We start from the raw sequence: 55,933 nt of genomic DNA on the forward strand, positions 1-55,933 counted from the left end.
TCCTTACCTTGTTTAAGCTTTGTGTTTTAAGGCTTTATTTAACTTAACTTTTACTCTTTCACGCAAGCCTTGTTTGATTGTTTATGATGATGGGGCTTGGGTTATTTTTGCTTATAAGAATTTAATACCAAAAATACTCAAAGATAGATAATAAAAATAAATGAAAATTCTAAAAGCAGTTTTTAAATAAAGATGAAATTCAAATCTTATTTAAACTTCATCTTTTTGAGGTAGTGATAAAATAGTCTTTTACGATCTATCTTGCATAATAAGCACAATTTGGCTTATGCTAAATCCTTCAATAAAAGCTCTTGAGTATTCATTATACCAATACCACTATCAAGCACCTTTTGAGCGATAGCCTTTGCTTCATCGATAGAATGAAGCTTGCAAGTGCCACACTGAAATTCATTTGCTTCTGGAATTTGAGTCGCACGAACAACATCTTGCATACTTGCAAGCCACGCTTTTTTCACGCTTTCATCATCTGGCGTGCCAATAACACTCATATAAAAACCGGTGCGACAACCCATAGGCGAAATGTCAATAATCTCAACTTCATTTGAATTCAAATGATCTCTCATAAAACCAGCAAACAAATGCTCTAAAGTGTGAATGCCTTTTTCTGGTAAAATATCCTTATTTGGCACGCAAAAACGCAGATCAAACACGCTTATAGTATCACCTTTTGGTGTTTTCATCGTTTTTGCTAGACGCACCGCTGGAGCTGGCATTTTGGTATGATCTACCTTAAAACTATCAAGTAATGGCATTTTTTCTCCTTTTGTTAAAATGTGTGCTGAAATGATACCCTAAATTTAACAAACAAAAAACCTTAATATACAACATTACCAAGTAAAACTCCAAGCCACGATGATATTAACAAGCATAGCTACAAGTAAAAGTGGGGTTGTTCTTTTAACTATGGCTATAGGACTTATCTTTGAAAATCCTGCTAAAACAAGTATCCCGCCAGCGATCGGCGAAGCTGCGCGCCCCAAACAAGAAGCGATCTCTATAGGCAAAACCAAAACTATAGGCTCTATATGAAGCTTTGCGGCTATATCTGGGGCAAGTCTTCCAAAGGCATTAAACGCAGCAATGCCACTTCCCATAATCACACTAGCAAAATACACAATAAAGCTTAAAAGTGCTATGCTTAAGATCACAGCTGAAGCTCCCATAGAAGAAATAGCATTAGCCACTATCCCTATACCACCAAGTGCTTTAATACCCTCAGCAAAAACAGAAGCAGCGATGATAATGCTTACAACCGAGATGAAAATATCAGCCATAGCCTTAATGATCACTACCATATCTTCGCCAAGTTTTTTAGCGTTTCTGTGTCTTGCGTATTCAAGGATAAACACTATGGCAATGCTGATAAAATTTGCAGTAATCACATCAAGTTTAACTTGTAAAAAATACGCCACAAAAAGAAAGACTATAGGAAGCCAAGGTAAAAAGATATAATAGGTAGGACATTGTGGATTTTCAATCTTTGGAATTTCAACCTCTTCGTTGTTAATGCCTTTTATCCTATCTCTTTTATCCATAAAAGAAAAGTAAAATGGTATCAACACAGCGATTAAAACCACATAAGCGATCACACTATAAATTTGATAATTTAAAAACAAACCTATAACATTGTCTTTTTGCCCAACCATCTCAGCCATGTTAATGGAATTTCCATCTTTTGGACCATAATCAAGTGCGATTAAAGAAAGCACACTCACAGCAGTAATTGGGCGAATTTTAAGAGCAAGCAACACCGGATAAATACAGGCAAGAAGTAAAATAAGCAAGCCAGCATAACTTGAAATCACGATCTTAAGTGCCATACCCACTACAAAAGTGCCGCTTAAAACGAGATATTTGTTTTTTACCTTAGCTAAGGGTTTGTTTGCAAGATAAGCAAGTTTTGCTGAAGCATTAATGTGCTTCATAAGCGCTGCAAAACCTGCCACAGACATGATAATAAGCCCCACCCCAGCTAAGTTTTTCTTAAAGGTATCGCTGATAAAAACAAAACTATCCATGATGTTGCTTAAAAAAGTTGCTTCAGTGTGCTTAACACTACTTGGGATAGGCACTCCACTTAAATAATATGCTGACATTAAAAAGATTATGCCAGAAAAAAAGAAAATGAAAATGGGATTGTAATTTTTAAGCACCAAATAAGCTACTATAGCTACGCCTATGAGAGTAAAAAGAATTTGCAAGCTTTGCATGAGCTTTTCCTTTGAGTTTTTATAAAATATTGTATCACAATTTGAACTTTTTCTTGAATTTTGCAATGTTTTTTCGTGCGAGTTTTACTTTTTAGCTTTTCACTAAGATATAAAGGTGCTCTTTAATATGCAAGGCTCTATCTTTGAGATTGCGACTTGCTCTAAAGGCTGGGTATTTTTGCTCTAAAATGTGGCATTTTCCAAGTTTGGCAAGCTTTTTTAAAAACTCCTCTTTTTTGATAAAACCTTCGTTATTATAAGAAAGCAAGATGATTTTTGCCTTTGTATGTGAGATCAACTCAAATAAAGCCTCACTAGCTAGCCTTGCTTTGTTAAAATCACTCCTATTCCACTCTTTTGGTATGCCTGAAACCTTTGAGATTTCATTTGGTTTTTTATAAGTAGCGATTAAATTAAGCATAAAATAATTTGAAGCGTAAGGGTGCTGATTATAAGGTGGATCAAAATACGCTAAATCCACACTATCAAGTTCTTTAGCAAGGCTTAAAGCATCTTCTTGTCTAACTTCAAAGGGACAAGAAAAATTTGAAAATACAGGCATTTTAAGGCTCATTTGTCCTTTTATGCGTTTAAGTGCATGTTCTCCTGTGCCACCAAATTTACCAAGCCCCATTTTATCCTTATAAAAGCCCTTAAAAACTCCACTTGTATTTGCATGCACACTGGCTTCATAGATGAGAGGAGCAATGAAAAAATGCTGCAAGGAGCTTGGAATTTCTTTGCTAATAAGCTGTCTCATTGAGTCAAGATACAAAGCATTTGCTGGGGTATAAAATACTCTTTCACCAGCCTTGATCTTAAGTTCATCTTTTGGGGCATAAAGTTCGCTGATAAAGCCTTTTTGAGGCTTTAGATTATGGCTTAACTTATGATGATAATTTTGCAAGCTTTGAAGCTCTTTTTGACTAGGATTTGCTAGATAACATTCATTGATAATTTTTGAGTAATGCTCTAAATCATTTGCAATGATAAAACTTGAATGAGCCTTAGCAAAACGTGACACCACCCCACTTCCACTAAAAATATCCAAAAAGCTTAACTTTTCTTTTTTCAGCTCTTGTTTTGCAAATTCAAAACCTTGCTCTAAAAAGGGTAAAAGCGAGCGTTTATTGCCTAGATAAGTGATGATTTGTTCTTTTAGATAGGCTTTATTTTCACTCATGTTCTACCTTTGAAATGAGGCTTAAAAAATCTTTCGCATAGTTTTTAAATTTTTCTTCGCCTACTCCAAAGACTGCTTTAAACTCAAGCTCGTTTTGAGGTTTAAGCTTACACATAGAAATCAAACTTTTATCGCTAAAAATCATAAAGGCTTTTTTGTTTTCATGTTGTGCTAGCTTTAATCTTAGCTTTTTAAGCTCTAAAAACAAAGCTTCGTCTTTGCTTTCAAGCTCAAAACTATGAGCCTTGCTTTTTGGTATTTTGCTTTCTTTTTCGAGCATATGCTCTTTATCTTCTAATCTTGTTTTTAAAAATACTTTTTCATTATTAAAAAGCACCTTTTTAGCCTTTGGCAGGGTTTTTAAAACAGGATATTTGTCCTTGCTTTGCTCTAAAAGCTTTAAAGTTAAAAGCTCTTTGATGAGTGTATCAACTTCAGCCTTGCTTTTTTCTTTCATCAAGGCAAAGGTAGAAAGTTTGTCAAAGCCTAAATTCACAGCTCTTTGACTTGATATACCTCTTAGAATTTCACTCACAAAGCTTATACCAAAGCCCTCATTCATTCTAATGATACAAGAAAGGATTTTTTGAGCTTCTATGCTAATGTCTTGAAGCTCAAACTCACTTTTACAATTGATACAACAATCACAATTTCTCCCCAAATCCTCCCCAAAATAAGCTAAAATATAGGCTTTTAAACATTCCTTATGAAAAGCAAAGCCTTGCATAGCCTCAAGCAGTTTAAGCTCGTTTTGAATGAGTTTTTCAGCTTTATCATCAGTGCAAATAAGCTTTTTATTCATCATTATATCGCCTTCATTAAAAAGCAATAAACAAGAGCTTTTAAGTCCGTCCCTACCGGCTCTGCCTATTTCTTGATAATAATGCTCCAAATTTTTAGGCAGATTAAAATGCACTATAAAACGTATATCTTTTTTATTAATCCCCATACCAAAAGCATTTGTAGCAACCATAATACTTGTTTTACCTTGCATAAAACTCTCTTGTGCTTTTAGCCTTTCATCAGCCTCCATTCCAGCGTGGTATTTTTCACACTCAAAACCCTCTATATAAAGCCTTTTGTGTAATTCATCTGTGATTTTTCTTGTCATACAATAGACTATGCCACTTTGTCCTTTAAAATCTTGCAAAAAGGTAAATAATTTAGCAAATTTTTGCTTTAAACTGCCCTTAAAAAGCTCTAAATACAAATTTTCTCTATGAAAACCAGAGCTTAAAATGAAAGGATTTTTAAGCCTTAAAGCTGAGATAATATCTTCTCTAACCAAAGGCGTAGCTGTAGCTGTAAAAGCTGAAACTACGACTTTTTGTCCAAGTTTTTCTATAAAATCAGCAATTTGCAGGTAAGATGGGCGAAAATCCTGCCCCCAAGCACTAATGCAATGTGCCTCATCAACAGCGATTTGAGCGATTTTTTGCTTTTTGATAAAATTTAAAAAAGCCTCATTTTGCAAGCGTTCAGGACTAACATAAAGCAGTTTTACCCTAGCTTTTCTAAGCTCTTTAAAAACTTCCTCATTTTGACTTAAATCTTGAGTGCTGTTTATACAAAAAGCAGGGATATTTTTACTTTGAAGCTCAAAAACTTGATCTTGCATTAAAGAATTAAGCAGAGTGATAACCAAAGTAAGTCCATCTAAAGCCAAAGCAGGAAGCTGAAAACACAAAGACTTCCCAGCTGAAGTAGGCATTAAAGCCAAAACATCTCTTTGGGCTAGAATTTCACTCATAAGCTCAAACTGCCCTTTTCTAAAGCTTGTGTAGGAAAAATGTTTTTTGAGTAAGGAAAGGAGTTCTTCTTTACTGGGTTGATTGCTAGTTGAGGTATTTTTATACATTTAAAGTGGGCTTAATTTTGATATTTTTTCACAGCAGAAAAAGTCTAGGTTTATTTTATATTTAGGGATTCTACCTTGATTTAAGAATATCACTTTATGTAAATCGGCTTGCATTATTCTTATTATCCTTGTGTAATAATTAGTTATAAACAACTATAAATCAAAACAATTAATGTTTTTTGCATTGAATATTTTTTTATAATGTGTTTTTGCTTCATTTTTAATATTAACAAAAACTAGAATTTTATTAAAAACTTTTATTTGCTTTAATTCCGCTTCAATTGCGTTGCGATGGATATTAAAAGAAAGACGATGTCTAGGAGCGTGTTGTTCATAAACCACATATGCACGAATAGTTAAATTTTTGTGGTTTATATTATTTTGCTGAAATATTTTTTGCAGGATTTTAAAACTATCCTCAAATTTTTTCTTTAATTCTCCTTCACCATGAATTGTCGTATTTTTAGCAAATTCTATACAATAGACTTCTTGTATACCTTTCAATTTTAAAGCATCAAAAGAACTTGGTTGTTGTGCTGGCTGTTCTATATAATTTTTCCATTCTTGTTTTATAAATTCATCGAAATAAATCACCTTATCATCACTTTCACATATAAAATTGTCCTTACTAGCAGCTTCTTTAAGTCTTACTTCATAATTTTTGAAGGTGTTTTTCAGTTTTAATAAATCCGCCATTAATATTCCATATTTTTATAGTCTAATTCAGCTAAAACATCAAAAGGTTTTTCAAGAGCTTTATAAATTTGTTCTAGTGTGGCTGAATTATCATTTTTTATCTTTTCAATTATTTTTTTATTTTTATCCGCAAAATAAAAATTTACAAATTGCCTTCCAAACTCTTTTTCATATTTTCTACCATATTTATCAATAGCTTCTATTATATAAGGACTATGTGTATTAACGATGATAGGAATTTGAGCTTCTCCTGAAAGTCGAACAAAAATTTCAGCAAGCTTTATTTGCCATGCTGGATGTAAGTGATTTTCTGGCTCATCAAAAATTAAAAGCTTATTTTTCCTTGCATGTCCATTTCTAAGTAAGATTTGAATAAGTCCAAAAAATTTAATCCCTGTTGCAACATTTTTAAGGGCTATATCAATGTATTCTTCATTGTTCTTTTTACGAAATTTGAAATTTTTATTTTCCGGTTTAACTAAGGTTCCGCCAATGATTTCACTAATAGAATCAATAATATATTGAATTTGGATATCCGCATCATTAAGTTTTTTTTCTAATAAGTCAAAAACATTTTTCATTAAAAATGGATAAAAAATCCTTTTTTGTCTTTCTTCAATTTGCTCAATTTCTTTCCTTTCTTTTTTACCCAACGAATCAAAAAAATCATACCAATCCCAGACAAATGGGGTTTGTATCATTGTGCAATCCCATAGTGATATTTTTTTATTCCCTTGTTTCTCTAAAGTTTTGCATTCATTTTCTACTATAGGAAAAGTGACGGAGCAATCAATTTGTTTCAAAGAAATGCTTCCATTTTTGCTAATTTGATTTTCAAAAAGAGGACGCATAAACTTGTTATTAAACGCGCTTGCGACAACAATTGAATAGCTTGCATCTTTTTTATTTTTTTTATAATTAAAAGTCCTATTTTTATGCTCTTGATAAGAAGCAACATTGAGTGCCTTGATTGTAGCAACCAAAGCTTTTCCTACAGTGCTTTTACCGCTATCATTTTCTCCTGCAATTACGCTAAGTCCTGAAATATCAAGTTTTGCTTCTTTGATAGGGCCTATGTTTTTAAGCTCTAAATCGATTTTATTGTTATCGAGCTTTTCATTTAAATTTGGCATAAGTCACTCCTTTATAATATTTATTTCCTAGGCACCACAAGCATATTGACATAGCGTCCTTCAAAATTTGGTTCTTTGTCTCTGCTTGCTTTATCTTCTATATCTTGCCATATTTTTTCAAGTAAGGCTACGCCAGCTTCTGGGCTAGCCATTTCGCGTCCTTTTAAGAAAACTCTAAATTTGACATGTTTGCCTTGTTCTAGGAATTCAAGAGCGTGTTTTACCTTGTAATTGATGTCATTTTGGGCGATTTTTACTGAGAGTTTGATCTCTTTTATGTCTATGACTTTTTGTTTTTTCTTGGCTTCTTTTTGCTTTTTTTCTTGTTGGTAGCGGTATTTGCCAAAGTCCATGATTTTAGCAACTGGAGGTTTAGCATCAGGGGCGATTAGCACTAGATCAAGTCCTTTATTTTGTGCTAATTTTAAAGCCTCATCACGTGATAGCACTCCAAAAACTTCTCCACCATCGCCAACGCATCTTAGCTCGCTTGCTCTTATTTCTTCATTAAGAAATACTTCTTTTTCCTTACTCAAAACACAACCTCATTCATTTTTTCCTTTATCAAAGTGTAAAAGTCCTCAAGGCTTATATTTGCCTGAGTTTTAGCTCTTCTATCCCTTAGAGCAACGCTGTTTTGTGCCACTTCCTCATCGCCTAAAACGATAATCATTGGTAATTTTTGCTTTTCTGCGGTGCGGATTTTTTTACTTAAACTTTCATTTTTATCATAGATAGCTGAATCAACCCCACACTCAAGCAAGGCTTTTTGAATGCTTTTTGCATAGTTTATATGATTTTCATTGATAGGCACTATACCCACTTGAATTGGAGCGATGAAAAATGGAAATTCGCCTCCGCAATGCTCAGTTAAAATGCCTATAAAGCGTTCAAAAGAGCCTAAAATAGCTCTATGAAGCATTACAGGACGTTGTTTGGTATTATCACTTGCGGTGTATTCAAGCTCAAAACGTTCAGGCAGGTTAAAATCCACTTGTATAGTCCCACACTGCCATTTTCTTTTTAAAGCATCAGTAATTTTTATGTCTATTTTTGGACCATAAAAAGCACCGCCACCCTCATCTATGCCGTATTTTAAGCCTTGTTCATCTAAAGCTTCTTTTAAAGCCTTTGTAGCATGTTCCCAAACCGCATCACTTCCTATAGCCTTAGCAGGCTTGGTTGAAATTTCCATCTCATATTCAAAGCCAAAGGCTCGCATGAGTGAGCTTACAAAATCAAGTATTTCTAAAACAAGCTCTTTAATCTGAGCTGGCATACAAAAAATATGTGCGTCATCTTGAGTAAATTCACGCACCCTAAAAAGTCCGTGCAAAACCCCGCTTTTTTCGTGCCTATGCACAAGTCCGTATTCAAAGTATTTTATAGGTAAATCCCTATAACTTCGCACCTCACTTTGATAAATTTTAATATGTCCTACGCAGTTCATCGGCTTTATGCCGTATTCTTGCTCATCAATGTGCGTAAAATACATATTTTCTTTATAATTATCATAATGTCCGCTGATCTTCCATACCTCAGCCTTTAAAAGCTCAGGTCCTCTTACAGGCTCATAGCCTCTTAAGCGGTGGATTTTGTATAAAATTTGCTCCAAACGACTTCTCATTTTTGCACCATTTGCAAGCCACAAAGGCAAGCCTCCACCAATTTGCTCATCAAAGGCAAAAAGTTTAAGTTCATTGCCAAGTTTTCTGTGATCTCTTTTTTTAGCTTCTTCTATGATGTGAAGGTATTCTTTTAGGCTTTGTTTGTCTGCAAAGGCTGTGCCATAAATGCGTGTAAGCATTTCGCGTTTTTCATCGCCTCCTAAATAAGCTCCAGCCACACGAGTGAGTTTAAAATGCTGTAAATACTTTGTATTTGGCACATGAGGACCACGGCATAAATCCTCAAAATCCCCTTGCTTATAAATGCTTACCTTACCCTCTGGAATGCGTAGCATAACTTCTTGTTTTAAGTCATCATTTTGAAATTTAAGCTTTGCTTCGCTTTTGTCAATTTCATATTTGCTGATGTCAAGCTTTTGTTCAGCATATGCTCTCATCTTAGCTTCAATACGAGCTAAATCCTCTTCATTAAGCCTAGCATTTACTCTAAAATCATAATAAAAACCCTCATCAACCACAGGACCAACAAAAAATTTAGCCTCAGGATACAAAGCTTTAATAGCCTGAGCCATCAAATGCGCACAAGAATGACGCAAAAGACAAAGGCTGGCTGGGGAATTATCAAGATAAAGTTCTTGAAATTCACTTGTTTTTGTGCTATCTTGTAGGCTTTGAGTATCAAGGATAAAATCACTTTCATAGTATTCTTTGGGGCTAGCTGCAGTGCTGTTTGTTTTTGTGTAGGCAATACATTCTTTGCTCAAATTCATAAACTCCTAAAAAATAAGTATAATTGTAGCTTTGCAAGCCTTAAGCTTATTTTAAATTTCATAAAATTTTTATAAAAAAGAGCTAAAATCATAAAATACAAATCAAAACTTGAAATTTTCAGTATTTAAAATACCGCTTGCAAATAAAATCAAAAATAAAATTCCTAAGATAATGCGGTAATACCCAAAAGGCACAAAATCAAATTTAGAGATAAATTTAAGAAAAAACTTAATCACAAAAACAGCCACCACAAAAGCTGTAACAAAGCCTACAAAAAGAGGCATAAAAGCATTTTGTGCTAAGAGTATTTCATGGTTTTTAAAAATATCATATCCAGCTGCTATAAACATAGTAGGAATGGCAAGCAAAAAGCTAAACTCAGCTGCTGTTTTTCTATTTAAGCCAAGCAATAAGCCTCCTATTATGCTAGCACCACTTCTTGAGGTGCCAGGAATCATGGCTAAAGATTGGATTAAACCTATAAAAAAAGCATGCTTAAAACTTACTTCATCAAGGGTATTGATCGCATAAGTTTTATTTTTATGTGCTTTTTCTATAAAAATAAAGACAAAACCCCCAAAAATAAGCATAAAAACGACGATAAAAGGATGAAAAAGTGTATCGATAAAAGAAGCTACACCCAAGCCAATAAGTCCAGTTGGGATAAAACCAAAGGCAAGTTTAAGCCAAATTTCAAGGCTCCTACTAAGTTTTTGCCAAAAAACAAAAATCACAGCCAAAATAGAACCAAGCTGAATGATGATAAGAAAAGAACGCCAAAAATCATTTATTTGTATGTTTAAAACGCTAGTAGCAAGGATCATATGTCCTGTTGAACTTACAGGCAAAAACTCAGTTAAACCCTCTACCACACCTAAAATAAGAGCATTAAAAATATCTTGCAAATGCCACCTTTAAAAGAAATTCAAAAAAGGCATTTTACTTAAACTTTTTAAATCAATCATCATTGTGCCGTTTTTATTTCACTTTCAAGCCAAAAAACAACTTCATTTCCAAGCTGATTTAAGGCTGTGTTAAATGCTTCAATCACAGCATTGATGTTTTGTTCTTTTATATTGGTTTGAAATTTAAAATGCTTGTGAGCAAGGATTTTATTGTTTTTTGCGTCGATTAAATTGACACTTAAAGCTGTATTAACAAAGCTTTTATCTTTTTCAAAAACCTGCTCAAAATTATGCAATCTACTTTCTAAAAACAAATCCGCATTTGCTTGGGTATTATAGCTTAAAACAGCCTTAAAAAGTTCGCTTTGCTCAAGTTTATATGCAAGCAAGGCTTCAAAAGCACTACTTGGCGAGCTTTTAAATATATGTTTAGCATATATACCAAATTCGCCATTTTGAATATAAGCAATTTCATTACTCTTAAGATAAAGCAAGGCTTGCACAGAATTGATTTTAAGCACTTTATTTTGCGCGCTAGAAAGCTTTTTCATACTCTCATCGCTTTGAAGCAAATACGCATTTAAAGCAGGCTGGGGCTTAGGACTTAAAGAGCAAGCACTGATAAACAAAAGGCTTATAGATAGTAAAAATATGCTTTTTATCGCTTTTGCTTTCATTTTATTCTCCTGGGGCTAATTTTTTTTGCGTACTTTTAAAAAGCAAGTCAGAAGGGTTTTGCTCTAAATTTGCACTTAAAGCATTAAGCCTTATAAGCAAGCTTTCAAGCAAGGCAAGGCTATTGTTTAAATTTGAATCAAGATTATTTAAAGCCAAAGAGCCTTTTTGACTAAACTCAGAAAAATCATTTGACGCAAGATACACAGAATCAGCAGCCTTAGCTACTTTTGAAGAAGCTAGGCTTAAATCCCTAAGCGTTTGTGAAAAAAATGCTGAGGCTGAGGCTGAATTCTTTAAAAGTATGGAGAAATTTTTTACATTTTCATCGCTAAGTATCATTCTTGCACTTTGATTAGTATAATCAAGCAAGTCAAAAAGCTTATCGCTTTGCTTATCTATGGTTGCTAAAAAGCTTTCTTTGGTTTTAATGATCGCGATATTTTCATCACTTGTTTGAAGCGGCACTGATGTGCTTTCATCACTTTTTAACTCTATATACTTAAGCCCTGTGATACCTTGAAGTTGCAAGGTTGCATAGGTGCTTTCATAAATGGGCGTATTGGCTTTAACTTTTATGAGTATTTTTACCCCTATGCCATTTTGTGCGTCTATGCTTGTATCCTCCACACTGCCAACCTCAACCCCAAGCAATCTTACCGGTGCTTTTATACCAAGTCCTGAGATTGATTCTTTGGTATAAATTTGATAAAGCTTAAATTCTTCTTTATGTGAAAAACCACTCATAAAGATCAAGACAAATAAGCTTGCAAAAAATACCCCAAAAACAAAAATTCCTATCCACAAATAATTTGCCCTATTTTCCATACCCTACCCCATAAATCTTTTATACAAAGCCTCATCTTGAGCTAAAAGCTCGCTTTGAGTGCCAAGAAAAGCCACTTTTTTATCCTTTAAGATCAAAAAGCGATCCAAAACATTTTTCATAGTTTCTTCATCATGTGTAACCATAACAATGCTAAGTTTAAAGCCTCGTTTAAGACTTAAAACAAGTTCATCAAATTCCCTTGAGCTATGCGGATCAAGCCCAGAACTTGGCTCATCTAAAAACAAAAGCTTAGAATCAAGCGCTAATGCCCTAGCAATAGCCACCCTTTTTACCATACCCCCACTAAGCTCACTTGGAAAAAGCGTAGCCACACTCTCATCAAGCCCAGCCATTTTAAGCTTCATAAAAACAAGCTCTTTGATAGAGCTTGGGCTTAATTTGGTGTATTCTTTTAAAGGTAAGGCTATATTTTCAAAAACATTAAAAAAACTAAAAAGTGCGCCAAATTGAAACACCACTCCCCAATTTTGCCTCAAAAAAGCAGCGTCTTTTTCACTGATATTGCTTAGTTTCTTACCAAAAATTTCATACTCCCCACCATCAAAATGCTCAAGCATCAACATTTGCTTTAAAAGCACTGATTTTCCGCTTCCAGAACCACCTAAAATACCAAAAATTTCATTTTCTTTTACCTCAAAACTCACCCCATCATGAATGCATTTTTTACCAAAGTTAGTGATGATATTTGAAGCTTTAATCACATTCATTAAATACCTGCCTGAGTTAAAAAAACAGAAAAAATCGCATCAAAAGCAATCACCCAAAAAATCGCATTTACAACGCTTTTTGTCGTGTAAATTCCTATGCTTTCTGTGGTATTTTTTACTTCAAAGCCACGAAAACAAGCAATAAGTGCAATCAAAAAGCCAAACATAGGAGCTTTAGCTACACCTATAATGATATGCTTGAGCTCTACAGCTTCTTTAAAACGGCGGATAAACTCCATATAATTAATGCCTAAATTTAAATCTGCTATCACCATACCCCCAAGTATGCTCACAAAATCAGCCACGATGACGATTAAAGGCATAGCTAAGGTTAAGGCTACAACGCGTGGTAAAATGATAAAGCGAGCTGAGTCAAAGCCCATAGTATTCATAGCATTAATCTCATCAGTGATTTTCATCACCCCAATTTGGGCTGTATAAGAGCTTGCTGATCTACCAGCTATAACAATGGCTGCGATTAAAGGGGCGATTTCTCTTGTAGCTGAAATACCTACTAAATCAACGATAAAGATATTTGCCCCAAATTGAGCGAGTTGATATGCTGCTTGATAAGCTAAAACCACGCCTACAAGCAAAGAACTTAAAGCAATGATACCCAAAGCCCTTAAAGCACTATGTTCTATATGATATAAAAAGGCGATGAAACGAAATTCATGGGGGCGACGCAAGCAATGAAAAAAGCTTGCAAAAACCATGCCTGTAAAAATGATAAAACGTTTAATCGCTTGTAAATTTGCTAGGCTTTTCTTACCAAGTAGAACCAAAAAATCATCATATTCAAAGCCTTTTTTTTCTAAAGGTAAATCCTGAGTATAATTTTTCTCACAAAGCCTAAACAGATCAAGAGTGGCTTCATTTAAATTTATCCTTGAAAAAGCAATATTGCTTGCCTTAAGCTCATTTTCTAAAGCCAAAAAAAAGCAAATGCCGGCTGTATCTATGCGAACAAGGGCGAAGAAATCAAACACTACACTTTTAGCATCTTTTTGAATTTGCACGGAGTTTTTTAGGCTCATTAAAGTGTCTTTATCCCACACTCCAGTGATTTGAATTCTTTGCTCTTTAAGCTTATTCATCGCTTCAGCACAAACTCACATAGCTTATTTGGCTCAAAACCAAAGTATGCAAACACATCTTTATCTTTGCCACTTTCACCAAAGCTTTCTATACCAAAAACCCTATCACAAAATTTATAAAGTTCATTTGAATGAGCGGCTTCAACGCCGATAACCTCGCCTTTTAAAAGCCTTTCTTGATAGCTTTTATCCTGCTTTTCAAAAAGTTCATAACAAGGCATAGAAACAACATTAACTCGCTCGCCCTTATTTTCTAAAAGCTTGGCCGTTTGCAAACAAAGACTTACTTCACTTCCACTTGCTAGAAGGGTTATACTAGCATTATCAGCCTCTTTAAGCAAATACGCTCCATTTTTTACATCCCCAAAAACACCCTCATTTAAAGCCTCAAGTTTTTGACGGCTTAAAACGAAGGCACAAGGTAAATCCTGAGCTAAAGCAAAGATCCAAGCCTTAACATTTTCAACCCCATCAGCTGGACGAAAGGTCAAGAAATTTGGCATGGCTCTAAAGGTGCTAAGTTGTTCTATAGGCTGGTGCGTTGGTCCATCTTCTCCAACTCCTATACTATCGTGCGTAAAGATAAAATAATGCCTTAATTTCATCAAAGCACTGAGCCTTGCAGCCGGTTTTAAATACTCACTAAAGATAAAAAAAGTTGCTGAAAAAGGCACAAAAAGCCCATATCTTGCAAAGGCATTATTTATCGCTGCCATAGCGTGTTCTCTTATGCCAAAATGAATGTTTTTTCCTTCTATAAAATCCCCCATAGCTTTAAGCTCGGTTTTATTACTTGGAGCTAAATCAGCTGAACCTCCCAAAAAGCCTTCTATCTTAGCAGCAATGGCATTTAAAATTGCACCATTACTATCTCTAGTGGCTACGCTTTTACCCTTAAAGTCTGGATACGCAACTTCATTAAAATTTGGCTTTAAAAGCCTTTCAAGTAAGTCTTTTTTGCCTGATTTTTCAAGCAGACTTTGCCATTTTGCCTCTTCTAAATCTCCAAGCTCTAAGCCTGCACTAAAGGCAAATTTTACCTCTTGACTGATAAAAAAATCTTGATTTTCATCAAAATGAGCTTTTGCTTTTGCTCTTTTGATAAGCTCAGCTCCTAAAGGTGCACCATGGCTGTGGTGTGAGCCTTCAAGCTCTAGAGCACCTTTGGCGATTGTAGTTTTTGCGATGATTAAACTTGGCTTTTTGCTGAGTTTTGCAAGCTCTATGGCGTTATTTATCGCATCAAAATCATGTCCATCAATCTCATCAACACTAAAACCTTGTGCTTCAAATCTCATTTTAACATTTTCGTTAAAGGCTAAACTTACATCGCCTTCTATTGAAATGGCGTTGCTATCATAGATTAAGATGAGATTGTCAAGCTTATGAAGTCCAGCTAAAGAACAAGCCTCATAACTAATGCCCTCTTCTAAGTCCCCATCTCCACAAAAACAATACACCTTGTGATTGATAAGCTCGCTACCAAGTAGGTTTTGAGCTTTTTTAGCCGCCATAGCAAAGCCTACTGCATTTGCTACGCCTTGTCCTAAAGGACCTGTGGCTATTTCTACCCCGCAAGTGCTGATCTCTGGGTGTCCTGGAGTTTTTGAATGCAATTGGCGGAAATTTTTAAGCTCATCTAAACTTAAATCATAACCACTAAGGTGTAAAAAGCTATAAAGCAAAGCTGAGGCATGTCCGCCTGAAAACACAAGACGGTCGCGGTTAAGCCAGCTTGGATTTTTAGGATTGTGCTTTAAATGAAAGCTTAAGATAGTAAGGATATCAGCTAGTCCCAAAGGCGCGCCTGGGTGTCCTGAATTTGCCTTTTGCACCATATCAGCGCTTAAAAATCTTAAAGTATCAGCTTGTTTTTGAAGTAGATCAAAATTCATTTTTATTCCTTTTTAAAGATAGGTTTGCACCAGTGTTTTTAGGCTTAAAGCTAAGTTTTTATCTAGTGTGTCAAAGGCTTTAAGGCATTTTGCATTTAAATCCTCTTTTGCCTTTAAAGCCCCCTCAAGTGAGAGTAAATTCACAAAAGAGTTTTTGTGGGTATCATGCTTTGTTGGCTTTCCAGCAAGCTCTTTGGTGCTTGTTGCATCAAGTATATCATCATTGATTTGAAATAAAAGCCCTAGATCAAGTCCTAGTTTATAAAGCTCTTCGCATTCTTTAGTATTAAATTTACAAATCAAAGCCCCCATTTGAAGACTTGCTGCTATAAGTTTTGCGGTTTTGTGTATATGCAAAAACTCAAGCTCTTTTAAATCAAGCTTTTTATCCTCAAAAAAGCAATCCATAGCCTGCCCTATAACCATACCTTTAAGCCCAGCATTTAAAGCCAAACTCTTAACAAGCTTTATTATAAGCTCAGCTTCAAACTCAGCCTCACTTAAAAGTAAAAAAGCCTCAGTATTTAAAGCATCGCCTACTAAAATCGCTGTAGTTTCATCATAAGTCTTATGTAAAGTTGGCTCACCTCGCCTAAAATCAGCATTATCCATAGCCGGTAAATCATCATGAATAAGCGAATAAGTATGGATAAGCTCTATAGCTAAAGCCACTTTTAAAGCTTTTTCAAGCAAGATAGGCTCTTTTACACTAACCACATTTAAAAGAAGCTGGGCTCTAAAATGCTTTCCTCCAGCTTTTAGCATTTTAGCTAAGGCTTCATTAAAAAAAGGATGAAAACTTTGCACTTGGGGCAAATTTGCATTCAAATACGCTTTGAAAAGCCCCAAAATATCGTGCTTCACTTCGTAAGCCTTATAAAAAACTGAAACATTCCATCGCCTATTGGATTTGAGTTTTGCTCTTGTATAGGTAAATTTTTACTCGCTCTTGATATGAGTATATTCAGTTCATTGTTTGCATTAAAAGCTCTTTGTAAATCATCTTGAGAATTGATGATTTGATTATTTACCCTTAAAATTTTATCGCCCACCAAAAAGCCGGCTGTACTTGCTTTGCTTCTTGGTTCTACCCTTACAATGTTTAAGGCTCTATTTACGCTTAAGCCCAAATTTGAAGTAAAAAGTGCTCTAGCAGCAGCTGCAGCTGCTTGTCTTTGACGCACATTTGGATCAAGAGCTGCACTCATCGCCCTTGCACTTGAACTTAGAGTGCTTAAGTCTTTATTAAAAACTTCAGTTGAGATATTTAAGTCTTGATTATCTCTTAGCACTCTAAAATACAGCGTCGCGCCACGATCGGCAAAGAGAATTTTTTCATTCAGCTTGCGTAAATCATTGGCTGCCTCTCCATCAAGGCTTACAACCTCATCATTGACAAGAAATTGTCCGCTTTTTCGCACATTTTGCACATAAATTTTATTATCTCTAAAAGCAAAATCCACACCCACATCGCCCCAATACACATCATTGTATTTTGCAAAATGATCTAAATAACGATTACCTATAAAAGAACCATCACTTAAACTAATACCAAGCATAGAACAACAAGGCGTGTTAAGCTGTCCTACCTTAGTTGCAAAATCAAGCTGATCTCTTTCATCTAAATTTTGAGCTAAGTATTTTAAATGCCCTATATAAGGAGTTTTATCATCAATTATACCCACCCAATCATTACGAGTGAGGTTTTGCTCATCATATCTTTTAGTAGGAAATAAGCTAAAATCAGTTCTTACAAGGTATAAATTTAAAAAAGGATCGTATTTGACATAGCGGTTGAGTTTTTTGCCATTTGCCGGTAAAACAGCGAGTAAATTTTCACTTAAAGCAAAGGCTTGCAAGCCCTCATACACTAAAACACTGGCTTTATTTTTGACAAAGCACGCTGCAAAGTCTTCAAATTTAGGACGCTCAACCCCAAACACAAAAGATATACTTACAAAAAACAATAAAAGGTATTTTTTCATCACCTAAATCCTCCTAAAATATCTCCAGCCAAGCTTTGTCTGCTTTGATTCACCATGGCAAGAGCATCATTTATAGCTGAAATGAGTAAAATTTGCAAAGACTCTTTATCCTCAAGCAAACTTTCATCAATGCTTACATCGATGATCTCGCCCTTACCATTTGCACTTATTTTTACCAAACCACCGCCACTTTTAGCACTAAATTCTTTCTTGCTTAATTCTTCTTCAAATTCCTTAGCCTTTGCTTCTGCATTTTTAAGCAATTCGCCAACCTTAGAAAAATCCATATTTTCAAACATATATTTCCTTAAATTTTTAAGTAATTTTAGCTAAATTTTGATTATAAATCATTTTTTTATCATTTTTTTAAAAGCTCTTGCACCACTTCTTTGTCGCTAAATGGGTATTTTACGCCTTTAATTTCTTGATAATTCTCATCGCCTTTTCCCAAAATCACAACAAAATCGTCTTTAGTTTGTAATTTTAAAGCTTTTTCAATGGCTTTTTTTCTATCCACTTCAATAAAAACATTTTGCATATGCTCTTTGATACCACTTTGAATATCTTTGATGATAGCCATAGGCTCTTCACTACGTGGATTATCACTTGTAATGATAAGTGTTTTAGCGTATTTTAAAGCACAGCGAGCCATTAAGGGGCGTTTGCTTTTATCACGATCCCCTCCTGCTCCAAAGACTACGATTAAAGGCTTATAATTTAAAGCCTCTAAAACTTTTTCTATACCATCTGGAGTATGAGCAAAATCAACGATGACACCACAAGCTACACTTTCTATCCTGCCCTCAACACCCTTAAATTCGCTCACAGCTTTTTCTAAAGCCTTTATATCACATTTTGTAAGTTTAAGCACACAAGCAAGCGCTGCAAGGAGATTGTATAGATTAAAAAGTCCAACAAGAGGAGAATGAAAATTTAGCTCCTTATCTTTACACACAAGCTTTGCACTAATACCCTTGTTTAAATCATAGCTTATGATCTTATAATCAGCCTCATTTTCAACCGCATAAGTAAAGGCATTTTTGGGGTTATATTGTATGACTAAAGCGTCTTTGTTGATGAATTTCAAGCTTTTCTCATCTGTAAAAAAGCTTTCTTTTGCTTCTTGATAGGCTTTAAAACTCTTGTGAAAATCTAAATGATCTTGACTTAAATTAGTAAAAATTTTAGCTGCAAATTCAAGGCTTTCTATACGATTTTGCACCAAAGCATGAGAGCTGACTTCCATGATAAAAAACTCACATTTAGCCTTGCTTGCCTGATAAAGATAAGACAAGGTTTTTAAAATCGGCGAGGTCGTTAAGCCTTTTTCATCAACCAAAACTCCATTTAAAAACGCCCCTCTTGTGCCACATAAAAAAACTTTAAAGCCAAGTTTTTGCAAGAAAAAGGCTATCATATTTGCCGTGCTTGTTTTGCCATTTGTGCCTGTTATGCCAATAAGTTTGATGTTTTCATCTATGTTTAAAAGTTTTTTGCATTCTAAGGGCGTGATAATCTTTAGTTTTTTTTCCTCAGCTTGCCTTATAAAGCTTTCATTTTGAGCTGTTTTAAGCCAAAAATCATTTGCTTCACATTCTAGGGTGTTATCGCTTATAAAGCCTTGCTCGCAGTGAATTTTCATTTTTTGCTTTCTAAAAGGCGAACTTTGAGCCTTTCAAATTTTTGATTTCCACTAAAAATCGTGCTTGTGTTTTCAAGATAATTAAGCATTACTTCTTCATAGCCATTATCAAGTAATTTTTCTAAAAAGTCTAAAAAATCATTTTTATCGCTAATGATAAGCTTGTTCGCAAAGATCACATTTTCAAAGCTTTGCTTAAAACCAAGCTCTTTTTCACTTTCTAAAAAGTCCTTATAACTTAGAGCTTTGTTTTCATCATCTTTAAGATTTTTAGCCAAATTTGATCTTGATTCACTGACATTTAAAAGCTTTTCCATATCCTTGACTATGCTTGCGTGCTTATAATGCTTTAAATAAAACTCAAAAAGCAAAACCGCTTCTTCATAGCTTGTTAAAGCAAGCGTGCAAAGGCTAATAAAGACTAAAAGCTTTTGATTTTTGCGTTTTTCATATGCAAGGGCAAAAAAAAGCTTGGCATTATGAAAGTCATTTTCTCTAAATGCTTTTATACCAAGTGCTTTATAACTTTGCGAACTCATCTTTACCACCATTTAAATTGATCAAAGTTAAATCAGGATGAATGTCGATTTTAAGATTTTTTTCAAGGGCATATTTTAAAGTCGTATGGCTTGCCACACAACCGCTACACGCTCCTATAAGTTTGATATACACCACTCCATTTTTTACGCCCAAAAACTCAAGCCCCCCGCCATCTCGCTCAAGTATGTAAAGGTTTTTAGCCAAACTTGCTTTAGCTGGTTCTATAAGTTCTTCATCACTAAAAGGAAGCATTATTTTCCTTAAAAATTTTCTTTATACTTTACAACATTTGTCTTTAAAAAAAGGTAAATTTGCTGTTTTGTTTTGAATTTGCTTAGGTATTATAGCAAAGAAGAAACAATGTTTTTTTAAATTATTCTAAGATTTTTTTGTTAAAATTGTAATCTTAATTATAGAATTTCAAAGGCAAAAAATATGCAAAAAACAACGCAAATTCAAGGTTTTCATAAATTTAAACTCATTTTTATACTCGCTTTAATGTCAAGCGTGGCTCCACTTTCAACCGATATGTATTTACCTGCGCTTGAAAATGTCCAACACAGCTTTCAAACAAGCCCTTATTTAACCCAACTTTCCTTAGCAAGTTTTTTCATCGCCTTTGCTTTAGGGCAGCTCATTTATGGACCCTTAAGCGATGTTTTTGGGCGAAAAAAGCCTCTTTATGTAGGTATAGGCTTATTTATACTCTCAAGCCTTGGGTGTTTTTTGATTGACAATATCTATGCTTTTATTTTCTTGCGTTTTTTAGAAGCTTTGGGCGGTTGTGCTGGGGTAGTGATCGCTAGAGCTGTAGTCAATGATCTTTTTGAGCTTAAAGAAGCTGCGGCTGTATTTGCTTTAATGATGGTTGTAAGCTCGCTTGCTCCTATGCTTGCGCCAAGTTTTGGTTCTTTGCTACTTCAATTTTTTTCTTGGCATAGTATTTTTGCGACTTTATTTGCTTTAGGTGTGCTTTTACTCGCACTTATAGTCTTTTGGCTTAAAGAATCAGCCCCACCACAAAAAGATGTGAAATTCTCAAACAAAGAAACCTTGCAATCCTATGCTTTTGTGCTTAAAGACAAGCCTTTTTTAGCCTATGTTGTCGCTGGAGCCTTAGCTATGGGCGGAATGTTTGCCTATATCACAAGCTCTTCGTATATCTTTAGTGAAATGTTTGATTTGAGTAAGCAAGAATATGGAATTTTATTTGGAGTGAATGCTCTTGGTTTTGTCATCTTTGCAAATATCAATGCAAAAATAGTGCTTAAATCCTCACCTTTCATTATCTTACCGCGTGCCTTTGTTGTGATGTTTATTATCAGCGTGATGTTGTTTGCGCTTCATTTTTCAGATAGCTTTTTAGCCTTTGAGCTGCCTTTGTTTTTTGTCATCGCTATGCTTGGCTTTTTGATGCCAAACTTAACCACCATAGCCATGGCTAGATTTAAAGAGCATTCTGGAACCGCTTCTGCTGTGCTTGGAAGCATTCAGTTTGGCTTTGCTGGCTTGATCTCATTTTTAGTGGGTAAGTTTAATGCTAATGATACTTTTTCTTTAGCTCTTATCATGATGATTTGTTGTTTTTTAGCAATGATGATTTATGTTGTGGGAAGTAAATTCAAAGAGTGAAAAATCACTCTTTGATGAGGCTATTCGCTAAATAATTCTTCACATTCTTCTTTAGTAATGAAGCTTAAATTTGGGCGTCCAACAATAGCTCCAAAGATAACATTTCCTTTTACGCAGTAAATCTTACCCTTTGTAGGTGTAAAATATAAAAATGAGTATTGCCCAAAATCAGTAGTTGAAGCAACTAGGGCTAAAGGCTTGCCTTCCTCTATATTTAAATCTTTGCTGAATTTATTTGGAAATTTCATCGCTCCTAATTTATCATCAAAATCTTTGAAATTCACTAACTCAGAGTCTTGCAATTTAGGAGAATAATTAACATTAAAATCATAACTTACAAGGGTACCAAAAAAATTTGTCCTTGCTGCATACACACGAATTTGATCTTGTGCTGGGTTTTCAAGCACGCTATTTTCATCTACATTAAAACCCAAAGATGCGCTTTGTTCTTGATTATATACAAGATGATTAGGTGAGCATGCACTAAAGATCAGAGCTAAAAAAGCCACCGCTGCTATAATTAAAATATTTTTTATTGCGTTGTGTTGCATTTCAAATCCTTTCTTCCTAAAATAATACACTATATTATGTGAAAAAGTCAAAATTTTGCTTTGGGATTTGGCCATGGTTGTAGCAAAAATATTTAAAAGAATGTATTTTAACTCTTAAAAAATATAAAAATAACTAATACACCACCGCTATACTGAGCGCTTACTCCTGAAGAAAAGCTTAAATTTAAGTTTAATTAAATATTTTTAGCTATGATTAAGCTTAAAAATTTAAATTTTAAGAAAGGAAACAATGAAAAAGATAGTTTTCATATCTTTACTTTGCATAAGTTCGGTATTTGGCTTTAGGCTTGGGAGCTTTGAACTTACGCCAGAAATCGGTGCTGGAGCCCAAAGAGTCAATGTAGATGGCGATACGCGTAATTATTGGAGTGCATACGGACGCGTATGGGTTGGTGCAAATAACCTTGTCATCACACCTCAAGTAAGATACACAAAGATGGATAATGCCTATAGCGATTTTACAAATTGGCAATACGGACTTTCTTTAGGTTATACGCTTGATCTTATCGCTTTTTATGCTACGCCTTATGTGGGGGCGAATTATTCGCATTTTAGTGAGTATTATGATGATACTTTAGGCTATAATGCTGGCGTAAGAGTGCAGCCTGCGATTATCCCGCTTTCTTTAGGACTTGAGTATGAATACCAAAGACCACACGATCGTTTTGGAAACTCTCATACTATAGATGGTATTCGCTTTAGTGTGGGTATAAGTTTTTAAATCATTTTTTTGATTAAAATGATATCATTAGCATAAACTACCCCAGAATAATTAAGCTAGGGTAGTTTAAGGATTTAGAAAGTTAAGTTTTGTATCACACTTTGAAAGTTTTCAAACAAGTCTATAAAAAGACTTATTTGAGTAAATTCCAGCTTTTTAAGTAAAACCTTTCTAGCTAGAATTTAATGAATTTCTATAAAATTAGAAATTGAAAGTATAGCGAAGTCCTACAGCATAAGGTTGGCGAATTTTATAATCGTCGCTAGAACCATCTTCCCAAGTTACACTTTTCTTAGTATCATTCAAACCAAATCTGCTCCAAAGCTCAAAGCCATGAGTTTGAGTGTAGTTCATTCTTAAACCCAGATTGATACCAAAATCAATACCTTTAGGTTTTACACTAAATTCTTTGTCTTTGTATTTATTGCTTGCATAATCAAGGCTTAAACCACCAAAAGCACCATACTCAAAATCGCCACTTTGTAAGAAGTTATAAAGCACATCAGCATTTACGCCTATGTCAAATCTTGTGATTTGTCCAGCACTTAAAGAAGGACCTGTATCTCCTGTAGTGTTTTTAGTGCCTGTTGTTAGATTAACATAGCCTCTAAAACCTAAATTGTCATCAAGGAAGTATTTATAACCACCAACTAAACCATAACGAAAACCCTTAAAGCCACTTGCTGAATCGCTGCCTTCACCTGTTAGTTTTGCTTTGTGTGAAGCATAGCCTCCGTCAATACCGACAAAAGCACCTGATTGTTCTGCTAAAGCTGCTGAAGAAGCTAAAGCTGAAACGAGAGCAAAGCTTGTTAAAACTTTTTTCATATTAAACCTTTCTTAAGATAAGATAAAAAAGAAAAATTATAGCCCCCCCCCCCCTTAATATAAACTTAAATAGCTCTAAAACTTACAAAAAAATGAGAATTTTTTTTAAAAAAAAGATTAAGTTTTTTTGGAAAAAAGATAGATTTTTATGTTTTTTAAAAAAAGCATTTTTATTTTTTAACTAAGAGAATTTTTTAATATACAATGAAGATTGGGATAAAATTTAGCCTTTAAAAAAAGGCTAAATTATAACTTTAGGCTACAAATTCAATATAAGCCATAGAAGCCGCATCGCCTCTTCTTAGTCTTGTTTTGATAATCCTTGTATAGCCACCATTTCTGTCTTTAAATTTTGGTGCAATTTCATTTACAAGTTTATTTGTCGTAGTTTTATCTTGCAAACTTGCAAAAACCACTCTGTGAGCGTTAAAATCACCTGCCCTAGCTCTTGTAACAAGTCTTTCTATATAGCCTCTTAGTTCTTTGGCTTTTTCAAGTGTAGTTTCAATCTTGCCACTTTTAATAAGCGCTATACTTAAATTCTTAAGCAAAGCTGCTCTATGAGCTGAAGTTCTACCAAGTTTTCTATATCCGTGTTTATGTCTCATTGTTTATCCTTCGTGTTTTGCTTTAAGCTCAGCGATCTTTTTCTTGAGCACTTCTTTGTTGTCGCTAAGCTTTGAAGTGCCTACTGGCAAGCCTATACTTTCCATGATGCTTTTGATCTCATCTAGGGATTTTTTACCTAAATTTTTAAGAGAACTAAGCTCATTGACGCTCATTAAAGCAAGTTCGCCTATATAGGTAATGCCTGCTTTTTCAAGGCAGTTAAAGCTTCTTGCACTTAAATTTAAATCCGTAATATTTTGAAGCAATTTCATATTTTCAATCTCATTTACGGCATTTTGATTTTTAATCACTGCACCGATATTTGTGATCTTATCAAATACGCTTAATTGCTTATACATAGCCTCAAGAGCATTTTCAAAGGCTTTATTTGGGCTGATTTGTCCATCAGTTGTGATAGTAAAAACAACTTTTTCGTAGTCTGGATTATCCTCAAAAAGCACTTTTTCTATATCATATACTGCTTCTCTTACAGGAGTAAAGAAAGCATCAAGAGTGATATAATTGGTATCTGTGATGATATTTCGTATCTCTTCACTTGGCACATAGCCTATACCTTTTTCAACAATAAGGCTAAATTTAAGCTCAGCATCTTCATTGATAGTAGCAAGATAGCTATCGCTATTAACTACTTCAACTTGATCGTTGTTTAAATCTTTGCCATAAATTTCTTTAGGTCCTTTAAAGTGAAATTCTAAAACCTCTTTTTCACTCTCGTTTTTAAGCTTGAAGCGGAGTTTTTTAAGATTGATGATAAAAAGAGCTACATCTTCAAGCATACCTCTCATACTATCAAATTCATGGCTTACGCCTTCTATATGCAAAGCTGTTGGAGCAAAACCAACGGTTGAGCTATAAAGTAAGCGACGAAGCGGATGGGCTAAAGTGATACCATAACCTATCTCAAAGGGCCAAGCTGAAATTTTCGCTGTGGTTTCACTTACATTTTCAACGCTAAATTCCGTAGGTGTGTAAGCACTAGTTGTTATATGTCTCATCTATAAGCCTTTATTATTTAGAGTAAAGCTCAACGATAAATCTTTCCTCAACAGGAATGACAACTTCTTCTCGCTCTGGATTTCTTGTGAAAATTCCAAATCTTTTTTCTTTTTCCACATCTACCCAAGCCACTATACCAGTTTGAGCGGTAAGTTCTATGGCACGAGTTATTTGAGGATTATTTTTGCTTTTTTCAGCAATTTCTATCTTTGCACCAGCTTCTACTCTAAAGCTTGGTATATCAACTCTTTTGCCATTGACTAAAATGTGTCCGTGTGTAACAAGCTGTCTTGCAAAGCGACGAGTTGTTGCAAAGCCCATTCTATAAACTACATTATCAAGTCTTTGTTCTAAAAGCTGTATGAGTAAAACCCCTGTATTGCCATCTTTTCTTGCAGCTTCGGTAAAAAGGCGACGGAATTGCTTTTCACTTACCCCATACATAAATTTAGCTTTTTGTTTTTCTCTAAGCTGAAGTCCGTATTCGCTTATCTTGCCTCTTCTTGCTCCGTGTTGTCCTGGAGCATAAGGGCGTTTATCAAGCGCTGATTTGCCTGCTAGTCTTCTTTCACCCTTTAAAGCAAGGCTGACTCCAAATCTTCTTTCAAGTTTTTCTACTGGTCCTCTATATCTTGCCATGATCTATCCTTATACTCTTCTTCTTTTTGGTGGGCGGCAGCCATTGTGTGCTAATGGGGTGATGTCTTTTAAGAAAAGCACTTTTATGCCCTCAACTGCACCTACGCTTTTTACTGCTGTTTCGCGTCCTGAGCCTGGACCTTGCACCTTGATACCTACTTCTTTAATGCCATGTTCTTTTGCCTTGCTTAAAGCATCTTCAACGGCTTGTTGGGCTGCATAAGGTGTTGATTTTTTAGAGCCTTTAAAGCCAAGTCCGCCAGCACTGCTCCATGCTATAGCATTACCCATTTCATCAGTAACTGTAACCATAGTGTTATTAAAGGTTGCACTGATATATACTATACCTTTTGCTATATTTTTTTTAGCAACTTTTTTCTTTACTATTTTTCTTTTAGCCATAATTTTTCCTTATACCACTATGATTTTGCACCGACTGTTTTGCGTTTGCCCTTGCGGGTTCTTGCATTAGTCTTAGTTTTTTGTCCTCTTACTGGTAAGCCTTTTCTATGTCTTAAGCCTCTATAGCTTCCTAAATCCATCAAAGCCTTAATATCCATAGCTACTTGCTTTCTTAAATCCCCTTCAACCATGTAAGATTCTTGAATTTCTTTACGAATGGCAGCTGCTTCATCTTCACTTAGTTCATGCACTCTTTTATCATAAGAAATGCCTGTTTTATCAAGAATTTTTCTTGAAGTGTGCAATCCTATACCATAGATGTAGGTTAAGCCATACTCAATTCTCTTTTTCTTTGGTAAATCTACCCCAGCAATACGAGCCATACTTTATCCTTGTCTTTGTTTATGTTTTGGATTTTCGCAAATAATGCGAACAACGCCTTTTCGGCGAACTACTTTGCACTTGTCGCACATCTTTTTCACTGATGGTCTGACTTTCATCGTGTCTCCTAAAATGTAAATTCCACTTACACATTTGCTTCGGTTTTTTGAGTGAAACCAACTATTTTCAAAACAAGTGGTGAATTTTGAAAATACTTCTTCGCATAGCAAAAACGCTAATTTTATCTAAACTGAGCTTTAACTTCGCTTAGATCATTTATAGCGAAAAGTGATACGCCCTTTATCAAGGCTATAAGGTGTAAGCTCTACTTTTACGCGATCTTGGGGCATAATCCTGATATAATGCATTCTCATCTTACCAGCGATATGGCACAAAATCACATGTTTATTGTCAAGCTCTACTTTGAAATTTGCATTAGGCAAAGCTTCAATAACCGTGCCATCAATCTCAATAACATCGTCTTTTGCCAATTCTTCTCCTTTCCTTTAAAATAAAAAAGGCTCTATTTTAACAAATTTTTACTTTTATTTTTTTTAAATTGAGAAAAATAAGAAGAAAAACAATTTAAATTTTGAGTGGAAAAGCTCCACTCAAAATCTTATTTACTCAAAGTAAAGAGTAAATTTTCGCCATTTTGGTATGAGAGTATATTAAGTTTTTTATCCTCATCAAAGAAAAGGCTTCTTGCATTTGTGATATTTGCAGGGAAAGATAGGGTGCGGATCACCACCTCATCTTTAGGCTCTATCACTAAAATGGTATTGTAGTTTTTGCTTAAAGCATATAAAAGTCCGTCTTGATAAGCTAGAGCTGTTACATAAAGCTCGCCTAAACTTCTATTTTCTTTAAGTTTATTATCAAGCATTTGTGGTGTAAATTCGCCTGAAAGCACTCTATCAGAAAGAGAAAATTTTGAGATTACAAAGCTTTTTTTATCTTTATTGTTTGGCACACTTGCAGTGTAAAAATACTTGCCATCGCTTGCTAAACTTTGTATATGATGGAATTTCGCACGCACGGTATCAAGTCTGCCTCTGCCAAGTCCTTTGCCTTGTCCTTCAAATTTATCATAACCTCTTACAAAATCAGCCCATTGCAAGCTTTCATCGGCATTTTCATTTTTACCAAAACGTAAAAGGCTTTTATTTGATCCTATAAGCATATATTTATCTTGCATATAAGGGATAATGCCTACGATTGGATCAATGGTAGCTGAAAAATACGGATCGATCTCAAAATCGCTTGTAAGCTTAAAATCCTTATCAAAGAAGAATACTTCAAATTTTGAGCTTGCTACAAATTCATTATTGATGAGAGCAAGTGTATTTAAAGGTTTTGCAAAGTCTATTTTTTGTTCTTTGCTAACATTTAAAGCTTCATCAATCGCTACAGGAGCGTTATTTGAATCATTGCTAAATGTTATACCAAGTTTAGCTTCATTTGGTGCAAAAGCATAATCAGGTGCTTTAACATCTCTTTTTCCAAGCACGCTAAAGCCATTAAATTTACCATTCCAGCCGTCTGTGCTCCAGATGATGAATTTTGGATTTAAGCTAAAACGAACCGGATCGCCTTGTCCTGTATAAGGAGGGATACCAGTGCTGATAAAGGCTTGAACCACATTTGAAGCGACGATGATAGTTGAAATTAATACAGCTGAAAAGCTAAATTTGCACCATTTACGAACGCTTTCTCCATTCATTTCTTTATCAAAAGCACTTAGTTTTGGAGCAAAGAAAAAGAAAACGCCAAGTAAAAATACCACAGCAAAAAACACTACTTCAGCCCAAAAATAAGTATGAATTCCAAATACTTGTAAGCTAAAGCCTTGATCTAAGTCCCTGTGAGCGTGCATACCAAATTGAGCAAAAGACTGATAAAAGCCAAAAGCTGTCATGATTAAAAGCATGGCTAGGTATTTGCCTTTAAGTCCGTAACGCACGATGAAAAATGCCATTACGCCGATGAAAATCATAGCTTGTCTTTGTCCCCAGCACAAGGTGCAAGGGCTATCGCCCATTATATAACCAAAAATAACATTAGCTATACCAACCGGAAAGAGTATAAGCACCAAACCAGCTAAAGCCATTAAGAAGTAGAAAAACTTCACTTTGCAAGCATCTTTTGAGCAAGCATTATTTACACAAGTTTCACTCATCTTCTCTCCTTAAGGGTTGATAGTGGTTAAAAGCCCACTACTCTTATGCCCTACATAAAGCACGATCATAATCGCCCAAGAAGCGACAACTAAACCAAAAGCGAGTTTTTCTTTTTCAGGTTTTTTAATGATGAGTATCAAGGCTATCAAAACCATTAAAAGTTCTAAAAACTCCATTTTTACTCCTTTTTTAAAGAATTTTTCGAGGCTAATAATAGCACTTTATTTTTAAACAAATCTTAAAATATAAGCATAAATTGAGAATTATTTTAAAAATACATAGCTTAAAATATCAAAATTTCAATAGTTTAAATTTCATATAAGAGTATAATGAGGAAAAGTTATATAATGAAGATGGCCGGGAGAGAGGGATTCGAACCCCCGGAAGCTTGCACTTCAACGGTTTTCAAGACCGCCGCTTTCGACCACTCAGCCATCTCCCGAATTTCAGCCAATGGAGGCGACACCCGGATTTGAACCGGGGATCAGAGCTTTGCAGGCTCGTGCCTTACCACTTGGCTATGTCGCCTTACATTAAAAAGTGGTGCCCGGGGCCGGACTTGAACCGGCACGGAAGAAAAATTCCGAGGGATTTTAAGTCCCTTGTGTCTACCAATTCCACCACCCGGGCAGGTGGAGCGGGAAACGAGATTCGAACTCGCGACCCCAACCTTGGCAAGGTTGTGCTCTACCCCTGAGCTATTCCCGCAATTTTTAAACATAAAAGGAAAATTTTAGCAAAAAAAGCTTAAAAATGCTTGAAATTTGTTAGAAAACGCAAGCGAAAGATTATTGCAAAAAAAGCCCCTTGCTTGCTATAAAGAAAGGGCTTAAAAAGCAATCTACAAATTTATAACTAAGTTAAATTATAAATTTACTCGCCAAAAAAGTAAAAAGCTTAAATTTACTTGCAGCGATAACGCGCTAAAGCACTTAAGCTTCTATCTTCTTCACCGACTATAGGTAAGGCATTTTCAAAAGCGCTATCAGCTTTTGCACTGCTCGCACTTAAAGCTACACTTCTAAAAATAGGCACATGAGAACTAGCTGTATTAAAATCAAGGCTTTCAAGCGTGCAAGCTTTTGCTGTTAGGCTTGAGTAACGTTCTTGCTCGCTTAAAGCTTGTTTTAAAAGCTCTTCGCTAAGAATTTTTTCATTATTTACCAGCTGTTCTTTTGAAAATTTGGCTTTTAAAGAAGGCATAGACATTGTAAAAAAGCCACTTTTGCTAGCGATTTTATCCATATCATTTAAAAGAGTATTATAGGCGCTAAGCTGTTCTGCTTTAATCTCGCAAGTTAAACTTGCTTCAAATCTCTGTCCTTTAGGTATTTGCAAGCCATTACTATATTCAAAGGTTGGTTCTACGCTGTATGAACCACCGCGACATAATTTATCTTGAGCCACTCTATCTAAAATTTCATTAAAAGCACCGGCTATACTTGCTTTTTCATCGCTGGTAAGATTGGTTCTTGTGCTTAAAATAGCACTTGCTGAAAAACTTGGTGTTGAAGTAAAAGTATCTGGGGTAAGCTTGTTACTTGCTTCAAGTTCATTTGTGAAAACAAAACCATTGCCACTAGAGCTTTTTGGATTTAAAAACTGGGTATTAAAAACGACGCCAACAACAAAACAAACTATACATAAAAGCCCTATTCCTAAGCCTTTAAAAAAACTAAGCATAACAATCCTTTTTTCAAAAAAATATCACTAATTATAGCTAAATTTTTGCTACTTATACTTTTTTGAGTAAAATTTCAAGAAAAAATTGCTAGTATTAGCCCTTTAAAATAAAGGTTAAAATGAAAGATAAAACAGGTATTATAGCCCTTCAAAACAAGCTTTTAAGCTGGTATGAAAAGCATGGACGCAAAGCTTTGCCTTGGAGGAATTTAGATAAAAGCAAAAATGAAGCTTATTTTGATGAGCGTTTAAGTGGTATTAATAGGGCTTATGGGGTGTATATTAGCGAGATTATGCTGCAGCAAACTCAAGTTTCTAGGGTTTTAAGGGATTTTTATTTTCCTTTTTTAGCAAAATTTCCAAGCCTAAAAACCTTAGCAAAAGCTGATGAAAGCGAGCTTTTAAAGGCTTGGCAGGGGCTTGGGTATTATAGTAGGGCTAGAAATTTAAAAGCTTGTGCCTTGCAGTGTGAGGCTGAGTTTAAAGGCGTTTTACCGCGTAAAAAAGATGAGCTTTTAAGGCTTAAGGGTATAGGAAGCTATACAGCTGGGGCTATTGCTTGTTTTGCTTATGATGAGGCAGTAAGCTTTGTTGATGGCAATATCAAACGCGTTTTAAGCCGACTTTTTAAACTTAAACAAGCAAGCCTAAAAGAGCTTGAAGAGCTAGCAGAGCGTATTTTAAATAAAAATAATCCCTTTGATCATAATCAAGCCTTGCTTGATTTAGGAGCTTTAATTTGCACACCCAAAGCACCAAAATGCGGACTTTGTCCCTTATATGAGCTGTGCGAGGGCAAATTTGAGCCCTTAAACTACACAAAAAACAAAAAGACTGAGTATGAAAAGCTAAATTTACACGCCCTTTTCATCACTTATAAAGATAAAATCATCTTAGAAAAAAGCAAAACAAAGCTTTATAAAGGACTTTACAATCCTATCTTGCTTGAAATAAAACCTGAGAATGCCACTTATTTAGGCTCTTTTAAACATAGCTATACTAAATACAAGCTTGAAGTTAAAGTCTATCACAAAAGACTTAAAAACAAAGAAAAACACAAATTTATAGCCCTAAAAGAACTTGAGCTTCTACCTCTTTCAAATTTATGTGTAAAAGCTCTAAAGCTTCTTAATCAAGCAAGGCTTTCTTAGGTAAAAGCAAAACCACAAAAAAGACTATTGCCATCATCAAGGCTACATAGATGAAAAAGCTATTTTCAAACCCATAATTTTTAAATTGCAAAGCCACATAAGGAGCAGAGCCACCAAAAATGGCATTAGCAATGGCATAACTTAAGCCAGTTCCTAAAGCCCTTACATGCTCTGGAAAAAGTTTAGCCTTAAAAATCCCAGCTACAGAGGTGTAAAAGCTTAAGATGATAAATAAGGCTGTGATGATTAAAAAGGCTAAGAAAGGACTAGAAGCTGAGCTTTTTAAAAGCATGAAAAGTGGGTAAATGCCAACAAAGGCTAAAAAAGCAAAGATAAGCAAGGAAGTTTTATGTCCTATCTTATCGCCGATTAAGCCAAATACAGGCTGGATAATCATCAAGATAAACAAAGCATAAAGCATGATATTATTAGACAAGCTCTTATCAAAACCAGCTGAATTAATCATAAAAGTTTTTGTATAAGTTGTAATGGTATAAAAGGCTAGCGAGCCTCCTGCTGTAATACCTAGTATGATTAAAAAAGGCTTATAAGACTCAAACAAGGCTTTAAAACTGCCCCTATCTTCATGCTTGTGTAATTCTGTAGCACTTTCGCTCATCACAGAGCGGACAAATAAAGAACCAAGCGCTAAAAGCCCACCTATAGCAAATAAAATTCGCCAAGCATATTCATGCATTTCATTTTCACTAAAAAACAAAAGCATAATACTAATACTAGCTACTGCTAAAAGCTGTCCGCCTACAAGCGTTACATACTGAAAAGATGAGTAAAAGCCTCTGCGTCCAGATGTGGCAAGCTCTGAAAGATAGGTTGCTGCTATGCCGTATTCTCCGCCTACGCTTAGTCCTTGAATGAGTCTTGCTACAAGAAGCAAGATAATAGCTAAGTCCCCAACACTATCTTTACTTGGCAAAGCTGCGATTAAAAACGAGCCTATAGCCATTAAAATCACTGAAAAAACCATGGAGGATTTTCGCCCTATTTTATCAGCTAAAGAGCCAAAAAGCCAGCTTCCTATAGGACGCATAAAAAAGCCAGCCGCAAAGACACCAAAGGCAGAAATTTGCTGGATAGTTGGATTGTCTGAGTTTGAAAAATTATGAGCAAAATACACAGCCGTAAAAGCATAGATATAAAAATCAAACCATTCAACGAGATTTCCACTGCTTGCAGCTATGATGGAGCGGATTTTTTGAGACTTGGTAAGAGTTTGGGTATTTGTATTTTGCACTATATATCCTTTTTTTACATTTATTATATCTTAAAAGGTAGCATAATTCAAATACAAATTTATGAGAACTTAGCAAAATTTAAGATGAAATAAAATAAAGTGTTACCAAAAATAAAAGCAAATAAATGAAATTTGAAAAAATATATATAGAATTAAGCGATATTTGTGGGCTAAATTGTTCTTTTTGTCCCTCGCAAAAGGGCGTGCGTGGAGTGATGAGTATAAAAGACTTTGAACATATAGCTTCAAAGCTTGCTAAAAAGGCTAGAATTTACACTTTTCACTTACTTGGCGATCCTTTGCTTGTGCCTAATTTAAAAGCTTATATTGAAATAGCAAGTTTATATGATATGGCTTTAGAGCTTACCACAAGCGGTTTTTATCTTAATGAAAAAAAGCAAAATTTGCTTTTAACAAGTAAAAATATCAGGCAGATAAATATCTCCTTGACTTCTTTTTTTGAACAAAAAAAGCTTGATTTTCAAAGCTATATAAAGCCCATTTTAAAGCTTTTAAACACTCATATACAAAATAAAAATATAAATTTTATCAATCTTAGGCTTTGGAATTTAGATCATAATTTTTGTTCACCTAAACAAAACAAAGAAATTTATGAGTTTTTAGAACAAAACTTTAAGCTCAAGCTTGATTTAAACGCACAAAAAAACCGCCTTGCAAGCAAGATATTTTTACATCTTGACAAGCGCTTTGAATGGGCAAGCTTAGAAAATAAAAACTCACATACTCAAGGCTCTTGTCATGCATTCACTAAGCAACTTGGGGTTTTAAGCAATGGTAAATTAGTTCCATGTTGTATGGATACAAAAGCAGAACTTAGTCTTGGCTCGCTCTTTGAATGCTCACTTGATGAGCTTTTAAACACTCAAAGGGCGATAAAGATGAAAGAAGGATTTAAAAAGGGAATTTTAGTAGAAAAACTTTGTCAAAAATGCGAATTTCATCAAACAAAAGTGAAATCTTAACTTTACGTACCAAATTCTTTTTCAAAACGAAGCAAGGTTTTTCTCACGGCTAAACTTGCTAAAGTCAAGCCAAAACACGCCGTAACGCCCATAAAAGAACCTAAATCCTTACAAAGTGGTTTTTCATCAGAATACACCACATCAAAATCCCCCTTTAAGCCTGTTTTTTTAAGCTCATAGCGAAATTTTTTTGCTAAAGCATCACCGTGCGTTTTGTATAAAGGTGCAACTTTGATACGCGTTGGATCAAGCTTTCTAGCTCCACCTGTTGCAGAGATAAAAATTTGTTTTTTCATATCAACGCTATTTGCCAAAGCAACCTTTGCTGGTATATCATCAATAGCATCGATGATAAGATCAAACTCACTTAAATCAAAATCCTTTAAAAAAGCCTCATCAACCCTAGCAACTATACCCCTAGCCTTGTAAATTCGTTCAAAAACCTTTGCCTTTTCTTCACCTAAATGCTCGCTGTGAAGCTGGCGGTTTAAATTTGTTTCTTCAAAGCTATCTGCATCAACAAAAGTAAAATCCTTAAAACCTGTGCGGAACAAAGCATCAACGCACATTCCACCCACGCCCCCAAGTCCAAAAATAAGCACCTTTTGCTTGCCAAAAAAAGCAACCTCATCTTCGCCAAAAAGCCATTTTACCCTTGTGTATCTTTCTTGCATTTTACTCCTTTATCCATTTTTTTAGTGTTTGAATTTGATTATAAGCGGTCAGATCAAGCATTATAGGCGTTATGGTTGCATAGCCTTTCATTAAAAGGCTTATATCTGAGTTTTCTTCTGATTCATGATCAAGCCCGGCAGCTGCTAGCCAATAATACTGCACCCCTCTTGGATTAGTATTTGAATACGCTTTGTAATTATACACTCTTTTGCCTGCCCTAGTGATTTTTATGCCCTTAAATTCATCTTTGCTTGAGGGAAAATTCACATTTAAAAATTCTTTTTTATCAAGTGGGAAACCTTTATCAAAGATAGTTTGGACGATTTTTTTAGTGATTTTTAAAGCATTTTTAAAATCAAGCTTTGAGGCATTTTCACCCTTTTTAAAAAACTGGGATAAAGCCAAAGCTGGAATTCCTTGTAAAACTGCTTCCATAGCTCCTGCACAAGTGCCAGAATAAGTTATATCCTCAGCTATATTTGCTCCATGATTAATCCCGCTTATCACAAGATCAGGCAAACGTTTTTTATATAAAGCATGCAAGGCTAGATATATACAATCAGCTGGCGTGCCATCATCAAGCTTGTAAAATCTTTTGCCAACTTTAACAAATTTTAAAGGACGCGTTAAGGTTATGGAGTGCGAGCAAGCTGATTTTTCACTAGCTGGGGCAACTATGGTGATTTTAGCTTTAAATTCTTTTTTAAGCATTTTAATAAGCTTTTTTAAGCCCTCGCTTTCAAAGCCATCATCATTTGTGATTAGAATTTCTTTCATTGTTTGTCTTTCCTTAAAGTTGCTCGCAATTCTAACACAGAAAAGCTAAATTTTTAAGAAAAAATATTTTTTTACCTTCAAATGGGCTTCTTGGAGCCTTTTGATCGTCATGACTTTTACGATAACTATATTTTTATAAAGATATAAAACATAAAATCGAAATTTCAAAATAAAAGATAATTTGTTTATTATTTTTTGTTAAATTTATACTTTAAAAATACTTTTATTAAAGGATAAAAAATGAGTCTTTATGATAGAGATTACTCAAAAACACAGGAGCTTTCAAGCAGACAAAGTTCAGCTTTAAGCACCTTTATCAAACAAACTTACCAACTTTTTGCCGCTTCACTTTTAGCTGCTACTGCTGGAGCTTATGTTGGAATTTATGCTCTTGGTGGCATAAGCCAAATGGCATTTTGGATACTTTTTATAGTAGAAATTGGCTTACTTTTTGGCTTAATGGCGAAAAAAAGAGAAGCTCCACTTAACCTCATCTTGCTTTTTGCTTTTACTTTTTGTTCAGGGCTTACACTTACACCTTTACTCTCTTCAGTGTTGGCTTTACCAGCAGGAGCAACAATCGTTGCACAAGCTTTTGCACTCACAACGCTTGCTTTTGGAGCTTTAAGCATTTTTGCGATGAATACCAAAAAAGACTTCACTACTATGGGAAAAATGCTTTTCATCGTGCTTATCGTTGTGGTATGTGCATCTTTGTTTAATATCTTTTTTCATAGCCCTATGCTTCAGCTTGTGATTTCTAGCGTGGCTGCGATTTTGTTCTCATTTTATATACTTTATGATACACAAAATATTATTCGTGGCAACTATGAAACACCGATTGAAGGTGCAGTGGCATTATATCTTGACTTCGTCAATCTTTTCACTGCTTTGCTTCAAATTCTAGGGCTTACAAGTAGTAGAGAATAAACTTAACCTTGCAAGAACTTCTCTTGCAAGGAATTTGTTTTTTATAAGACTTTTCTAAAAATAATTTCTATTTTCTTTGTGTTTTTCAAGCTTTTTCAAGCTTTTTTTGATTATAATTTCTTTTTATGATTTTAGTTTTTTAAGGAAAAAAATGACTACGCTTTTATTTATTATCCAGTTTCTTTTGGTTTTAATCATCTGTATTGTAGTGCTTTTGCAAAAAAGTTCAAGCATAGGTTTAGGTGCGTATAGTGGCAGTAATGAAAGTTTATTTGGTGCAAAAGGACCAGCTGGCTTTTTAGCTAAATTCACCTTTATCATGGGACTTTTGCTTATCATTAACACCATAGCATTAGGTTATATCTATAACACAAAAGCAACTTCAAGCTCAGTAGCTGAAAAAGCAAGCTCGCTGATCCCGCCAAGCACAGAAGCTAATGCAAGTGTTGCACCAGCTGCACCAAGTGCTCCACAAGTTGAAAATAACACGAGTAATTAAACCCCACAAGGAATGATCATGCTTAATGAAATTTATCAAAAACAAAAAACCCACTGCGAAAAGGCTTTAGAAGCCCTTAAAAAAGACTTTACCACTCTACGCACAGGCAAGGTAAATATACACATTTTAGATCATATCAACGTGGATTATTACGGCTCGGCTACACCTTTAAATCAAGTTGCTACAGTGCTTGCAAGCGATGCTTCAACCATCACAATCACGCCTTGGGAAAAACCTATGCTTAAAGGTATAGAAAGTGCCATAGCAGCAGCAAATATAGGTGTCAATCCAAACAATGATGGCGAAAGTGTAAAGCTTTTTTTTCCACCGATGACAAGAGAGCAAAGAGAAGAAAATGTCAAACAAGCTAAGGCTATGGGCGAAAAAGCTAAGGTTTCAGTGCGTAATGTCAGAAAAGAAGCCAATGATAGCGTAAAAAAGCTTGAAAAAGACAAAACTATAAGTGAAGATGAAGCAAAAAAAGCTTATGATGAGGTGCAAAAACTCACTGATAGCTATAGCGCAAAAATCGATGAAAGCGTAAAAAACAAAGAAAGCGAACTTTTAAAAGTATGAATTTAGAACAAATTTATAAAGATTGTGGAGCATTTTTAGAAGGGCATTTTTTACTAAGCTCTGGCAAACACTCAGGCTTTTATCTACAAAGTGCAAAAGTGCTTGAAAATCCTTTACTTGCAAACAAACTTTGTGAAGAATTAGCCGCGATTATAGAAGAACATGGACTTGAATTTGATAGTATTTGCTCGCCTGCGCTTGGTGGAATTTTAGCCGGCTATGAGCTTGCAAGGGCGTGTAAAAAACGTTTTATTTTCACAGAAAGAGTTAATTCTGTGATGACTTTAAGAAGAGGCTTTGAGGTTAAAAAAGGCGAAAAATTCATCATTTGTGAAGATATTATCACAACAGGTGGATCAGCTTTAGAAAGTGCAAATATCATACAAAGTTTAGGCGGAGAAGTTGCAGGTTTTGCAGCCTTAGCAAATCGTGGAATTTGTAAGGTTAAAAATCTTACAAACTCTACAAGAAAAGACAATGCAAAACTTCCAGAAAATTTGCCACTTTTTACCTTAGGAAATTTTGAATTTGAAGTCTATGAGGCGGCTAATTGTCCTTTGTGTAAGCAAGGAAGCACTGCCATTAAGCCCGGAAGTCGCGGAAACTAAGTCAAAACTTGATAGAAGGGGTTTGATACAAAGAAAAAATGAAAGCAAAAGCAAAGATAGCCTCAAGATTTATGCGTTTTAAGGCATTTTTGGTTGATATTTTTTTGATTTATACGCCGATTTTATATATTTGTTATTTTGCTTTAGGCTCAAAACAGGCGTTTTTAGAAAATCACCTTGTTATTTTTTTATGTTCTTTGTTTTTTGGGCTTATTCAGGCTTTGTTTTTAAGTTTTAAGGCTCAAAGTCCGGGTTTAAGGGCGTATGAGCTTTATTTGATTGATTCTAAAAAAGGCAATAAACTCGGTTTTTTAAGGATTATGCTAAGGTATATCGTGTTTTTGTTTGGCAGTGCTTTTCTTTTTGGCTTAGTGATGAGTTTTTTTAGAAAAGACGGCTTTATGCTTCATGATATACTCACTCGAAGCTGTATAGTCAGCAAAATTTAGAAAGGCTTTATAATGAAAAGAAAGAAAATCTACAATCCAAACTCCACCGAAACCCTCACCGAAAGAAAGGTGTTTGATGGCAACCCGCACGGAATTTTAAATTTCACCAAAGCAAAATACACTTGGGCGTTAAAACTTTGGGATTTAATGGAAGCAAACACTTGGTTTCCAAAAGAAGTTGATACCACAAGAGACGCACTTGATTATCGTTGCAATCTTACAGCAGCTGAAAAAAGAATGTATGATCTTGTCTGGAGCCAGCTCATCTCAATGGATAGCTTTCAAGCAAACAATCTTGCTGATAATATCAACCCATACATCACAGCCCCAGAAATCAACGCTATCTTAACGCGTCAAGCTTATGAAGAAGCTAATCATTCAAAGTCCTATGCTGTAATGGTTGAAGCCATTTGTGAAAACACTGACTTGATTTATGAAATGGAAAAGCACGATGAGACTTTAAGAGAAAAAAACGACTTCATAAGCTCGATTTATGAGGAGCTAGCTGGTGATGTTGATGATAATAAACTTTTGCTTGCTATGGTGGCAAATCAAATTTTAGAAGGTGTGTATTTTTACAGCGGTTTTACAGCAATCTACGCTCTAGCTAGAGCTGGCAAGATGCTAGGTTCTGCACAAATGATACGCTTTATCCAAAGAGATGAGATTACGCATTTGCTTTTATTTCAAAATATGATTAACTCAACACGAGCCGAACGTCCTGATCTTTTTAACAAAGAAAATGTGGATAAAATTTATGATATGTTTAAAAAAGCCGGTGAGCTTGAGATCAAATGGGGTAAATACATTACACAAAATCAAATCATGGGCTTTACAGATGATATTATAGAAGAATACATTCACTATCTCATCGATCAAAGACTTGTTGCGATTAACTTAGATCGAATTTATAATGCTAAACACCCTATAAAATGGGTTGATGACTTTTCTAAATTTAACGATCAAAGAGCGAATTTCTTTGAAGGCAAGGTTACAAATTATTCTAAAGGTAGCATTAGTTTTGATGATTTTTAAGCTTAATTTGTGCTTTTTAAGGGATAAATTTTGAAAGAAAACAAGATCAATCTAGCCTTGCTTTGTGATTTTTATGAATTTACTATGAGTAATGGCTATTTTAAGAGTGCTGATGCGGATACGATTTGTTATTTTGATGTCTTTTTCCGCAAAGTTCCAGATAAAGGCGGTTTTGTTATAGTCGCTGGTTTAGAGCAAATCATCACTTATATACAAAATTTACATTTTGATGAAGAGGATATCAACTTCTTAAGAGAACAAAAACTCTTCGATGAAGCCTTTTTAAGCTTTTTGAAAAAATTTCGCTTTAGTGGAGATATTAACGCCCTTGAAGAAGGACAGATCGCTTTTCCTTATGAGCCAATTTTAAGTGTCAAAGCTAGAGCTTGTGAAGCTCAACTTTTAGAAACTTTCATACTTTTAACACTAAATCACCAAAGCCTCATTGCTACAAAAGCAAGTAGAGTTGTAAGAGCGGCTAATGGTAGGGCTGTTTTGGAATTTGGCTCAAGACGCGCTCAAGGCATTGACGCAGCACTTAGCGGGGCAAGAGCAGCGTTTATAGGAGGATGTAAAGCTACTGCTTGCACGCTTGCAGGAAAGCTTTATAACATACCTGTAGCTGGAACTATGGCTCATTCTTGGGTACAAATGTTTGAAGATGAGTATGAAGCATTTAAGCGATACTGCGAGCTATATCCGCAAAATGCTGTGCTTTTGGTGGATACTTATGAGAGTATTCAAGGGATCAAAAATGCTATAAAAGCCTTTAAAGCGGTATTCAAAGGGGATAAAAATGCGAATTTAGGCATAAGGCTTGATTCTGGGGATTTATGCAAATTAAGCCAAAAAGCAAGGCTTATGCTTGATGAAGCAGGTTTAAATCACTGCAAAATCCTTGTTAGCGGTAGTTTAGATGAATACAAGATCAAAAACTTGCTTGAAAAAGGAGCAAAAATAGATGCCTTTGGAGTGGGTGAAAAGCTCATCACTGCTCAAAGCGAACCTGTTTTAGGCTGTGTATATAAGCTTGTTGCCACTCAAAAAACACGGCAGATCACACCAAAAATCAAGATCAGCGAAAACAGCGAAAAGATCACAAATCCAGCTCCTAAAAAGCTTTACCGCTTTTATGATAAAAGCTCGCACAAAGCTCTTTATGATAAACTCTATCTTGAAGATGAACTTGTAAACACAAAAGCAAATACCACAATACAAGCCTTACAAATACCTATCTTTCAAAAAGGCAAGCTCGTATATAAGAAAAAAAGCTTACACGAAATCGCTCAATTTAGTCAAGAAGCTCTTTTGCACTTTAATGACAAAATTACGAAATTTGAAAATTCAAGCAAATTTAAACTCTTACTTTCATTAAAACTGAGTAAATTAAAAGATGAGTTATTGCAAACAAGGAAAAGAAAATGACATTTTTCGAACAAAAACGTTGCAAAAGCATGGCAGAAGAAATCGCTGAAAAAACTTTTATCAACGAAGCCTTATTTAACGCCTTTTGTTCCGTGCCAAGAGAGCTTTTCTCGCCTTTAAAAGCCCATGCTTACAGCCTCAATGCCCTGCCAATGATAGGCAATCAATGGATAAGCTCGCCTTTAACCGTGGCTAAGATGACTATGGCTCTTGAGCTTAAAGATGTTGATAATGTGCTTGAGATAGGTTGTGGCTCTGGGTATCAAGCGGCGATTTTAAGCAAGATCGTGCGCCGTGTTTTTAGTGTAGAACGTATAGAAAATCTCGTAGAAAGTGCCAAAAAAACCTTTAACACGCTTGAATTACACAATATACTTGTCTTGCACGCGGACGGACAAGCTGGCTGGAGTCGCTACGCACCTTATGATCGCATACTTTTTTCAGCTTACGCACAAAGCATTCCAGATGCGATTTTTGAGCAACTCAAGGATGGAGGTATGCTTGTTGCACCTATGCTTATAAATAACAAACAATTCATCACAAGATTTTATAAAAAAGACGGCGAAATTCGCAAAGAAGTATTAGAAGAGTGCCTTTTTGTGCCAGTGCTTGACGGCAAAGAATAAAGCCTTATTCATTCATTTTAATAATTTCAAAAAAAGGAAATTTATGGCTTATACCATCAAAGAAGTAGAAAAACTTACAGGAGTAAGTGCTCATACCATTAGATACTGGGCTAAAAGGGGCTTGTTTTCTCACATTCAAAGAGATGAAAATAATGTGCGGTATTTTTCTCAAAGGGATTTACAATGGGTAGCCTTAGCTCAGTGTATGCGTGAAACGGGTATGAGTATAGCTAAAATTAGTGAGTTTGTAGAGCTTTGTAAATTAGGCGATAAAAGCATACCAGCAAGACTTAAGATGATTAAGGAGCAAGAAAAAGAGATATTATCCACGCTTGAGAGCTACACAAAAGCCTTAAAAGTCGTGCAAAAAAAGATCAGTTTTTATGAAGAAGTATTAGCAAAAGAAGAGCAAGATAAGCTTACTTTAGGACAAGATGAGAGGCTTAGAAATTATTATCAAGAAGAAAGGGATTATCAAAGCTTAAAAGATCACGCAAGCGCAAAGAAAAAGCTTGCAAGAAAAGAAAAATAAACTTTAGCATTTTCATCAAAATTTATTTGGCTTTGTTTTAAAGCCTTGAATTGAAAAGTTTTTTCTATAAATAGACTTAAAACAAAGCATAGTTTCAACTTAATTATATCGGTTTAAACTCTTGCAAGCTCAAACACGAGCTTAAAACTTAAATTAGTATTTTAAAAAATACTCTTGAATTTTTTTCGTATCTTTTGTTTTTGTTAAAGCAAGCATTAAAAGCACTCTTGCTTTTTGGGGATTTAAATCCTGTGCGTTGATAAAGCCTAAGTCCTCATCTTCTTTGCTTAATACCACAAAGCCAGCTCCTACTCGTGAGCTTATGGCTATGATAAGTCCTTGCTTGAGTAGTTCTTTGAGTGTGTTTTTGTGATTTTCGTGTATATTGCCAGCCCCACTTCCAGCGATAATTAAAGCCTTTGTGCCATTTTCAAATAAAGCTTTAGCAGCAACTGCGTTACTATCATTTGAATAAGTATAAAGTATATCTACTTTTGGTAAGCTTGAAAACTTGCTGACATCAAAAGGGGTATTTTTGCCATGTGCTTTAGTGGTATTATTATAAAAAGTTGCCTTACCATCTACTATATACCCCAAATCCCCAAAATCTGGCGAAGAAAAAGCATCTATATTTAAAGTATGCGTTTTTACCACTCCTCTTGCACTTTGAATTTTATCATTCATGGCTACCATTACGCCTTTGCCTTTAGCATTTTTATCAGCTGCTAGGGCTATGGCATTGTAAAGATTTTTAGGACCATCTGCACTTATAGCTGTTGAAGGACGCATGGCTCCTACTAAAACCACCGGTTTATCGCTTTTTATCACAAGGCTTAAAAAATACGCTGTTTCCTCCATAGTATCAGTGCCATGAGTAATCACCACAGCGTCAATATCACTTAAAAAAAGCTCATTGATCTTATGAGAAAGTGCAAGCCAAATGGTATCATTCATATCACAGCTATTAATATTTGCGATTTGATAACTTGAAATATCAGCTAAGCTCGCAAGCTCTGGCACTGCTTTAATAAGAGCTTCAACTCCTATAACACCGGCTGTATAGCCTGTGGTTGCTACTGCATTATCAATAGCCCCAGCGATCGTTCCTCCTGTAGCTAAGATAGCTATTTTAGGCTTTGTTTGCATTTTTTTCCTTACTTGAAAATTAAATTTTGTGATTTTGGCGTGCTTGAAATTTGATTATAGCATAATTTTAAGAGCGACAAGAGCAGATTTTGCCCTTGTCTTAAAGGAGTTTAAAAATGTTTCTTGCTTACACAAAACAAGAAAGTGTAAAAATTGCTTTGATTGTCCTTGTTAAATGAGATTATATCCTTTGTGCTTTAATCATCTCCCTTTCATTAAGCCACTTAATACGGGCTGGGTCTTGGTGATCAAGTCCTCTTTTGCCTGTGTCGAGTTTGGCAATATCATTTATATCTTGTGTGCTAAGATTAAAATCAAAAATATTAAGATTTTCTCTTTGGCGATTTGCATTACCACTTTTCACAACTGCGACTATACCTCTTTGGTGAATCCATCTTAAGATAACTTGGGCTGGGCTTTTGCCGTATTTTTTGCCTATACGCGCTAGGACTGGATTTTGCAAGATATTGTTTTTGCCTTGTGCGAGCGGACTCCACGCTTCCATTTGAATTCCAAGCTCTTTGAGTATCTCTTGAGTAGCGTAGTTTTGGAAAAGTGGGTTGCATTCGACTTGATTTACGGCTGGTTTGATTTCTTGATTTTGCACAAAATCCATAATGCGAGCTGGATCAAAATTACTCACCCCTATAGCTCTTACTCTTTTTTCTTTATAAAGCTTACTCATCGCCCTATAAGCGCCATAAGTATCATTTACAGGTTGATGAATGAGATACAAATCAGCATAGTCTATATTTAAACGTTTTAAGCTATCCTCATAAGCTTTACCAGCTAAAGCCTCAGTAGCAAAGGCTTTAAAAAGCTTAACCGTGATGAAAAGCTCTTCTCTTTTTACCCCAGTAGCTTTTAAAGCATACCCCACGCCTTCTTCATTGCCATAACTTTGGGCTGTATCAAAAAGGCGGTAACCAAGCTCAAGGGCAGATTCAACCGCCATTTGAGTTTGTTTTTGATCACCAAGCCTTAAGACTCCAAAGCCTAGCATAGGCATTTTAACGCCATTATTTAAAGTAACAGTTGGCACAGCACTGCCTAAATTTGAAGCTTTTGCAGAGTCTGCGCCAAAAAGCGAGCTAGATGCTCCCAACACACCAAGCGTAGCTATACCAAGTTTAGCTGAGTTTTTCAAAAACTCTCTTCTATCCTTGCTTAATTCGTTTTGCGAATTCATACTTTTTCCTTTCTTTAAAATAAAATTATGCTTTTTATTTCTTATCAAAAAGATCAAAATAAAAAACTTAAAGAAATTATAAATGATGAGAGCCGCTCTCAGTCAAGAGTAAATTTAAAAAATTTACAATTTTTTTCAAATTTAGCCTTGACAAACACTAGGTGTAAGGCTATATAATTTTATAAGATTTTAAAAATAAAGGAGAAAAAATGAAATATATCACCTTAAACAATGGCGTAAAAATGCCTATACTAGGCTATGGGACTTTTCAAATCACAGATTTAAAAGAAGCTCAGCGTTGTGTTGAGGACGCTTTAAATGTGGGGTATCGTAGCTTTGATACGGCTCAGGCTTATTTTAATGAAGAAGCTTTAGGAGCTGCTTTTAAAGTAAGTGGGGTAAAACGAGAAGAGCTTTTTATCACTACAAAGCTTTGGGTAAGCCATGCCAATGAAAAAGACGCACTCAAGGCGTTTGAAACTTCGATGAAAAAGCTTGGGCTTGATTATTTGGATCTTTATCTTATCCATCAACCTGTCAATGATGTCTATGGCGCGTGGCGGGCGATGAGTAAGCTCTATAAAGAGGGCAGGATAAAGGCAATTGGCGTAAGTAACTTCTTGCCTGATCGCCTCGTGGATTTTTGTATGAATAATGAAATAAAGCCCGCGGTAAATCAAATCGAATGCAATCCATTTCACCAAAGAGTAGATTTTCAAAAACTAATGGGCGAATATGGCGTAGCGGTAGAATCATGGGCGAGCTTTGGTGAGGGTAAGCAAAATATGTTTAAAAATCCCACTTTACTAAAAATCGCTCAAAAACATAATAAAAGTGTGGCGCAAGTGATTTTAAATTGGCTTATTGGGCGTGGTATTATCGTTATCCCAAAAACGACGAGAAAAGAGCGCATGATAGAGAATTTCAATGTGTTTGATTTTGAGTTAGATTCTGATGACAAGGTGCAGATTGCAAAACTTGAAAAAGGCGAGAGCCTCTTTTTCAACCACGCTGATCCAGCGATGGTAAAATACCTAAATGAGCTTTTTAAATAGTGGGTTCAATGAGCGACATAAAGAAAAATTGTAAAAAGGAGTGAAAATGCTAGCACAAAGAATTTTAGGCTCAAGTGGCATAAGTGTAAGTGCTTTGGGGCTTGGGTGTATGGGTATGAGTTTTGCCTATGGCAAGGCAAAAGATAAAGATGAGATGATAAAGCTTTTGCGTGAGGCTTATGAACTTGGGGTGAGTTTTTTTGATACAGCTGAAGCTTATACAGGCAATGAAGAGCTTTTAGGCGAGGCTTTTCAAGGCATTCGTGATAAACTTGTTATCGCAAGCAAATTTGGCATTTATACTCAAGATAACAAGCAGTATCAAGACTCAAAGCCAAGCACGATAAGAAAGGCTATTGAAGGTTCTTTGAGGCGTTTAAAAACTGATTGTATTGATCTGTATTATCAGCACAGAGTTGATACAAATGTGCCTATAGAAGAAGTAGCTGGCGTGATGAAAGAGCTTATTAAGGAAGGTAAAATCAGGGCTTGGGGCTTAAGTGAAGCTGGGGCAAAAACCATACAAAAAGCCCATGAAATTTTGCCACTAGCGGCTTTGCAAAGTGAGTATTCTATGTGGTTTAAAGAGCCGGAAAATGAAATTTTACCGCTTTTAGAAAGTCTAAATGTCGCTTTTGTTGCTTTTTCTCCACTTGGCAAGGGCTTTTTAACAGGCTCAATGAATGAAAAATCAAGCTTTGAAAATGGGGATTTTCGCTCAATTTTACCGCGTTTTACAAAAGAAGCTTTAAAAGAAAATCAAATTCTAAGCGAGTTTTTAAATGACTTTGCCCGTACAAAAAATACAAATGCGGCAAATTTAGCTCTTGCATGGTTGTTGTATCAAAAAGATTTTATAGTGCCTATATTTGGGACTACAAGCTTGACTCGTTTAAAGCAAAACCTAGAAGCGTTAAAACTTGAGCTAAGCAAGGCGGATTTAAAAGCGATAAATGAAAAGCTAAGTCAAATCACTATCAAGCAAAAACGCTATCCACCAGAGCTTGAAGCAAGGGTTGGAAAGTAAAACTAGACTAAACTTTGCCTTAAAAATCTAAGGCAAAGTTAAAAATTTATTTATATGCTTCAACAACAACTTCAACACGCATTCTAGGATCGCCTAGTCCTGCTACTTGCACGCTAGTCCAAAGTGGTAAATTTTGGCATCTTGATTTAAACTGCTGTGACATTGTTTGATTGATTTCTTCTGTGATTTTGCCTGTAAAATATGTCGTTACGCTATAAACCTTGCTCCAATCACTCCCAGCTGATTCTAAAGCAAAAGCTACATTTTCAAAAGCTTGATTAATCTCATCTTTTAAGTCTTTATGTGGAAAGTTAAAATCCCTGTCCCAGCCACCTTGTCCTGAAATTTTAACGATAGAATCGTTAATGATAACAGCTCCATTGTAGCCGTGGTGATTTTGCATTTCACCTATTTTGCCTTCTAGTTTTATGTATTCAACTTTTGAATTTTTCATATTTTCTCCTTGAATGTTATGACAACCTGCAAACGCAAGCATTACGCAAAGCATTATTGCTGTGTTTTTAAGATGATTTGGCATAATTGCTCCTTATTGTTTTTTGTGTCGTGAGGGTGAAATTTTATTACATAGAAATTAAATATATAGTTAATATAAAAGTAAAAATTTTAAATTCGTAAAAACTCTTTTGAACTCTATGAAAAAATTTTAAAAAAAATTTGCAATTTTTTTAATTTTACTCTTGACAGACACTTGGTGTCAGCTCATAAAATTTTATTTACAAATGCAAAAAAAGCATTTGACAAAGTAAATAAAGGAGCAAAATGAAAATTTTGGTTGCATTTTTTAGTGTAAGTGGGATCACTAAAGAAATCGCTCAAAATATCGCAAGTATCACAGCTGCTGATATTTTTGAGATAAGCCCTCAAGAACCTTATAGCAGGGCGGATTTAGATTGGAGCGATGAAAATAGTCGCACAAGCTTAGAAGCTAAGGATAAAAACTCACGCCCAAAGATCGCTCAAAGCATTGATATATCAAGCTATGAAGTGATATTTATAGGCTTTCCTATCTGGTGGTATACAGCTCCACACATCATCTATACTTTTTTAGAAAGTTATGATTTTACTGATAAAACCATCGTGCTATTTTGCACGAGTGGGGGCAGTGATTTAAGCAATGCTTATCGTGATATGGAAAAAATCGTGCCAGATGCTATTTTCAAATATGGCAAATGCTTTCATTTTGGCGAAAGTAGAGCAAGTATAAGAAAATGGCTGGAAAGCTTGAATTTAAAATAAAAAGGAGATAAATGAACTTCATCACTTTAAATAATGGCGTTAAAATGCCTATGCTAGGCTATGGCACTTATAATTTAGACGCTAAAACAACAAGAAGATGTGTTGAGGACGCGTTAAGTGTAGGTTACCGTAGTATTGATACGGCTGAGTTTTACAAAAATGAAGAAGCCATTGGCGAGGCTATAATTGCTAGTGGGATAAAAAGAGAGGAACTTTTTATCACAAGTAAAATTTGGGTAAGCAATATGAATGAAAATGTGGCATTAAAAGCCTTTGAAGCTTCACTTAAAAGATTAAGGCTTGATTATTTAGATTTATATCTTATCCATTGGCCTGTTGGTGATATTTATGGAGCGTGGCGAGCGATGAGTAAATTATATAAAGAGGGCAAAATAAAAGCTATTGGTGTAAGTAATTTCCTGCCTGATAGAATCGTGGATTTTTGTATAAATAATGAGATAAAACCAGCGATAAATCAAGTAGAATGCAATCCTTTATATCAAAGAGCCAATTTGCAAAAAGTCATGCAAGAATATAATGTTGCAATGCAATCTTGGGCTAGCTTTGGGCAAGGCAGAAGCGGTGTGCTTGATAACAATGAGCTAGCAAAAATTGCTAAAAAACATAATAAAAGCATAGCTCAAGTTGTGCTAAATTGGCTAATTGAACGCGATATAGTTGTGATTCCAAAATCAACTAAAAAAGAGCGTATGATAGAGAATCTAAATGTATTTGATTTTAGCTTAGATGAGAGCGATAAAGCCCAAATTGCAAAGCTTGAAAAAGGTGTAAGCGGCTTAGGAAATCAGCAAGATCCACAACGAGTAAAAAGACTTATTGAATTACGATAAAAGGAGCAATAATGCAAAATACAACAAATGATAGAAGAGAATTTCTTAAAACAAGCCTAAAAGCTGGGGTAGTTTTGGGGCTTAGTGGAGTTTTAGGAAGCCTAAGTGCTAATACGACAAATTCACAAGGAGTAAAAATGCAATTTAGCACCCTAAATAATGGCGTAAAAATGCCTATGCTAGGCATTGGAACGCTCAATATGGGAAATACAAAAGAAGTGCAAAACGCCATAGAATCAGCCTTAGAGGTGGGATACAGACTCATTGACACAGCCCAAAGATATGGCACAGAAGAGGGCGTGGGAGCTGGGATTAAATCAAGTGGGATAAAAAGAGAGGAAATTTTTATCACAACTAAACTTCGCCCAAGCCTTACAAATGAAAAAGATGCTTTAAAAGCATTTGAAGGCTCTTTGAAGAACTTGCAAACTGATTATGTGGATTTATTTTTATTGCACTGGCCACTAAATGATACTTATGGAGCGTGGCGTGTGATGAGTAAATTACATAAAGAAGGCAGGATTAAAGCTATTGGAGTTTGTAATTTCCTGCCTGATAGAATCGTGGATTTTTGCTTAAATAACGAAATAAAACCTGCGATAAATCAAGTTGAATGCAATCCTTTATATCAAAGAGCCAATTTGCAAAAAGTCATGCAAGAATATAATGTAAAGTTAGAATCTTGGGCTAGCTTTGGACAAGGGCGAAGCGGAGTGCTTGATAATCCTGTGTTAATGAGTATCGCTAAAAAACACAACAAAAGCGTGGCTCAAGTGATTTTAAGGTGGCTAATTGAGCGTGATATTATCGTCATTCCAAAAACAACACGAAAAGAAAGAATGCTAGAAAATATCAACATATTTGACTTTAAGCTTGATGAAAATGATAAAACAGCTATAGCAAAGCTTGATAAGGGCGTAAGTTTGTCATTTAATCAACAAGATGTAGAGCGAGTAAAATGGCTTAATAGCCTATAAATTCAAAGCCAAGCTTGACATAAAAAAACTTTGTGAAAAGCTTGGTTTAATTTAAAAAATTTACAAATTTTTTAAATTTGCTCTTGACTGAGAGCCGCTCTCATCATTTATAATTTCTTTTTTATTTTGATGAAAAATAAAAAAGAAAAATTTACTTAAAATAAAGGAAAAGAGTATGAACTCACAAAATAAAACTATTTTAAACAACGAAAGAAGAGAGTTTTTAAAAAACTCAGCCAAACTTGGCGTAGCAACACTTGGTGTGTTAGGCTCGGCTCACTCGCTTTTTGGCGCAGACTCTGTAGAAGCTTCAAATTTAGGCAGTGCTGTGCCTTTTGTCACACTAAATAATGGCGTTAAAATGCCTATGGTGGGTTTTGGCACCTTTAATATGAAAGATTTAAAAGAAGTGCAAACTAGCGTGGAGTCTGCTTTAGAAGTGGGTTATAGACATTTTGATACAGCACAAAGATATGGTAGCGAAGAAGGCTTAGGAGCTGGGATTAAGGCAAGTGGGGTAAAAAGAGAGGAAATTTTCATCACAACAAAGCTTTTACCACGCTTTGCAAATGAAAAAGATACGCTAAGGGCTTTTGAGGATTCTTTAAAAAGATTGCAAACTGATTATGTGGATTTATTTTTGTTGCACTGGCCTGTAAATGACACTTATGCAGCGTGGAGGATAATGAGTAGATTACAAAAAGAAGGCAGGATAAAAGCTCTTGGAGTATGCAACTTTACAGCAGATCGCCTTGTGGATTTTTGTATTAATAACGAGATAAAACCAGCTATTAATCAAGCTGAGTTTCACCCCTTATATCAACGCACAGCCTTACAGAAAGCAGGTGAAGAATACGGCGTAAAGCTTGTTTCTTGGTCGAGTTTTGGAAGAGGACGCGAGGGTGTGCTTGATAATAAAGAACTAGCAAGAATTGCTAAAAAATATAATAAAAGCGTAGCTCAAGTGGTGTTAAGATGGCTTATAGAGCAAGACATCATCGTTATGCCAAAAACGACGAGAAAAGAAAGAATGATAGAAAATATCAGTATATTTGACTTTAAGCTTGATGAGAGTGATAAAACAGCGATTGCTAAGCTTGATAAGGGGAAAAGTTTGTTTTATGATCCTCAAGATGTTGAAAGAATAAAGTGGTTTAATAGCAAAGAATACGATATTATAAAGCTTTAAGATAAAAATCAAGCCCTAATGCAAGAAAAATAATAAAAAATATCAAAAAATCGTAAATTTTTGAACTTTAGCCTTGACAGACACTAGGTGTTTGGTTTTATAATTACATAAAAATAAATAAGGATAAAAGAAAATGCTAATACAAAACTTTTTATATAGGATTTTAAATTTACAAAAGGGCGAGTTTTTCTTGCTTTTGTATTCATTTTTGTTTATGTTTTTACTCTTTGCAAGTTATGGGATTTTACGCCCCATTAGAGACGCTTTGGGATTGCAAGGAGGAAGCGAGGAGCTAAAATGGCTTTTTTTAGGCACCTTTATAGCAACCTTGCTTTGTTCTGTGCTAGCTATGTGGTTGAGCGGTTTTGTCAAACGCAGGCTTTATATAGATTGTATTTTTGGCTTTTTTACGCTGAATTTACTTTGTTTTTTTGTGGCTATGCTTAACATTGCTCCTGAAAGTGAGTATTTTGTCTATCTTAGCCGAACTTTTTATATTTGGGTGAGCGTGTTTAATATTTTTATCATCTCAAGTGCGTGGAGCTTGCTTGTAGATGTGTATAGCAAAGAAAGATCGCAACGTCTTTTTGGCATAATCATCGCTGGAGTGAGCTTGGGCGGGATTTTGGGCGCGTCTTTAGTGAGCTTTCTTAAAGGAGTTTTGCAGACGCAAAATTTCATACTCATTTCTGTAGTATTTTTAGCCCTTGCTATCCTTCTTAAATACCTTATCGTCCAAGAAAGCTTTAAGCTTTTAGGAAAAAGCGATGATAAAAGCAATCCCTTACAAGCCTTAAAAGAACGCTTTTCTAAGCCAATAGGCTCAAAAAATCCCTTTGTAGGCTTTGAGCTTATCATCAAAAGCCCTTATTTAATGGCATTTGTAGGTTTTATCTTGCTTTTAACAAGTGTAAGCACCTTTTTATATGTCGAACAAGGCAGGATCATAGAAGAGCTTTTTCCGCGTTCAAGTGAGGGTTATAGAGAAGCAAGAGCTGCAGCCTTTGCAAATATAGACTTAATCGTGCAAAGTGCAAGCTTTTTTATCCAGTTTTTCCTCACTTCAAGGATAGTCAAACTCATAGGGCTAAAATGGCTACTTTCAAGCCTTGGACTAATCATCGCCATTGGCTTTGTAGTGCTAGCCTTTACTCACCCAGCCTTCTTACCGATAGTAGTTGTAATGTCCATACGCAGGATAGGCGAATACGCTCTCATACGTCCAGGCAGAGAAATGCTCTTTGTGCCACTTGATTCAGAGTCAAAATACAAGGTCAAAAACTTCCTTGATACAGTAGTATATAGAGGAGGAGACGCCATAAGCGCACAAGTTGAAGGAGCTATAGCTACAATCGGTATTCCAGCTGTACTTCTTGCAGGAGCTGGAATAAGCCTTCAATGGAGCATACTTGGCTGGTATCTTGGGAAAAAGTATGAGAAGGAGTTGGGTTGAGTCTAGCTCCTTGTTTTTTGAGTAGTTTTTCAGATATTTTTTGACTTTGAAATATTGAATTTATATTTTAAAGTTCTTAAAATATAAATCTATTTCATCTCTCATCTCTATACCAACTTCCTCAAAAGCTCTCAAAAGCATATGATAGCTTTCATCTTGACTTAAAAAATTCCAGAATTCATCTGCAACTTTTAATTCTTGTTCTAAATCAAGCATGCCAGCCATCGTCCACCTTTCATAAGGTTTTGGCTCGTAAGGATTGTAAGGTATGGCAATAAGACTATGGATACTAACATTATCATTTGCATAAGCATAACTTGCTATCCAAGTTAAAAGCGTGCGTTTAAACTCTTTAAATCCTCCCTTATTTGGCTTAGCTGTTTTTATGTCAATCAAATATACATTATTGTCTTTGCGTAAAAATAAGTCTACTTTTGTGGGCTTTATTTTGCTTGTTTCACCACTTCTTGCCACCTCTAAAATTCTAGCAATTTCTTTACTTTTATCTGGTTTGCTAGCCCCACTTTCTAAAGAATTCATAATGTCTTGTATTACTCTTTCAGCCTGTTTTGTTATTGTATCTCCAGCATTACTTTGTCTTTTTATCTCATCAAATTTGTTAAATGCTAGTTCTTCGGCAATTGGTTCAAAAATACTCGTGCCAAAATTTGTATAAAACTATATAATGCCATTCTATCCTTACCTAAAAGTCTTGTATGAAAAGGCATAAATGAAGTTTCTGGATTATAACTTTCAAATTTTTGTCTCAATGCAAGTTTTAGCCTATCTTTGATTTTTTGTTTTATCATTGTTTTATTTCATCTTTTATTATTGTTATAAAATTATCAAAATCTTTAATTACTTTTGTGATTGGCGAATATAGTGTTTTTGCATTGCTTTCAATATTGGAATAACCGCTTGTATAAAGTTTTTCTGCTATCTTATCAATAATATTATTAAATTGATTTTCTTCATTAAGTAGCTTAAATAAGATACCATAGAAGACTTCTACATATTCATTATTGATGGTTGGCATATCCCCTATCTTTTTTGGTTTTTTAAAATTTTTATCTAATGAGATTATTTCAAAAACAACATATGCTATATGGTGTTTTAGTAAATGTTTTTTATCTCCTTGTTTTTTATTTTGTCGTAGTTTTGATTCAATTTTTGCAAATAAGCAAGTGCAAATAAAAAATAATTTACAATAAGAATTTTGATCAAGTTTATTTAAACTTTCTAAATATTTGTTCATTGTTACATCAAAATATCCAGAAGCACGATGTGGAATTTGAAATAACGTAGACATTAATGCTCTCAGGATATATGGTAAATCAACATTAATATAGTCACTTTTATCTTTTTCCCCAACTCTACGTTTGTAATATATATTCATATTTTGATTCAAGTTGAACATATCTTCTAAGTTTTTGAAAAATTCTTTATTTGATAATAATTGATAACTATCTATTTGGTTCTGACTATTTGAAGCCATTGCAATGGATTCTATCTCTTCTTCATCTGCTACTTCAATTATCTTTACAAATAACAAAGCATTTTGTAATTTTTCAATATTTACTTGCTCTTTGTATAATTCAAAAAGCGAGCTAATTGTTTGGCAACCATTAATTATTTTAATAGAATCAAATTCATAACCTTTAAGACCACAGTTAATTTTTGATGTTAGTATAGTAATTCCATTATTGTAAATATGGAATTTATCACTTTTAATTTTCGCGGTTTCTTGTATGTTTTCATTGATAGACGTTTTACCTAAAAAAAGTCTTATGTTATCGTCAAATATACCACTTTTTAATGTCTTTTTGCTATTATTGTCAAAAGATATCACTTCCATTATTTGACTAATATTGATATATCCTACACAAGATTGTATAGAATTATCCATAAATATTAATTGTTCTTTTGGTATAACCATCTTTATACCATCTTTAGTGCTTTCATAGCTTTTTCTTAAGAATTCACTCCCTATTATGGATGTCTCTATTTCCATATATTGTTTAATTTCATCTTCTTGCAAATTAATTATATCTTGCCAATTACTTCTTAGTGATATAGTATCCTTCTCATCTTTTTGAGTACAAAAATAAAAATTAATTTTCATACTTTTATTGTTTTTACTATCTGCGGTATCAAAATAATCAATACAATTATATATTTCCAATATTTTTTTATTTGTATGTTCTCCCCTACATTTTATAAGTTCTTTAATTGTGTAATACGATTTTTGTAAACTACCATTATCAACACTTGATGAATTTTTTGCTTCAATTATAAAGAATTCTACATCTTTAAATTGTTTTTCATTGTCAAATAATTGCATATAATTTTTTATAGAATAAATAGCATTATCTACCAATATGAAAAATCCATCTATTCCCGGCAGATTATCATCTAACCAAATTTGCTTTAAAGTGTCTTTATCGCAATGGATTGCGTTTGATATGGCAATCATACAAGTGGAGAATATTTCAAACTGTTGGCTATCCGATAAATTTTTATTGTCATATAATTCTGCACAATAAGCTCTCATATATTTATTAATTCTAGTCTGTATCACTTTAACTCCTTTAAATGAAAAATACTTTCGCTGTATTTATTTTTATCTTTTTCGCTGCGGTTAATTACTGCTCTATCATAGCGTTTTATGATTTGCATGTTAGCCTTTTTTGCGATTTTTTCATAGAGATTAAATTTATCATTTGCTACTAAAAATATATTATAATCTTGCTTTAAAAATGGTTTTGCATTTAGTAAAACATCTGCTATCTTATTAACATATTTTTCTTGTGCATTTTTGCTTTGTCCTTCACTTAAGCTGCCTATTTCATATTCATCTTTTCGTTTTAAATCAAAAATATCATAGGCATAAGCGTGCTGTTCGTGATAATCAATAAGCCCAACATAAGGCGGAGAGCTAAAGATTCCAGCAATTTTTTGCTTTTCGAGTAAAGATTGAAAATTGCCATCTTGTAAATTTTCTTTTAAATTTATATTTGTAGAATCTCCATTTAGGCATATTTGAAAAGTATTTGTTTTAAGCGCATTAAATTCCTTAAGTCTTTTTAGAGTATCATTAGAATAACTTTTAAACCACTTGATAACACTAAACAATGGTTTGCAGATTCTGCCATGTTTGCTGCAATAATAAGCTTTATTGATCGGTTGGGTGAGAGTGGCTAAGTCAGAATGTGTAGTCGCCCTACAAGAACGAGCTGTGCGACTTAAGATAATCATTAAAATATCCTGTATATCTTTATCAGCCTTTAATATCTCATTCTTAAGCAATAAAATTTCTTGTTTTATAGAATCAAAATACCATTTTTCAAAAAAATTTCCCTCTGTATTTGTGTGTATATTAATATCAAATTGTTTGATTAAATTTTCATATATAGGCAAAAATTCTTGCAGTTTTTGGGCTGAATATGTTTTTTCATCTATATTTTTCAAAGCTACTGCTCTTTTAAAATCCTTATTTGGAAAATATTTTTGATTAAATAGGCTTAGTTCAGTGTTTAAGGTATTTTCAAATTCGATAATTTTAGTTTGTGATATATGATTTTCTAAAATTTTTATTAATGTATTTATTTGAGTAGCTAAAGCTTGCAAATCATAATTTTTAATTTTTGCATTTGAAAGCAAGGTATTAAAATGTGAAATATCAACACCAATAGCATGCATACCAAGTTCATTTGCTACGCATAATGTTGTCCCACTACCGCAAAATGGATCTAGCACTATATCGTTTTTATGAAAAAATACATCTTCTTTTAAAAAATCAGCATGAGAATCT

Annotated in this window: 61 protein-coding genes, 4 tRNA genes and 1 pseudogene (1 of these 66 cut by a window edge); 20 read left to right on the forward strand and 46 right to left on the reverse strand. The window is 34.7% G+C overall.

Annotation, left to right across the window (positions count from 1 at the left end):
- Positions 1–284: 284 nt before the first annotated feature.
- The 20 genes from luxS to CQA38_RS01955 form a co-directional block, all read right to left on the reverse strand.
- Positions 285–773 carry an S-ribosylhomocysteine lyase gene (gene luxS, locus CQA38_RS01860; RefSeq protein WP_137632316.1) on the reverse strand — a complete coding sequence of 163 codons (489 nt, stop codon included), beginning with the start codon at positions 771–773 and terminating at the stop codon, positions 285–287.
- Between the two features lie 75 nt (positions 774–848).
- Positions 849–2,231, reverse strand: coding sequence for a C4-dicarboxylate transporter DcuC (dcuC, locus tag CQA38_RS01865; protein WP_137632617.1), 1,383 nt, complete (start codon positions 2,229–2,231; stop codon positions 849–851).
- Positions 2,232–2,322: 91 nt separating this feature from the next.
- Complete coding sequence (locus CQA38_RS01870; RefSeq protein WP_137632317.1) at positions 2,323–3,414, reverse strand: DNA adenine methylase; 1,092 nt, start codon at positions 3,412–3,414, stop codon at positions 2,323–2,325.
- Positions 3,407–5,272, reverse strand: a complete 1,866-nt coding sequence (recQ, locus tag CQA38_RS01875; RefSeq protein ID WP_137632318.1) for a DNA helicase RecQ — start codon at positions 5,270–5,272, stop codon at positions 3,407–3,409. The genes CQA38_RS01870 and recQ overlap by 8 nt, the downstream gene beginning before the upstream one ends.
- 153 nt (positions 5,273–5,425) lie before the next feature.
- Positions 5,426–5,968: a hypothetical protein gene (locus tag CQA38_RS01880; protein ID WP_137632319.1), complete on the reverse strand. Its 543-nt coding sequence runs from the start codon at positions 5,966–5,968 to the stop codon at positions 5,426–5,428.
- The gene (locus CQA38_RS01885) at positions 5,968–7,101 is read right to left on the reverse strand and encodes an AAA family ATPase (RefSeq protein ID WP_137632320.1); all 1,134 of its coding nucleotides are present in this window, start codon (positions 7,099–7,101) and stop codon (positions 5,968–5,970) included. Before CQA38_RS01885 ends, CQA38_RS01880 begins: the two co-directional genes overlap by 1 nt.
- Positions 7,102–7,121: 20 nt before the next feature.
- Entirely contained in the window at positions 7,122–7,637 is a 516-nt protein-coding gene (gene infC / locus CQA38_RS01890; protein ID WP_137632321.1) for a translation initiation factor IF-3, read from the reverse strand.
- Entirely contained in the window at positions 7,634–9,499 is a 1,866-nt protein-coding gene (gene thrS / locus CQA38_RS01895; protein WP_137632322.1) for a threonine--tRNA ligase, read from the reverse strand. The genes infC and thrS overlap by 4 nt, the downstream gene beginning before the upstream one ends.
- A 102-nt stretch (positions 9,500–9,601) precedes the next feature.
- Complete coding sequence (locus tag CQA38_RS01900) at positions 9,602–10,405, reverse strand: undecaprenyl-diphosphate phosphatase (protein ID WP_137632323.1); 804 nt, start codon at positions 10,403–10,405, stop codon at positions 9,602–9,604.
- Between the two features lie 59 nt (positions 10,406–10,464).
- Complete coding sequence (locus tag CQA38_RS01905) at positions 10,465–11,082, reverse strand: ABC-type transport auxiliary lipoprotein family protein (protein ID WP_137632324.1); 618 nt, start codon at positions 11,080–11,082, stop codon at positions 10,465–10,467.
- 1 nt (position 11,083) lies between these two features.
- On the reverse strand, positions 11,084–11,908 hold the full coding sequence (locus CQA38_RS01910; RefSeq protein WP_137632325.1) for an MlaD family protein: 825 nt from the start codon (positions 11,906–11,908) through the stop codon (positions 11,084–11,086).
- Between the two features lie 3 nt (positions 11,909–11,911).
- Positions 11,912–12,637, reverse strand: a complete 726-nt coding sequence (locus tag CQA38_RS01915) for an ATP-binding cassette domain-containing protein (protein ID WP_137632326.1) — start codon at positions 12,635–12,637, stop codon at positions 11,912–11,914.
- A complete protein-coding gene (locus CQA38_RS01920) occupies positions 12,637–13,734 on the reverse strand; it encodes an ABC transporter permease (protein WP_137632327.1) in 1,098 nt (365 codons plus the stop codon). Before CQA38_RS01920 ends, CQA38_RS01915 begins: the two co-directional genes overlap by 1 nt.
- Complete coding sequence (gene tkt, locus CQA38_RS01925; protein WP_137632328.1) at positions 13,731–15,629, reverse strand: transketolase; 1,899 nt, start codon at positions 15,627–15,629, stop codon at positions 13,731–13,733. The genes CQA38_RS01920 and tkt overlap by 4 nt, the downstream gene beginning before the upstream one ends.
- Positions 15,630–15,641: 12 nt before the next feature.
- The gene (locus CQA38_RS01930) at positions 15,642–16,481 is read right to left on the reverse strand and encodes a polyprenyl synthetase family protein (protein WP_137632618.1); all 840 of its coding nucleotides are present in this window, start codon (positions 16,479–16,481) and stop codon (positions 15,642–15,644) included.
- Between the two features lie 8 nt (positions 16,482–16,489).
- Positions 16,490–17,614 (reverse strand): PDZ domain-containing protein, encoded by a 1,125-nt coding sequence (locus tag CQA38_RS01935; protein WP_137632329.1) that lies wholly within the window; start codon positions 17,612–17,614, stop codon positions 16,490–16,492.
- Positions 17,614–17,913, reverse strand: coding sequence for a YbaB/EbfC family nucleoid-associated protein (locus CQA38_RS01940; RefSeq protein WP_034905286.1), 300 nt, complete (start codon positions 17,911–17,913; stop codon positions 17,614–17,616). The genes CQA38_RS01935 and CQA38_RS01940 overlap by 1 nt, the downstream gene beginning before the upstream one ends.
- 59 nt (positions 17,914–17,972) lie before the next feature.
- Positions 17,973–19,256 carry a UDP-N-acetylmuramoyl-L-alanyl-D-glutamate--2,6-diaminopimelate ligase gene (locus tag CQA38_RS01945; RefSeq protein WP_137632330.1) on the reverse strand — a complete coding sequence of 428 codons (1,284 nt, stop codon included), beginning with the start codon at positions 19,254–19,256 and terminating at the stop codon, positions 17,973–17,975.
- Positions 19,253–19,795, reverse strand: coding sequence for a histidine kinase (locus tag CQA38_RS01950; protein WP_238386903.1), 543 nt, complete (start codon positions 19,793–19,795; stop codon positions 19,253–19,255). Before CQA38_RS01950 ends, CQA38_RS01945 begins: the two co-directional genes overlap by 4 nt.
- Positions 19,776–20,048 (reverse strand): NifU family protein, encoded by a 273-nt coding sequence (locus CQA38_RS01955; protein ID WP_137632332.1) that lies wholly within the window; start codon positions 20,046–20,048, stop codon positions 19,776–19,778. The genes CQA38_RS01950 and CQA38_RS01955 overlap by 20 nt, the downstream gene beginning before the upstream one ends.
- A 183-nt stretch (positions 20,049–20,231) precedes the next feature.
- Between CQA38_RS01955 and CQA38_RS01960 the strand changes: the two genes are divergently transcribed.
- Positions 20,232–21,428, forward strand: a complete 1,197-nt coding sequence (locus CQA38_RS01960; RefSeq protein WP_137632333.1) for a multidrug effflux MFS transporter — start codon at positions 20,232–20,234, stop codon at positions 21,426–21,428.
- A gap of 20 nt (positions 21,429–21,448) precedes the next feature.
- Here CQA38_RS01960 and CQA38_RS01965 read toward each other — a convergent pair whose 3' ends face one another.
- On the reverse strand, positions 21,449–21,979 hold the full coding sequence (locus CQA38_RS01965; RefSeq protein ID WP_137632334.1) for a hypothetical protein: 531 nt from the start codon (positions 21,977–21,979) through the stop codon (positions 21,449–21,451).
- Positions 21,980–22,229: 250 nt separating this feature from the next.
- On the opposite strand from CQA38_RS01965, the gene CQA38_RS01970 reads away from it, so the two are divergent.
- Positions 22,230–22,721, forward strand: coding sequence for a hypothetical protein (locus CQA38_RS01970; RefSeq protein WP_137632335.1), 492 nt, complete (start codon positions 22,230–22,232; stop codon positions 22,719–22,721).
- Positions 22,722–22,922: 201 nt separating this feature from the next.
- Here CQA38_RS01970 and CQA38_RS01975 read toward each other — a convergent pair whose 3' ends face one another.
- The 15 genes from CQA38_RS01975 to CQA38_RS02045 form a co-directional block, all read right to left on the reverse strand.
- Entirely contained in the window at positions 22,923–23,549 is a 627-nt protein-coding gene (locus CQA38_RS01975; protein WP_137632336.1) for an outer membrane beta-barrel protein, read from the reverse strand.
- Positions 23,550–23,803: 254 nt separating this feature from the next.
- Positions 23,804–24,157: a 50S ribosomal protein L17 gene (gene rplQ, locus CQA38_RS01980; protein ID WP_137632337.1), complete on the reverse strand. Its 354-nt coding sequence runs from the start codon at positions 24,155–24,157 to the stop codon at positions 23,804–23,806.
- A gap of 3 nt (positions 24,158–24,160) precedes the next feature.
- Entirely contained in the window at positions 24,161–25,174 is a 1,014-nt protein-coding gene (locus CQA38_RS01985) for a DNA-directed RNA polymerase subunit alpha (RefSeq protein WP_137632338.1), read from the reverse strand.
- 13 nt (positions 25,175–25,187) lie between these two features.
- Positions 25,188–25,814, reverse strand: a complete 627-nt coding sequence (gene rpsD / locus CQA38_RS01990; RefSeq protein WP_137632339.1) for a 30S ribosomal protein S4 — start codon at positions 25,812–25,814, stop codon at positions 25,188–25,190.
- Between the two features lie 9 nt (positions 25,815–25,823).
- Positions 25,824–26,216 (reverse strand): 30S ribosomal protein S11, encoded by a 393-nt coding sequence (gene rpsK, locus CQA38_RS01995; protein WP_034905263.1) that lies wholly within the window; start codon positions 26,214–26,216, stop codon positions 25,824–25,826.
- Positions 26,217–26,233: 17 nt separating this feature from the next.
- Positions 26,234–26,599 (reverse strand): 30S ribosomal protein S13, encoded by a 366-nt coding sequence (gene rpsM, locus CQA38_RS02000; RefSeq protein ID WP_137632340.1) that lies wholly within the window; start codon positions 26,597–26,599, stop codon positions 26,234–26,236.
- A gap of 3 nt (positions 26,600–26,602) precedes the next feature.
- Positions 26,603–26,716, reverse strand: coding sequence for a 50S ribosomal protein L36 (gene rpmJ / locus CQA38_RS02005; protein ID WP_002781429.1), 114 nt, complete (start codon positions 26,714–26,716; stop codon positions 26,603–26,605).
- A gap of 153 nt (positions 26,717–26,869) precedes the next feature.
- A complete protein-coding gene (gene infA / locus CQA38_RS02010) occupies positions 26,870–27,088 on the reverse strand; it encodes a translation initiation factor IF-1 (protein ID WP_034905261.1) in 219 nt (72 codons plus the stop codon).
- A 128-nt stretch (positions 27,089–27,216) separates the two neighbouring features.
- Complete coding sequence (locus CQA38_RS02015; protein WP_137632341.1) at positions 27,217–28,776, reverse strand: disulfide bond formation protein B; 1,560 nt, start codon at positions 28,774–28,776, stop codon at positions 27,217–27,219.
- Between the two features lie 9 nt (positions 28,777–28,785).
- Positions 28,786–28,953 carry a dihydroneopterin aldolase gene (locus tag CQA38_RS02020; RefSeq protein ID WP_137632342.1) on the reverse strand — a complete coding sequence of 56 codons (168 nt, stop codon included), beginning with the start codon at positions 28,951–28,953 and terminating at the stop codon, positions 28,786–28,788.
- Between the two features lie 178 nt (positions 28,954–29,131).
- Positions 29,132–29,219: transfer RNA gene (locus CQA38_RS02025), tRNA-Ser, on the reverse strand.
- A gap of 12 nt (positions 29,220–29,231) precedes the next feature.
- A tRNA-Cys gene (locus tag CQA38_RS02030) sits at positions 29,232–29,305 on the reverse strand.
- A gap of 13 nt (positions 29,306–29,318) precedes the next feature.
- Positions 29,319–29,407, reverse strand: a tRNA-Leu gene (locus tag CQA38_RS02035).
- A 3-nt stretch (positions 29,408–29,410) separates the two neighbouring features.
- Positions 29,411–29,485 (reverse strand) — tRNA-Gly (locus CQA38_RS02040).
- A gap of 195 nt (positions 29,486–29,680) precedes the next feature.
- Complete coding sequence (locus CQA38_RS02045; RefSeq protein ID WP_137632343.1) at positions 29,681–30,460, reverse strand: hypothetical protein; 780 nt, start codon at positions 30,458–30,460, stop codon at positions 29,681–29,683.
- 119 nt (positions 30,461–30,579) lie between these two features.
- Between CQA38_RS02045 and mutY the strand changes: the two genes are divergently transcribed.
- Complete coding sequence (mutY, locus tag CQA38_RS02050) at positions 30,580–31,611, forward strand: A/G-specific adenine glycosylase (RefSeq protein WP_137632344.1); 1,032 nt, start codon at positions 30,580–30,582, stop codon at positions 31,609–31,611.
- Here the strand turns inward: mutY and CQA38_RS02055 are convergent.
- On the reverse strand, positions 31,589–32,863 hold the full coding sequence (locus CQA38_RS02055; protein WP_137632345.1) for an MFS transporter: 1,275 nt from the start codon (positions 32,861–32,863) through the stop codon (positions 31,589–31,591). The two genes, mutY and CQA38_RS02055, sit on opposite strands and share 23 nt — an antisense overlap.
- 125 nt (positions 32,864–32,988) lie before the next feature.
- On the opposite strand from CQA38_RS02055, the gene CQA38_RS02060 reads away from it, so the two are divergent.
- Positions 32,989–33,846 carry a radical SAM/SPASM domain-containing protein gene (locus tag CQA38_RS02060; protein ID WP_137632346.1) on the forward strand — a complete coding sequence of 286 codons (858 nt, stop codon included), beginning with the start codon at positions 32,989–32,991 and terminating at the stop codon, positions 33,844–33,846.
- A gap of 2 nt (positions 33,847–33,848) precedes the next feature.
- Here the strand turns inward: CQA38_RS02060 and CQA38_RS02065 are convergent, their stop codons facing one another.
- Both CQA38_RS02065 and surE read right to left on the reverse strand, forming a co-directional pair.
- Positions 33,849–34,520 (reverse strand): ThiF family adenylyltransferase, encoded by a 672-nt coding sequence (locus CQA38_RS02065; RefSeq protein ID WP_137632347.1) that lies wholly within the window; start codon positions 34,518–34,520, stop codon positions 33,849–33,851.
- Position 34,521: 1 nt separating this feature from the next.
- Positions 34,522–35,298: a 5'/3'-nucleotidase SurE gene (surE, locus tag CQA38_RS02070; RefSeq protein WP_137632348.1), complete on the reverse strand. Its 777-nt coding sequence runs from the start codon at positions 35,296–35,298 to the stop codon at positions 34,522–34,524.
- A 240-nt stretch (positions 35,299–35,538) separates the two neighbouring features.
- Here surE and CQA38_RS02075 point away from each other — a divergent pair, with 240 nt between their 5' ends.
- From CQA38_RS02075 to CQA38_RS02115, 9 genes are all read left to right on the forward strand, one after another.
- Entirely contained in the window at positions 35,539–36,228 is a 690-nt protein-coding gene (locus tag CQA38_RS02075; protein ID WP_137632349.1) for a Bax inhibitor-1/YccA family protein, read from the forward strand.
- A 151-nt stretch (positions 36,229–36,379) separates the two neighbouring features.
- A complete protein-coding gene (gene secG / locus CQA38_RS02080; RefSeq protein ID WP_137632350.1) occupies positions 36,380–36,727 on the forward strand; it encodes a preprotein translocase subunit SecG in 348 nt (115 codons plus the stop codon).
- 12 nt (positions 36,728–36,739) lie between these two features.
- On the forward strand, positions 36,740–37,303 hold the full coding sequence (gene frr / locus CQA38_RS02085; RefSeq protein ID WP_137632351.1) for a ribosome recycling factor: 564 nt from the start codon (positions 36,740–36,742) through the stop codon (positions 37,301–37,303).
- On the forward strand, positions 37,300–37,911 hold the full coding sequence (gene pyrE, locus CQA38_RS02090; RefSeq protein ID WP_137632352.1) for an orotate phosphoribosyltransferase: 612 nt from the start codon (positions 37,300–37,302) through the stop codon (positions 37,909–37,911). The genes frr and pyrE overlap by 4 nt, the downstream gene beginning before the upstream one ends.
- A gap of 38 nt (positions 37,912–37,949) precedes the next feature.
- On the forward strand, positions 37,950–38,360 hold the full coding sequence (locus CQA38_RS02095) for an RDD family protein (RefSeq protein WP_137632353.1): 411 nt from the start codon (positions 37,950–37,952) through the stop codon (positions 38,358–38,360).
- Positions 38,361–38,372: 12 nt separating this feature from the next.
- On the forward strand, positions 38,373–39,395 hold the full coding sequence (locus tag CQA38_RS02100) for a ribonucleotide-diphosphate reductase subunit beta (protein WP_137632354.1): 1,023 nt from the start codon (positions 38,373–38,375) through the stop codon (positions 39,393–39,395).
- 84 nt (positions 39,396–39,479) lie between these two features.
- On the forward strand, positions 39,480–40,820 hold the full coding sequence (locus CQA38_RS02105; RefSeq protein WP_349290123.1) for a nicotinate phosphoribosyltransferase: 1,341 nt from the start codon (positions 39,480–39,482) through the stop codon (positions 40,818–40,820).
- On the forward strand, positions 40,817–41,446 hold the full coding sequence (locus CQA38_RS02110) for a protein-L-isoaspartate(D-aspartate) O-methyltransferase (RefSeq protein ID WP_137632356.1): 630 nt from the start codon (positions 40,817–40,819) through the stop codon (positions 41,444–41,446). Before CQA38_RS02105 ends, CQA38_RS02110 begins: the two co-directional genes overlap by 4 nt.
- Positions 41,447–41,489: 43 nt before the next feature.
- Positions 41,490–41,978 carry a MerR family transcriptional regulator gene (locus tag CQA38_RS02115; protein ID WP_137632357.1) on the forward strand — a complete coding sequence of 163 codons (489 nt, stop codon included), beginning with the start codon at positions 41,490–41,492 and terminating at the stop codon, positions 41,976–41,978.
- 153 nt (positions 41,979–42,131) lie between these two features.
- On the opposite strand, the pseudogene CQA38_RS02120 reads toward CQA38_RS02115, so the two are convergent.
- Together CQA38_RS02120 and CQA38_RS02125 are read right to left on the reverse strand one after the other, a co-directional pair.
- Positions 42,132–43,160, reverse strand: a pseudogene (locus CQA38_RS02120) (type II asparaginase); the annotation flags it as partial.
- A 145-nt stretch (positions 43,161–43,305) separates the two neighbouring features.
- Entirely contained in the window at positions 43,306–44,313 is a 1,008-nt protein-coding gene (locus CQA38_RS02125; protein WP_212741805.1) for an aldo/keto reductase, read from the reverse strand.
- A gap of 209 nt (positions 44,314–44,522) precedes the next feature.
- Between CQA38_RS02125 and CQA38_RS02130 the strand changes: the two genes are divergently transcribed.
- Together CQA38_RS02130 and CQA38_RS02135 are read left to right on the forward strand one after the other, a co-directional pair.
- The gene (locus tag CQA38_RS02130; RefSeq protein ID WP_137632359.1) at positions 44,523–45,368 is read left to right on the forward strand and encodes an aldo/keto reductase; all 846 of its coding nucleotides are present in this window, start codon (positions 44,523–44,525) and stop codon (positions 45,366–45,368) included.
- Positions 45,369–45,414: 46 nt separating this feature from the next.
- The gene (locus CQA38_RS02135; protein ID WP_137632360.1) at positions 45,415–46,395 is read left to right on the forward strand and encodes an aldo/keto reductase; all 981 of its coding nucleotides are present in this window, start codon (positions 45,415–45,417) and stop codon (positions 46,393–46,395) included.
- 46 nt (positions 46,396–46,441) lie between these two features.
- Here CQA38_RS02135 and CQA38_RS02140 read toward each other — a convergent pair whose 3' ends face one another.
- Positions 46,442–46,933, reverse strand: a complete 492-nt coding sequence (locus CQA38_RS02140) for a Rid family hydrolase (protein WP_137632361.1) — start codon at positions 46,931–46,933, stop codon at positions 46,442–46,444.
- Positions 46,934–47,175: 242 nt separating this feature from the next.
- On the opposite strand from CQA38_RS02140, the gene CQA38_RS02145 reads away from it, so the two are divergent.
- The 5 genes from CQA38_RS02145 to CQA38_RS02165 all read left to right on the forward strand — a co-directional run bounded on the left by CQA38_RS02145 (position 47,176) and on the right by CQA38_RS02165 (position 52,122).
- Entirely contained in the window at positions 47,176–47,652 is a 477-nt protein-coding gene (locus CQA38_RS02145; RefSeq protein ID WP_137632362.1) for a flavodoxin, read from the forward strand.
- Between the two features lie 11 nt (positions 47,653–47,663).
- Positions 47,664–48,503 carry an aldo/keto reductase gene (locus CQA38_RS02150; protein WP_137632363.1) on the forward strand — a complete coding sequence of 280 codons (840 nt, stop codon included), beginning with the start codon at positions 47,664–47,666 and terminating at the stop codon, positions 48,501–48,503.
- Between the two features lie 11 nt (positions 48,504–48,514).
- Positions 48,515–49,480: an aldo/keto reductase gene (locus CQA38_RS02155; protein ID WP_249355145.1), complete on the forward strand. Its 966-nt coding sequence runs from the start codon at positions 48,515–48,517 to the stop codon at positions 49,478–49,480.
- A gap of 175 nt (positions 49,481–49,655) precedes the next feature.
- Positions 49,656–50,669, forward strand: a complete 1,014-nt coding sequence (locus CQA38_RS02160; protein WP_249355149.1) for an aldo/keto reductase — start codon at positions 49,656–49,658, stop codon at positions 50,667–50,669.
- A gap of 133 nt (positions 50,670–50,802) precedes the next feature.
- A complete protein-coding gene (locus tag CQA38_RS02165; protein WP_137632364.1) occupies positions 50,803–52,122 on the forward strand; it encodes an MFS transporter in 1,320 nt (439 codons plus the stop codon).
- Positions 52,123–52,182: 60 nt separating this feature from the next.
- Here CQA38_RS02165 and CQA38_RS02170 read toward each other — a convergent pair whose 3' ends face one another.
- The 4 genes in view from CQA38_RS02170 to CQA38_RS02180 are tightly spaced (each overlapping or abutting the next) and all read right to left on the reverse strand, a layout consistent with a single transcriptional unit that may run on beyond the window.
- The gene (locus tag CQA38_RS02170) at positions 52,183–52,776 is read right to left on the reverse strand and encodes a TdeIII family type II restriction endonuclease (RefSeq protein WP_212741811.1); all 594 of its coding nucleotides are present in this window, start codon (positions 52,774–52,776) and stop codon (positions 52,183–52,185) included.
- Positions 52,749–52,931, reverse strand: a complete 183-nt coding sequence (locus tag CQA38_RS09445; protein ID WP_212741806.1) for a TdeIII family type II restriction endonuclease — start codon at positions 52,929–52,931, stop codon at positions 52,749–52,751. Before CQA38_RS09445 ends, CQA38_RS02170 begins: the two co-directional genes overlap by 28 nt.
- Positions 52,928–54,700 (reverse strand): AIPR family protein, encoded by a 1,773-nt coding sequence (locus CQA38_RS02175; protein ID WP_137632365.1) that lies wholly within the window; start codon positions 54,698–54,700, stop codon positions 52,928–52,930. Before CQA38_RS02175 ends, CQA38_RS09445 begins: the two co-directional genes overlap by 4 nt.
- On the reverse strand, positions 54,697–55,933 hold the 3' portion of the coding sequence (locus CQA38_RS02180) for a DNA methyltransferase (RefSeq protein ID WP_249355151.1). The gene runs 359 nt beyond the window's last position; the window shows 1,237 of its 1,596 coding nt (coding positions 360–1,596); the start codon falls outside the window, past its right edge; the stop codon is at positions 54,697–54,699. The genes CQA38_RS02175 and CQA38_RS02180 overlap by 4 nt, the downstream gene beginning before the upstream one ends.

It is taken from the genome of Campylobacter sp. MIT 12-5580 (assembly GCF_005406235.1).
GTDB lineage: Bacteria > Campylobacterota > Campylobacteria > Campylobacterales > Campylobacteraceae > Campylobacter_D.

What these genes read in the sequence shown, in the direction of transcription:
- luxS (WP_137632316.1), bottom strand. Translation starts at nt 773, where the DNA reads ATGCCATTACTTGATAGTTTTAAGGTAGATCATACCAAAATGCCAGCT.
- dcuC (WP_137632617.1), bottom strand. Translation starts at nt 2,231, where the DNA reads ATGCAAAGCTTGCAAATTCTTTTTACTCTCATAGGCGTAGCTATAGTA.
- CQA38_RS01870 (WP_137632317.1), bottom strand. Translation starts at nt 3,414, where the DNA reads ATGAGTGAAAATAAAGCCTATCTAAAAGAACAAATCATCACTTATCTA.
- recQ (WP_137632318.1), bottom strand. Translation starts at nt 5,272, where the DNA reads ATGTATAAAAATACCTCAACTAGCAATCAACCCAGTAAAGAAGAACTC.
- CQA38_RS01880 (WP_137632319.1), bottom strand. Translation starts at nt 5,968, where the DNA reads ATGGCGGATTTATTAAAACTGAAAAACACCTTCAAAAATTATGAAGTA.
- CQA38_RS01885 (WP_137632320.1), bottom strand. Translation starts at nt 7,101, where the DNA reads ATGCCAAATTTAAATGAAAAGCTCGATAACAATAAAATCGATTTAGAG.
- thrS (WP_137632322.1), bottom strand. Translation starts at nt 9,499, where the DNA reads ATGAATTTGAGCAAAGAATGTATTGCCTACACAAAAACAAACAGCACT.
- CQA38_RS01905 (WP_137632324.1), bottom strand. Translation starts at nt 11,082, where the DNA reads ATGAAAGCAAAAGCGATAAAAAGCATATTTTTACTATCTATAAGCCTT.
- CQA38_RS01910 (WP_137632325.1), bottom strand. Translation starts at nt 11,908, where the DNA reads ATGGAAAATAGGGCAAATTATTTGTGGATAGGAATTTTTGTTTTTGGG.
- CQA38_RS01915 (WP_137632326.1), bottom strand. Translation starts at nt 12,637, where the DNA reads ATGAATGTGATTAAAGCTTCAAATATCATCACTAACTTTGGTAAAAAA.
- CQA38_RS01920 (WP_137632327.1), bottom strand. Translation starts at nt 13,734, where the DNA reads ATGAATAAGCTTAAAGAGCAAAGAATTCAAATCACTGGAGTGTGGGAT.
- tkt (WP_137632328.1), bottom strand. Translation starts at nt 15,629, where the DNA reads ATGAATTTTGATCTACTTCAAAAACAAGCTGATACTTTAAGATTTTTA.
- CQA38_RS01935 (WP_137632329.1), bottom strand. Translation starts at nt 17,614, where the DNA reads ATGAAAAAATACCTTTTATTGTTTTTTGTAAGTATATCTTTTGTGTTT.
- CQA38_RS01940 (WP_034905286.1), bottom strand. Translation starts at nt 17,913, where the DNA reads ATGTTTGAAAATATGGATTTTTCTAAGGTTGGCGAATTGCTTAAAAAT.
- CQA38_RS01945 (WP_137632330.1), bottom strand. Translation starts at nt 19,256, where the DNA reads ATGAAAATTCACTGCGAGCAAGGCTTTATAAGCGATAACACCCTAGAA.
- CQA38_RS01950 (WP_238386903.1), bottom strand. Translation starts at nt 19,795, where the DNA reads ATGAGTTCGCAAAGTTATAAAGCACTTGGTATAAAAGCATTTAGAGAA.
- CQA38_RS01955 (WP_137632332.1), bottom strand. Translation starts at nt 20,048, where the DNA reads ATGCTTCCTTTTAGTGATGAAGAACTTATAGAACCAGCTAAAGCAAGT.
- CQA38_RS01960 (WP_137632333.1), top strand. Translation starts at nt 20,232, where the DNA reads ATGCAAAAAACAACGCAAATTCAAGGTTTTCATAAATTTAAACTCATT.
- CQA38_RS01965 (WP_137632334.1), bottom strand. Translation starts at nt 21,979, where the DNA reads ATGCAACACAACGCAATAAAAAATATTTTAATTATAGCAGCGGTGGCT.
- CQA38_RS01970 (WP_137632335.1), top strand. Translation starts at nt 22,230, where the DNA reads ATGAAAAAGATAGTTTTCATATCTTTACTTTGCATAAGTTCGGTATTT.
- CQA38_RS01975 (WP_137632336.1), bottom strand. Translation starts at nt 23,549, where the DNA reads ATGAAAAAAGTTTTAACAAGCTTTGCTCTCGTTTCAGCTTTAGCTTCT.
- rplQ (WP_137632337.1), bottom strand. Translation starts at nt 24,157, where the DNA reads ATGAGACATAAACACGGATATAGAAAACTTGGTAGAACTTCAGCTCAT.
- CQA38_RS01985 (WP_137632338.1), bottom strand. Translation starts at nt 25,174, where the DNA reads ATGAGACATATAACAACTAGTGCTTACACACCTACGGAATTTAGCGTT.
- rpsD (WP_137632339.1), bottom strand. Translation starts at nt 25,814, where the DNA reads ATGGCAAGATATAGAGGACCAGTAGAAAAACTTGAAAGAAGATTTGGA.
- rpsK (WP_034905263.1), bottom strand. Translation starts at nt 26,216, where the DNA reads ATGGCTAAAAGAAAAATAGTAAAGAAAAAAGTTGCTAAAAAAAATATA.
- rpsM (WP_137632340.1), bottom strand. Translation starts at nt 26,599, where the DNA reads ATGGCTCGTATTGCTGGGGTAGATTTACCAAAGAAAAAGAGAATTGAG.
- rpmJ (WP_002781429.1), bottom strand. Translation starts at nt 26,716, where the DNA reads ATGAAAGTCAGACCATCAGTGAAAAAGATGTGCGACAAGTGCAAAGTA.
- CQA38_RS02015 (WP_137632341.1), bottom strand. Translation starts at nt 28,776, where the DNA reads ATGAGTGAAACTTGTGTAAATAATGCTTGCTCAAAAGATGCTTGCAAA.
- CQA38_RS02020 (WP_137632342.1), bottom strand. Translation starts at nt 28,953, where the DNA reads ATGGAGTTTTTAGAACTTTTAATGGTTTTGATAGCCTTGATACTCATC.
- CQA38_RS02045 (WP_137632343.1), bottom strand. Translation starts at nt 30,460, where the DNA reads ATGCTTAGTTTTTTTAAAGGCTTAGGAATAGGGCTTTTATGTATAGTT.
- mutY (WP_137632344.1), top strand. Translation starts at nt 30,580, where the DNA reads ATGAAAGATAAAACAGGTATTATAGCCCTTCAAAACAAGCTTTTAAGC.
- CQA38_RS02060 (WP_137632346.1), top strand. Translation starts at nt 32,989, where the DNA reads ATGAAATTTGAAAAAATATATATAGAATTAAGCGATATTTGTGGGCTA.
- CQA38_RS02065 (WP_137632347.1), bottom strand. Translation starts at nt 34,520, where the DNA reads ATGCAAGAAAGATACACAAGGGTAAAATGGCTTTTTGGCGAAGATGAG.
- surE (WP_137632348.1), bottom strand. Translation starts at nt 35,298, where the DNA reads ATGAAAGAAATTCTAATCACAAATGATGATGGCTTTGAAAGCGAGGGC.
- CQA38_RS02075 (WP_137632349.1), top strand. Translation starts at nt 35,539, where the DNA reads ATGAGTCTTTATGATAGAGATTACTCAAAAACACAGGAGCTTTCAAGC.
- secG (WP_137632350.1), top strand. Translation starts at nt 36,380, where the DNA reads ATGACTACGCTTTTATTTATTATCCAGTTTCTTTTGGTTTTAATCATC.
- frr (WP_137632351.1), top strand. Translation starts at nt 36,740, where the DNA reads ATGATCATGCTTAATGAAATTTATCAAAAACAAAAAACCCACTGCGAA.
- pyrE (WP_137632352.1), top strand. Translation starts at nt 37,300, where the DNA reads ATGAATTTAGAACAAATTTATAAAGATTGTGGAGCATTTTTAGAAGGG.
- CQA38_RS02095 (WP_137632353.1), top strand. Translation starts at nt 37,950, where the DNA reads ATGAAAGCAAAAGCAAAGATAGCCTCAAGATTTATGCGTTTTAAGGCA.
- CQA38_RS02100 (WP_137632354.1), top strand. Translation starts at nt 38,373, where the DNA reads ATGAAAAGAAAGAAAATCTACAATCCAAACTCCACCGAAACCCTCACC.
- CQA38_RS02105 (WP_349290123.1), top strand. Translation starts at nt 39,480, where the DNA reads ATGAGTAATGGCTATTTTAAGAGTGCTGATGCGGATACGATTTGTTAT.
- CQA38_RS02110 (WP_137632356.1), top strand. Translation starts at nt 40,817, where the DNA reads ATGACATTTTTCGAACAAAAACGTTGCAAAAGCATGGCAGAAGAAATC.
- CQA38_RS02115 (WP_137632357.1), top strand. Translation starts at nt 41,490, where the DNA reads ATGGCTTATACCATCAAAGAAGTAGAAAAACTTACAGGAGTAAGTGCT.
- CQA38_RS02125 (WP_212741805.1), bottom strand. Translation starts at nt 44,313, where the DNA reads ATGAATTCGCAAAACGAATTAAGCAAGGATAGAAGAGAGTTTTTGAAA.
- CQA38_RS02130 (WP_137632359.1), top strand. Translation starts at nt 44,523, where the DNA reads ATGAAATATATCACCTTAAACAATGGCGTAAAAATGCCTATACTAGGC.
- CQA38_RS02135 (WP_137632360.1), top strand. Translation starts at nt 45,415, where the DNA reads ATGCTAGCACAAAGAATTTTAGGCTCAAGTGGCATAAGTGTAAGTGCT.
- CQA38_RS02140 (WP_137632361.1), bottom strand. Translation starts at nt 46,933, where the DNA reads ATGCCAAATCATCTTAAAAACACAGCAATAATGCTTTGCGTAATGCTT.
- CQA38_RS02145 (WP_137632362.1), top strand. Translation starts at nt 47,176, where the DNA reads ATGAAAATTTTGGTTGCATTTTTTAGTGTAAGTGGGATCACTAAAGAA.
- CQA38_RS02150 (WP_137632363.1), top strand. Translation starts at nt 47,664, where the DNA reads ATGAACTTCATCACTTTAAATAATGGCGTTAAAATGCCTATGCTAGGC.
- CQA38_RS02155 (WP_249355145.1), top strand. Translation starts at nt 48,515, where the DNA reads ATGCAAAATACAACAAATGATAGAAGAGAATTTCTTAAAACAAGCCTA.
- CQA38_RS02160 (WP_249355149.1), top strand. Translation starts at nt 49,656, where the DNA reads ATGAACTCACAAAATAAAACTATTTTAAACAACGAAAGAAGAGAGTTT.
- CQA38_RS02165 (WP_137632364.1), top strand. Translation starts at nt 50,803, where the DNA reads ATGCTAATACAAAACTTTTTATATAGGATTTTAAATTTACAAAAGGGC.
- CQA38_RS09445 (WP_212741806.1), bottom strand. Translation starts at nt 52,931, where the DNA reads ATGATAAAACAAAAAATCAAAGATAGGCTAAAACTTGCATTGAGACAA.